Raw genomic sequence first — 57265 nt, forward strand, 5'->3', positions numbered from 1 at the left:
AGCCGCCTATCATATTCTCAGGGACAATACCCCTTATAAAGAACCTCAACTCAGGCAGGAGATCATTGATGAACGAAGAAAAGCGGAAATGGAGCGCCTAGAAAAAAGGCTCCAAAAACTTAAATCATTAGCGTCCAACTAGAAAAGGTCGTCTTTTTTTTGGTGGACTATACCCCGAGCATAAAACTGATATCAGACGCTAAGCACCCACAGCTGTTGCCTAAGAGCACGTAGAAAAAACTTTTCTCTAAAGAAAAAACTTAGCCAAAACTGATGTCCTGGAACAACTATGGGGTAAGCTAACCAGACTTTCAGAAAAAAAAAGCGGTTTCTGAGAAACCGCCCTTTTTGACTAACTAAACCAACTTTAATGTTTTTTTAGGCTTCCACCATTATTTTTTCCACATCCACCAGAGCAACTGCCCCGTGGATCGCTGTCTCGTCGAGCTCTGAGATGAGAATCTTCAGGTTGGCCAATACCGTCGGATAAGCAAAGGTCTCCAGTGTCTTGAAGAGTGATCTTTTGAAAAGGGGATAGGTCTTGCGGATCGAGCCACCGAGGACGATCGCTTCGGGAGCCAGTCCGTACATGATCATCTTGAAGAGTTCGCCCAGGTGCTGACCAAACTCGTCGAAGGCCTGAATCGCTACCGGATCACCCGCCAGGGCCTGTTTTGCCAATGCCTTCGGCTTGCTGTTGTATACCTGGTGGAAGAATTTTCCACTGCAATAATATTCGAAATTGTGATCGAGGTAGGGAGCGCTGCACCATTCTCCGGCAGCGGAAAACAATCCGGAGTACAGGTGGCCATTGATCACAATGCCTCCGCCGACTCCTGTGCCCAGCGTGATGCCTACCAAGTTTTTGAAGGGTTTACCCACCCCGTATTTATGCACACCGATGGCGAAGCAATTGGCGTCGTTGTTTACAAATACCGGTTTGGAAAACCGACCGGTCAGGAATTTTTTGAGTTCGACGTGCTGGAAGGACGGAATATTCGCCAGACCAAGGACGATTCCTTCACTGGAATCTACGAGGCCGGGAATGCCGATACCGATCCCCACAAAGTCATAATGCGAGTACGTGCCGATGAACGCTGCTATCGTCTCCAGGATGTGTTCCTTGCTTTCCTGAGCAGGCGTGGGAATAGAGCGAATGTCTTCGAGATGTCCTTTGACCAAAACCCCGCCTTTGATGCTGGTGCCTCCGATATCTAATCCTAGTATGGCTTTTTCCATTCGCAATGGTCTATGTAATCAAATGAATAATTGGTTTAATGCAGAAAGCCGCCGGAAAATTCCCGACCGCTTTCTGAATAGGTTTGGTAGCTTTTGGAATGGCTTATACCATTCCGTCGATTGATTTCTCCAGCTCTCTGGCTGTGGCCAAAAACTCTTCCACATTCATGTCTCTGAAGAAAATGAGGCCGTGACTCGCTCTTACTTTTGCCCGATCGTGCTGGTAGAAGTAATTTTTGCCGAGCAAAAGCTGGATGTCGTTAAGTTGTCCTACCCAGGTACGCTTAGCCACGGTGCTGAACTTACCGTTGTGTGCGTAGCTTGGGAAGGAAGCATTGACCTGGCTTAGGTAGCAATTGGAGAAGGAATCTTCCATTACAGACATGTCTCCCAGGGAAACCGGCACGATCACGTTCGCTTCGTGTGGCTCAAACTTGAACCAGACGTTTCGATAACCGATGATTCGCAGATTGCTGGTGTCATGCTCCTGACTCCATTTCTTGACCGCCTCAGCGGTCGCCTGGAGTACTTTGTAGTGGGTATCAGGGCCGGAACCTTCTGGATCCAGGGTTAAGCTGATCTTTGTCGGCTTGATCTTGCGGAACATGTCCACGATCGGATCCACATCGCGGTTTTTGTCCGGCTGCTCGGTAAAGATATCTCCGGTGTAGAAGCCCAGTCTGAGGTGGTGAACATTCTTCACCTGCACACCAAAGTGCGCCCAGACCAGCTCTTCCTCAAACTCCCGGATCATGCCCTTCACTTTTTGGATCTTCGCGGGATTTTTCTCCCCGTCGTAGGAGTTTTTCAGTACGCTGATGACTTCGTTGATCGTCTCACGCAGTTGCGTTTTGTTTTTGACACCATAGACGATTACCAACGCTCTTACCACCCTGTGACAAAGTCCACGCTTGCGGGCATCGGGATTTTCCGAGGCAACATTGGTGAGGAAATGGTAGACGTCCTTGTCGGTCTTGAGGCTGTAGCCCACTTCGAAGAAGTCTTCGAAGTTGACCATTTGGATCTTGCCTTCGTCCAGCAGTCTTTTTGTAGTCTGCAAGGTGTCGATCACAAAGGTGTTGGTCACCGCCGTGAAGCCAGAAGTCAAGACTGAGAAGTGCGCTTCGTTGCTGGGCTCGTTGAGTTGATTGGTGATGTGCGGCAGGATACCGAGCGAGATGTCGTCGTGGTGCGGTCCGGTGTGGAGTAGCACCTCATTGCTCTCTTGTTCGAGCCCTTTTGCAAGCTTGGCCTCGGCTGCCTTCATCACCTGATTGACGGTGTCTTCGTTGAGTCCGGGAATCAGCTTGGTGTATTTGTCAGCTTTTAGATCTCCGATTTTGATGCGGTGACCGTATTTGTTTAGCTTTTTGCAAAGCTCCAAGACGGCCCTTTCAGTTTTCTCAAAGGTCCACTCGCCTTTTTGGTAGTAGGAATCCAGCGAGTCTGTGAGCTTCACTGCTGCACCTTTGGTCAGGTAGAAGCGGCCGTTTTTCAGTTTTTGTAGGACGGTCGCGGGATAGACATTGTTCAGAGGAGTCTCCAGAGAGTCTCTGACAATGCCTGCTTTGGCTTCACCAGCCGCAATGATAATCCCGACTGCGTCAGGATTGTAAACGATCGTATCCAGACCGATGGTCATCACCAGTCGGTTGGCAGAGATTTCGATGCCGCCGAGATCGCCCGCAGCGACCGCTTGGGTCTCAAAGTTAGTGTCAGTCAGTCGGGTCACCGAGAAGATGTGGGAACCGCGGGTGTTGAACGCGATGTGTCCATCGGGACCAATGCCGCCGAGGAAGAATCCAATTCCGCCCTTGTCACGGATGCGCTGCTCGTAGTCTCCGCACCACTGGTCGATCATGTAGATCGATTTCTGCTGGATTTTTTCCTGATCGCTGATCGGGTCGCGGAATCTCAGCGAGAGATCAACCTTCAGATCAGGAAATACCTGACTGAAATGCAAGCCGTCAGCCAGTGGGATTTCGTCGGAGTTGATCAGGATGGCTTTTTCCTGGGACAGACCAAAACCCTGGATGTAGAATTTGTTGACGTAGTCGAAGAAACTGTTGTGCTGCTTGGAGGAAATCGGGTAGAATTCATCGATCTGCACAAAAGTCAGATCCTTTAGAACTGGCTTTTTGCAGGCTCCCAAACCGTATTTTTCCCGGACTTCTTTGCCTTTTTTGTTGTCCCAGTTTTCCAGTAAATGTTGTGTCCATTTGATAAAAAACTCCGGGGATTTACCGGTTGGCAAGCTGATGACTCCTTCCGGGTTTTCGGCTACCCACTCCAAAAAACGGCAGGCGGTGAGCAGGCCCAGTTTAGGGAAATTGTCAACGAGGAGGTAAGGAATCAGGGTCGAGATTTTATCTACTCCGGATTCGGCCAGAAAAGCCTTTTCAACTTCGGAGAGAGGATACTTACTGAGCATACTGGTGAGACAGTTTAGTGATGTAAGATTTATTGTCAGTGTATTTGGTGTTTTCAGTTCATCCGTAGAAGACTTTGCGGCTTTCTACCAAATTAAAGTTTGAAAGGAAGGGAAACGCCCAACTTTAGCGCGAGATCCTCGCTGCGTTTTGCAATTTATTCTTTCAAACAAAATTAAAAAACTTTGGTAAACAAAAAACAACTTTTATAAAAAATTTATGAAAGTATTTATGAAAGGAGAAAATTATAGACTTCTGGTAAATGAAATTTTTATCCGGGCCTGGAATTCTTCGATAACTTTAAAAATCTCAATCAGCGTCACTTGTTGGACTTTGGTGAGATCTTTCAGTTTCAGATAGTTCTTGGGCTTCCGGTGCTGATCCAAGATCGACCGGGACTGATTTTCCAATCTCAACCCCATCAGGTAGTCAAAAGCGTGGATCAGTTCCAAGGCTTCTTTGGCGGTGAATACACCTTTTTCCTTCAGTAAATTGATCCGGTCGGTTGTATTCGTGTCATAGATTCGGTACTTGAGCGCATAGACTCTCGCCAGATCGACGATGGGTCGCATGGTCTGCTTGAGGTTGAGTTGCTTCTCGCCGTCGATTTCTTCAGTTCTGATCTTTCGGAAAAAAGTCAGCGGCGCTTGGTACTGCAGGGCATTGTGTCCGAGATTGATGAAAAACCGCTCCGGGGCTTTTTCCAAAAGTTCCCCCATGTAGTTTTTCAATTCGGTCAGGATCGAAAGCTCGCCATATATGGCCCGGCAATCGAAGAAAGTCGAATAGTTCATCGCGGTCTCCTGCGACGCATCTGAAATCCACGTGTCGTAGTTGCGCTTCCAGTGGGAAAGCGAGTGTGTCCACTTGGGATTCATGGCCATCAGATCCCCCTCGCAAAAGACAATACCGATGCTGTCCAACGCAGTGGAGACCCGCGTGGCAAAGTCCAAAAAATAAGCGCGAACCTCCTCCCGGTGTTCGTTGGCTTTGTCCTCGTAGATGATCGCGTTGTCTTGATCAGTCTTGAGTGTGAGTTCACCCCGTCCTTCGCTGCCGAGTACAAAAAACACAAACTTGGCCGGCGCTGGACCGATCTCTTTGATCACCCGCTCGATGACGCGCTGGGTAATCGTGTCCGCTACCGTGGTGATGATCTGGTTGACAAGGCCGGCTTTCATTCCCCGGCTGATCAGTAGATGGATGATCTCGGGCATCTTGGCCCACTTGTCGGCCAACTCTGAGATTTGTCGGGCCTCTTTGACGGATTGGATAAACATAAACGGCCCCTGACTTTGCTCAGTGAGTACTTTTGTTCTGCTGATCCATCCCAGATATCCTTCTTTATTTTTCACTAAGAGATACCGCGCTTTGGTCTGAAACATCAGCAGGAGCGCCTCTACCAGAGATGCATCGGGAGTGATACTGACCAGGTCGGTTTCCATGATCAGGCTGACGGGGGATTCCGTCGGGAGGCCTCTGGCCAGCACCTTGTCGCGGAGTGTCAGGTCGGTGATGTAGCCGGAGATCTCCTGTGTTGACTCCCCAATGAAAAGGCAGCTGACTTTTTCCGTTGCCATCTTTTCGGCACAGTTCCGAATCGACTCCACGGGAGGAGCCAGGCGGATGCTTCGCACATTCAGCTCCTGGACTTTTTTGGAATAAAACTGATCGGAGACAAAAAAGCCGGGCTTCTGCATGGACTGAAAATACGAAATGTGATCAGGATTCTTTGCGCCGTAACGCAAAACCGCCCCGGATTTTTGATCCGAGGCGGTTGTTATGGATTTCGAGTTTTTTTGACTCGATCAATTTGTCAAATCAAGCCAGCACTCCGAGGGCCTTGGCCATCGTTACGCCGATTTCGGCAGGAGAGTCTACCACATGGATTCCGTTTTCTCTCATGATTCGCATCTTGGCTGCTGCGGTATCGTCGGCTCCGCCGATGATCGCGCCCGCGTGACCCATTCTGCGTCCGGCTGGAGCAGTCTGTCCTGCGATAAATCCTACTACCGGCTTTTTGTTGCCATTTTCGCGGATCCATTTTGCAGCCTCAGCCTCGTAATTACCGCCAATCTCACCGATCATGACAATTGCGTCGGTCTCAGGATCATTCATCAACAGCTCGACAGCCTGCTTGGTGGAGGTACCGATGATCGGGTCACCGCCGATGCCGATGGCTGTGGATACGCCCATTCCGGCTTTGGCTACCTGATCAGCAGCTTCGTAGGTAAGGGTTCCTGACTTGGATACGATTCCGATGCGGCCAGATTTGAAGACAAAGCCCGGCATGATGCCTACTTTGGCCTCGCCTGGTGTGATGACGCCCGGGCAGTTTGGTCCGATCAGGATGCAGCCTCTCTCCTTGATATAGGGCTTGGCCGTCATCATGTCTGCAACTGGAATCCCCTCGGTGATCGTGATGATTACTTTGATACCGGCATCCGCAGCTTCCATGATCGCATCTGCCGCAAAAGCCGGCGGAACAAAGATGATGGAAACATCTGCACCGGTCTTCTGCACTGCTTCTTCTACAGAATTGAACACGGGTTTTTCCAGATGGGTGGAGCCGCCTTTGCCAGGAGTCACACCGCCGACTACGTTAGTGCCGTATTCGATCATCTGCTGTGCGTGGAAGGAGCCTTCTGACCCAGTAAATCCCTGTACGATTACTTTAGAATATTTATTGACAAGTACGCTCATGCTTCGGTTTTATAAAGTTTGGCACAAAAATAAAAGAAACCACCCGCTGACAAAAGAAAAGCTAAACAATCTCGGGGGAATTTAGCGAGCGAAATCTTTTCCTATTTTCGTTTCATGTTTAGTTGGACATCACGCACGTTACTTTTTACCCTGATCTTTCTATCGATCAATGGGCTTGTCGGTGCGCAGAGTTTTAAGTTTAACGTCCAGCCAAAAGGAGTCAAACTACCGACCCAAAATGTATTAGGAATAGAGCAGGACTCCTTGGGCCGTATGTGGTTTACCACATCGAGGGGGGTGGTGTATTCGGATGGTATTCAGACGTATGAGTTGCCTGATACGCTGATCGCCCGGTTCAACTATCGCATCGACGTCGCCAAAGACGAAGACGGGACGATGTGGCTTTACAATGGCAACGGTGTTCCCGTATTGGTGAAGTCAGTAGGTGAGGGATGGGAAGAAAGCTCCTTTCCAGCCGGGCTGGCCGAGCAATACTCTCCGGGGACTGGCTTTTTTACAGTAGGAAAGGGGAGCGGTAAGTATTTCTTTATGGACATCGGCAGCCATCTTCTGTATTGGAAAGAAGGAGACGTGGACAAGTTCATTGTGGAAAGGGACCTGCTGAAAACGGGCAGATTGGCCTCGGTTCTGGAAAATTCGGCTGAAGTGATCCTCAATTTCGAACTGGGATCTTTTAAGTTTAAGGAAGGAACGCTGACACCCTATGAGTATAGGGGGATTCCTCTGCCTTCGCCTCCAGTAGTCGTCAAGAAGTCTCCCCATTCGGGTGAGTTTTATTTTTTGGGGAGAAACTACCTGGCCAAAGGTCCGAAAGCAGAGTTTCCTACTGAGATTGTCAGTCAAGGATTTACCAGCGGAGCGATAGTGAATGATGATTTTTTTTCGCTTGAGTTTTCCGGGGAAAACGTCTTCTATCATTTCAACTCTCCGCTCTGGAAATACAACCCCTCACGAAACCGTCCCGTGGTAATCGATCTCGAGAATATCTTCCACGCGACATCCATTCAGACCATTTTTCTGGACCGTGAGGGGATTCTTTGGGTAGGTTCCAGCAGAGGCATGGCCAACAACAACAGTCAGGTCTTTCAAAACTACGGAGGGGAGGTTACTGAGTTTCTGGGCGAGGAGTTGACTGCTGTGTCGGATTTGGGAGATGGCTCTTTTCTGTTTGGCTTCAACAACGGGATCCAGATTTTTAGCCGGAGGGATATCAAAACCATCTACAGCGATCCATTCCAGATCGGGCTGCCAAATTACCGGATTGTCAACTTTTCCAAAGAAGGAGAAAGCAGGACCTGGTTTTCCGCCAACTACGGAGGAGTGGGGGTTTTTGACCATAAGACACAGCGGGTCACGCTCATGCCTCCTCCAAAAGAAACGAACATTAGCTTTGTTCAGGTTGTGGGCGACAGCTTGTTGATCACCTCTGGCAAGCGGATATTTATTGCGCCGACGACCTCGCGGGGTAGTCAACTGTATTCGCGGGAGTTAACGCAAGAGATCGATTCCCTGCTGGGGAAAACGCCCTTTTTTTATAGAAAGGCAGGGAAGGTAAAAAATGGGAAGATCGTCGTCTTGAGGGCGAGTAAGCTGGAAAACCGGTATCCCATCGCCGAGACATCGAGGTATCTTTTGGCAGAGGGCTACGATTTTCTGGAGTTGCCGGACGGAGGAATCTTGCTGGGTACCGAGTTTGGCCTGAAGGTCTATCGCGAAGGGTATCTTGGTTTTTATCTCCATCAGGGCAAGTCGATTACCAATTCTGTTTTTGCCTTGATGAAAGACAGCCGGGGAAATATTTGGGCGGGGACTGATGATGGGGTATTTGTGCTCGGGGAGGGAAAGACCCTGCACTACAACGAGAAAAATGGTCTGGTGGGAGATGAGATCAACCGGGGAGCGCTGGTAGAGGCCGCCTCGGGGAGGATCATGATCGGCACGCAAAAAGGCCTCTCCATCTACTTTCCAGAGGAGGAATTTTACGCGGCAGGAGCGCCCCAAGTTTATCTGACTTCCGTGAAGTTGGGTGCGGAGGAGATTTTGGGAAAGAAGAAATCCAGGATCCCCTATGCACAAAACCTCCTGCAAGTTGATTTTTTGGCAGCGGGATTCAACGAGGCCAGGGAATTGTGGATCCATTACCGGCTGAAGAATTCTGAAAATGCAGCTTGGACTATCCTGAAGAAACCCACCTCAAATCAGCTGTTTTTCAGCAATCTTCCCGCGGGTGACTATCAGTTTGAGCTCAAGGCGTCCTATGACGGGGAGGATTTTTCTGAGACCGTTCTTTCCGCACCATTCGAGATTCGACCTCCTTTCTACCTTCAGGCTTGGTTTATCGTGGTCTCAGTTCTTTTTTTGGTGGGATTGGGTGTCTTGATAGACCGGTTTTTCAGACAGCTTCAAAACCTAGGCTCGCTGAAGACGGCGGTAGACCGCGAAAGCAAAAGGAAGGAGAGCGCTGAACGGCAGTTTAAGAACGTCTGGACCAGTTCGCAGGACGGGATGCTACTGACGCTTGAAGGTGAGTCGATATTGACCGTAAATCCCGCATTTGCCAAGATGATGAAGTGTACCGTCGAAGAACTGGAGGGAAAGACGATCTGTGTGCTGTTTAACAATGACGAGCATCAGGATTTTTTTCTGGACGTTTTGCTAAAGCGCGTTCGGATGTCGCCAGGGAACGGGATTTCCATTGAAACACCCATCCAATGGAAGACGGGCCTTCTGGAGATGGACGTGTATTCGGTCATGCTGGACGACGACTATCGGGGTAGGGGACTCGTGCTCTCGGTCTTCAAGGATATCTCGGCACAGAAATCCGTCCAGCTCAAACTCATGGAAGCCAAGGAGAAAGCAGAGCAAGCAAACCGATTCAAGTCCAGCCTGCTGTCCAATCTCAGCCATGAAATCAGGACGCCGCTCAATGGAATCATCGGCGGGACTGAGCATATCAAGATGAGCCGAAGTGATGACCAGGAGCTCCAGTCCCAGCTTGACATCATCCTACAAAGCGGTGAGCGGCTGCTGGGGACGATCAATTCCCTGCTCGATATCGCCAAAACCGAAGCCAACAAGATGCCTGTCATCTACACCAAAACAGAGGTCAGGGAGTTTTTGGAGACCATCATCAAGCCGCTCAAGGCAGTGGCGGCGAGGAAGAAGCTGACGCTTGAGTTTAAATTTTTGGGACCTTCTTTTCAGGCAAACGTAGACCGGAGATTTCTGGAGATCATTCTCAACAACCTGATCAGCAACTCCACCAAGTATACGGAGGTGGGGACGATCGTCGTCGCGGTTGAGCGGGTGGATGATCAGCTCCTGCTGGAAGTGACCGACTCTGGAGTTGGAATTTCAGCCGATTTCCAGAGTAGGATGTTTGATCCTTTCGAGCAGGAAAGCGACGGGCACACCCGGCTATTCGAAGGTACCGGGCTCGGGCTGAGCATCACCCGGAATCTGGTCAATCTCATGGGGGGAGAGATTCAAGTTTGGAGTGCAAAAAACGAAGGAACCAGAGTCTTAGTCAAAATTCCATTGTTCGACACGTAATTTTTGTATTTTCAAACCCGAAATGACCTCACCCCTTTTCGCCATCTAGCCCATGTTTACATTGAAAATCCTGATTGTCGAGGACGATTCGGTTTCTGCTCTTTTGCTTCAGCGAGCACTCGAAAAAAATGCCCACCAGATAGTGGGAATAGCGGATACCGGCGAAAAGGCCCTTGACCTCCTGGAGGAAAATCTGGTGGACATCGTGATGATGGATATCAACCTTGCCGGTGAGCTTGACGGAATCAAGACCACCGAGATCATCAACGAAAAGTACGATATCCCCGTCGTGTACCTGAGCGCGAGCTCAGATGCAGAAACGCTCAACAAGGTCGTCGGCACGAACCCGAGTGCGTACGTGATCAAGCCGTTTAACATCAGGGAGCTGAACATGGTGATCGAGTTGGCCATCTTCAAAGACCGAAAGGAAAAGGAACTGCAAAAGCTGAACAACGAACTCGAAGAAAAAGTAAAGCAGCGTACGGCCGAGCTGTACGAAGCCAATAAGGAGCTGACCAAAGCCCTCGAAAAAGAAAGGGAAATCAATGAACTGAAGTCCCGGATCGTACTCAACGTGTCCCATGGATTTAAGACCCCGCTCACTTCGATCCTGAGTTCTGCCCAGCTACTGCAGATCTATGCGGAAAAGGACCATCCCTTCAAGCAGAAGATCAGCAAGCATTCCTTCAAGATCGAGCATTCAGTCCGCGCCTTGAACAATCTGCTGACCAGCGTACTGTTCTTTGGCAAAGCAGATGAAAACAAGCTCGAATTCAGGCCCAAGAAGATATTTTCCGCAGCCTTTGTCAAGGAACTGCTGGATACGGTCAAGGCGGGAATTGACAACGAGGTGACCATCAAGACAGAAATAGGAGAGCTGCCCAAGACGATCACTTCTGATCCCGAACTTGTCTATCAGGTTTTTGAAAATCTGCTTTCCAATGCTGTGAAATACTCAAAGGATGGCAAACAGGTCGATTTTAAGTTGGCGATCGAGGACAATAAACTCCTTGCGCAGGTGACTGATAAGGGGATAGGAATCCCAAAGTCTGAGCAGAATAAGCTGTTTGACAGATTTTTCCGTGCCAAAAATGTCGGCATCGTGGAGGGATCCGGGCTTGGACTTTCTATTGTCAGAAAATGCCTTGACGTTTTGAACGGGGACATTACTTTTGAAAGTGAAGTGGGCAAGGGAACCACTTTCTTTGTTACCATTCCTGTGAAATAAAAGATGTTGTTACAAACAAGCGCATTGCATTATGCCCATCCCGGGCAGCCCGCGATTGCTTTTCCCGCGATCAAGCTGGACGCCGGCGAGGCACTCCTTGTTTTGGGGAAATCCGGAAGCGGCAAAACTACGCTACTCAATCTTTTGGCGGGTCTCCTGCATCCGCAAACTGGCGAAATCAAACTCGATGGCGTTGCGATGTCGTCCCTTTCGGGCCAGGCTTTGGACGTGTTTCGAGGCAAAAACATCGGGATCGTTTTTCAAAAGCCCCACCTGATAGCAGCCCTAAATGTCCGGAAAAACTTAGAACTGGCGCACTTTTTCAGTAAAAAGAAGGGGAAGGACATCGGTCATCTGCTCTCGGAGCTTGGGATTGGTGCCAAAGCAGAATCTTCTGTTCAGACCTTAAGTGAGGGAGAAAGCCAGCGGGTTTCCATCGCCAGAGCCCTAGCCACGAGTCCCAAACTGATTCTTGCGGATGAGCCCACTTCCAGCCTGGACGATGAAAATACCGAAAAAGTCATCCGGCTTTTAACATCACAAGCCTCCAAGATCGGCGCGGCGCTGCTGATCGTTACCCACGATCAGCGGGTGAAGAACCATATTTCCAACTTTATCGAAGTCAAGGCTCATGAATCTGTTTAAGATCAGCTGGAAATACCTGACCTTCCGCCCGCTTTCCACGGGTTTGAATATCTTTTTGTTGGCACTCGGTCTGGCGATCATCACGGTTTTGCTCTTGATTCAGGATCAGTTTGAGAAGAAGATGAATCAGGATGCTGCCGGAATCGATCTGGTCGTGGGCGCAAAGGGCAGCCCGCTTCAGCTGATCCTTTCGTCGGTTTACCACATTGATTTTCCGACAGGAAATATCAAGATCGAGGAAGCAAAAAAGCTGTCCAGAAACCGGCTGGTGAAGAATATCATTCCTTTGGCTCTAGGCGACAACCTCGAAGGATTTCGGATCGCCGGAACCAATCAGGATTATCTGAAGCTGTATGGCGTCGAGTTCTCTCAGGGCAAGACTTGGGAGCTCCCTTTTGAAGTAGTGCTCGGATCCGAAGTCGCCGCCAAAACTGGCCTGACAGTCGGCTCTGAATTTGCCTCAAGCCATGGGATCAGTGTTGGGAGTCATGCCCACGATCAGCACAATTTTGTTGTTTCGGGTATTCTCGCACCGCGCGTCAATGTCGTGGACAGATTGATTATGACCAGTATCGAATCAGTATGGTACACCCACGATGAAGAGCCAGAAACCGTTGAATCTGAAGGTGCTACGGAAGGAGAAGTGGCTGATGTAGACGGTGATCAACTGATCCCTGATTCTCACGAAGAGGATCACAATACTAAATTTCATCAGGAAGTTTCCAAAACCGGATTTCCAGCTTCGGATCAAGATCGGGAGGTGACGACCTTGCTCATTCAATACCGAAACCCAATGGCGGCGATTCAGTTGCCGAGGATGATCAATTCAGGTACATCGATGCAGGCAGCTTCTCCTTCTTTTGAGATGTCCCGACTGTTTGAGTTGCTGGGTGTCGGCATCAGCCTTCTTCAGGGCCTGGCGGTGGTGCTGGTGTTGGTTGCGGGACTTGGGATCTTCATTGCGCTGTACAATTCGCTCAAAGAGCGGAAATACGATCTGGCAATCTTGAGAGCGCTCGGTGCGTCACGGGTTCAACTATTGGTTTTGATCTTTTTGGAAGGCCTGATGCTGACTTTCCTAGGAGCGGTACTGGGGATAGCTTTGGGCCATACGTTTCTCTGGCTGCTGGTCAATCAGAGCGAGCAGAGCGTCGTCACGGCGATTCAGCCCTGGATTTTTTTAGAACAAGAACTTTGGATCCTCGTTTATGCGTTGTGCGTCGGGGTGGTGGCGTCCCTTATTCCGGCCTGGTCAGCTTATCAAACAAGTATTGCAAAGCAACTGACAAAGGCGTAACTAGCGGGCAAAATTGGGAAATCGTTTTGAAATAGAGCAGGTTGCGGACCGTACACGCTTGGATGATTGGTAACTGTGCAATATTCCGCAGCCTTTAAAAGACAAATTATAATCATATGAAAAAGTGGGGAGTGGTTTTGGGTTTTGCGTTGATTTTCAGCTTGGTGAGTTTTGCTTCCAGTGCTCAGGGAGTGTGGAAAAGCCTGACAGAGGTGTCCTATAAGATCAGCGAAGACCAATTTGGTGAGTTGTACGTCCCTGTTTTTTCTGAGAATATCAAGAAGCTGGAAGGGAAAGAGGTTGAGGCGGATGGCTACATCATCCCTTTTGAAGGCATGTTCAAGCCAGAGCACATTATCCTTTCGAGTCTGCCGTTGGCTGAATGCTTCTTTTGCGGGTCGGGCGGTCCCGAGACGGTGATGGAAGTCATGCTGACCAATCCGATCAAGTACACGTCCAAGCGGGTCAAAGTGCGTGGCAAACTGACCTTGAACACCAAGGATCCCGAGAAGCTGATGTACATCCTCAAAGAGGCCAGATTGATCCTGGAATAAATGCAAAAGCCCCGAAATTCTCGAGGCTTTTTTTGTGTTTAGGCGACTGTTTCCATTTCCAATTTCCTGAATTTCTCCAAGATCCCCTGCGTTACTGGGCCGGGGGTTCCATCTCCGATGATTCGGTCATCCAACCGAGTGACAGGCAGCAAGATCTTGGTCGTGCTGGAGATGAACGCTTCGTCGGCTTCCCACACTTCCTCCAGCGATATCGGTCGGATGACCACATTCCCGGCGATTTCAAGGATTTTTTTGCGGGTGATTCCCATGAGGATATGCTGATCAGGAGTGTGGAGAACACGGTTTTTCACGATGAAGAAATTACTCCTGGAGCTCTCACTCACCCAGCCGTTCCAGTGATAGAGTACATCTTCCGCGCCGAGTCTTTTCCAGTTCACACTATGCCATACCGGAAGGGTGTAGTTGGTCGTCTTAATATCAGCAATCGGTCTCACGTACTCCAATGTCAACAATTTGATCCCCTCTGTGTATTTTTCCTCCGAGGGCAGGGTCAGGGCTTCTGCGAAGATGAAGAGCTTTCCTTCTGCCGGTGAAAAATGGTTTTCGGAGATTCCACCGCTCAAGACCATCCTCAGGCCTCCGTCATGGAGATCGTTTTTTTCGATCAACTCAGCGATGATTTGGCGCAGCTGCTCTCGGGTGTAGGGGAGAGGGATGTGGGTTTTTTCGGCAGAAGCAATGAATCTGTCCAGATAGTGCTCGAGAAATAGCGGCGTAGATCCAGAAGTGCGGAAGAAATCAAAAATCCCAAAACCCCTGATCAGTCCCAGATCCATAGGGTGGATCGTGGCAGATTCGGTAGGGATAATTGCTCCGTCGGCAAAGCAGAATGGTTTCATAGAGAGGAGATTGATATTCAAAATTAGCATCAAAACCCGTTTTTTTCAGGCGAAATAATTTCAAAAGCGAATTTTAACTAAGGAAAGAAAAAATTGTACCTTTGAGAAGCAAAAACTGAATTTGATGAAGTTTATTCGTATTAGTTTGATTTTTAGTCTGTTGATTTTTTTTCAGGCCTGCGGGCCGACTCAGGAAGATTTGAATCGTGAAAGAAGAGCTGAGGTCATTGCCGTTCACGATGAAGTGATGCCAAAATTGGGCCAGCTCAAGACATTGGAGAAAAGAGCAATTCAAAAGGCGGGAGAATTGGCGGCCATGGACTCTGTGGATTCGGATCAGATCAAGCGCCTCGAAGGCCTTGCCGTCGAATTGAATCAGGCATACGAAGGAATGTTTGACTGGATGCACCAATACGAACCGGAGGACAAAGGGGAATCTCCCGAGGCGATCGCCGCCTATCTGGAGGAGCAGATGGTCTCAGTCACCGAGGTTAACAAAGCCATCAAAGGCGTTTTGGCGAAATCAGATTCCCTGTTGGTCGACTAGTAGCCTTCAGGTTTTTCTCTCAGGTAGGACTCGGTGTCGCTACTCGTGATTATGCCCTCTTTCATTCCCCAGATATTATAGAGATAAGTGGCGATTTGTGCGATTTCCAGCGGTTTCAGCGTTGGATTTGGCGGCATTGCCTGATCAAATTTTTGTCCGTTTACCGTGATTTCTCCGGATTGTCCATTTCGGATAATCCATGCCGAGCGATGAACGCTCTCTTTGAAGTAGTCGGCATCCCTCAGCGGGGGAATCAGCTTTCCCAGTCCCCGGCCATCGGATTGGTGACAGTTGGCGCAGTGGGATTCGTATAGGGCTTTCCCCGGAATGGCATACTGCATCACCTCAGGGTCAGAGATCTGCGCCAGCGTGTTTTCTTCGTTGCTGGCTTTTGGAGCACAGGAAAAAGCCAAAAGCATTCCAGCTAAAGCCAAAGAAATCCTCATTTCCCAAGGAGTTTTGGAATGTCGGCGATCAGACGGTCCACCTGATCTGCTTTGGTTCCGTCATACACCCCGCGGATCCTCCCCTCCCCATCTACCAGCAGAAACGCTCCGCTGTGCAAAAATCCCCCCGGCTCCAGTTGGTCTGCCATGGCGGTCGTCAGGTAGCTGGTCTGGCCGATTTCGAAGATTTTCTCCTGATCGCCCGTTAGGAAATTCCAGGTGTCAGCATTATCGATTCCCAGTTTTTCTGCGAAATCTTTCAGCACGGCGGGAGTATCATAGGCAGCGTCCAGCGAGTGGCTGAGGATCTTGAAGTCAGGATTGTCTCCGTATTGCTCATAAACCCGAAGCATCTGCTTTTTCATAATTGGGCAGATGGTCGGGCAGGAGGTGAAAAAGAAATCAGCGACGTAGATCTTGCCTGCGACTTCAGCATTGGTAACCGTGTCGCCGAGTTGATTCACAAAAGAAAAATCGGCAATCCTGTGGTAGACCGTGTCCTGGTTTTCGTCCACATGCCGCTCACCCAAGATCGGAAGTTCGGCCGGCGAGGTAGCTTCTTCTTTGGCGGGCTTGCAGGCAAATCCGATCAGAAACAGGAGCCCAAGAAGTAGTTTGGTCGTTTTCATTGTGGGTTTTTAGTTCGGTATTTTTTATAGAGCCGGATTCCGAGCATCAGTGAGACCGCCAATCCGATGAGTCCTGCCACGCCCCAGACCATGCTGAGGGTGCTTTTGAGTACGATCAGAAAGACGATTGCAAAAAGCAAGATCGTAGAGGCTTCGTTCCAAATCCGGAGTTGGGTCGAGGTCCAGCGGGCTTTTCCGGCCTGAAGTTCTTTGAACAGCACGTGGCAGAATCCGTGATAGCAATACAGCAAAAACACGAATCCCAATTTCGCATGCATGAATCCGAGCTCCATATATCCCCAACGGTAGCTGAGCACCCAAGTTCCGAAAATCAGCGTCAGCACTGCCGAGGGCCAGGTGATGATGTGCCACAGCCGGCTTGCCATCATGTCCAGTTGAGGCTTGAGGATGTTTCGCTCTGCTTCGGGTTTTTGCAGCGCTTCAGTTTGGTAGATGAAGAGTCTGACGATGTAAAAAAGCCCTGCAAACCAGGTGACTACAAAGATGATATGAAGCGCCTTGATGTACTCGAAACCCATTGTCAGAATTTTGGGCTAAATTAAGGCCTAAAGCCCACAAACCCTCCAAAGTTTTTGAAAAGGAACAAAGTCATTTTCTATCTCATCGGATTCGCCGTGCTGATCTTGCTGGTGCAGATCGTCCGATCCAGTTTTTCAAATCCCGGAATCGAGGCGTTCGAGGGGAAATACGAAGAGCTGGGTTTTTACCGAAATGAAAACAATACCGGGCCGGTGGTCCGGGTGTACGCGATCCGTGCTTTGGATACCGATGAAGCGTGGATGCGGGAGTTTGCCATTGCGCAACCCCACACCAAATACGGACGGACATTGGTTTTTTTCTTTTCTCCTGAGCTGAAAGAAAAAGTCGCCCTGAGCCCACAAGAGCCCTTTTTCTCTGCCGAATTACAGCCTTATCTGCTGGCAAGGTTTGAAAAGACCCCGATGGGTGAGGATCGTTTTGTCAAGGAAAATTGATGAAAAAGCGCCTTGATCTGAAAGCCTACCGGGACGGAATCCTCTCCGGCAGCCGGGTGATCCTCAGTCAGGCCATCACCCTGGTGGAGAGCGCGTTGGAATCTGACCAGGCGATCGCTTCAGACCTGATTCAATCGCTGATCGCCCATACCGGTAACTCAATCCGGATCGGAATCACCGGAGTGCCGGGCGTGGGGAAAAGCACTTTTATCGAGGCGTTTGGTAAGATCCTGTTGGACCAGGGGAAAAAGGTCGCCGTGCTCGCCGTTGATCCCAGCAGCCAGCTGACTGGGGGGAGCATTCTCGGTGATAAGACGCGCATGGAAAATCTATCCTCCGACAAACGGGCTTTTATACGGCCAAGTCCTTCAGGAACAACCTTGGGTGGGGTAAGCGGCAAAACCCGGGAAGCGATGTTGCTCTGCGAAGCGGCTGGGTTTGATGTGATCTTGGTCGAGACGGTGGGGGTGGGACAAAGTGAAACTGCCGTGAAAAATATGGTTGATTTCTTCCTTTTGCTCATGCTCGCCGGCGCAGGGGATGAACTGCAAGGAATCAAAAAGGGAATCATGGAAATGGCCAATGGGCTGGTGATTCACAAAGCGGACGGAGATAACCTGGGTCCAGCCAAGACAGCGAAAAGCAATTACCAAAACGCGCTGCATTTGTTGCCTTTAGCCGAAAACAACTGGTCACCAAAGGTGATTTTGGCTTCTTCCGTCTCGGGAGATGGGCTGGACAAGGTCTGGGAGATGATCAGAGATTTTGAGGAAAAGATGAAGGCCGGCGGCTTCTGGGAAAGCAACCGCGCGAACCAACGACTGGATTGGCTGAATAATCAGATTCAGCTGTTGTTGCAGCAAAATTTCTTGAAAAATCCCAAAGTCAAGCAATTAATTGCAGATGAAAAAGAAAATGTTCAGTCAGGGAGACTCAACCCTGGAACATTGGCCAAAAACTTGATTGATGTATTCCTCTCCAATCAATCTACTACATGAGAAATCTAATTCTGCTCTTGCTTTTTGCTGCTTTTTCTTGTGCCCCAAAGTCTGAGGACACATCTTCCAGCCTCCGCGATCAAATTACATTCAAAACCACTTCGTTGACGAAAGAGGAATGTGTAGATGACAATTGTGCGAAAGTGAGCCTTCACTGGCCGGTGGCGTCCGGTCCGGAATTGACCGAGAATATCAACCGGGTAATCAGGGACCAGATGGCGTTGTTGGTTCAGACGGGTGAGGATGCAGCTCCGATGGATACCTTGGTGTCGAAGTTTTTTCAATCATATAAAGAGTTTAAATCAGATTTTCCCGAATCAAGTGGCGGCTGGGAGATTGAGGCAGAAGGAGAGGTCAGCTATGAGTCCGACAGCACCTTAAGTATTCATTTCACCCAGTTCAACTTCATGGGAGGCGCTCACCCAAACAGTTCAGTTTCTTTCTTGAATTTCGATCCGGAGAGCGGCGAGGTGATTGGAGATGATCGGCTGGTGGCGGATGATTCCCTGCTTTTTCAAAAAGTGGAAAAGAAGTTCAGGGAGTTTCACCAAGTCGCGGAGGGGGTAAGTTTAGAAGAAGACGGCCGTTTTTTTATCCCGGAAACCGGCTTTTATGTAGCAGGGGCGAAAGGCTTCAAAGACGGGAAGTTTTGGGTGATCTACCAACCCTACGAGATTGGGCCTTATGTGTTGGGGTACACCGAGCTTGAGTTTAGCAAAGAAGAACTGGGCAACTTAGTCCGCTGGTAAAAGCAGATTTGAGGTTAGATATATGAAATTCGGGATTCACCAATTTCAAATCCAGAATCTCAAATCAATAAGATCTCATCTTGAATTTTTTCTTCAGCTCATTGACTGAGTTTCGGAAGCCAGAATCCGTTTCGATCATGTCATTGACCGTCTGCACGGCGTGTATGACGGTGCTGTGATCCCGGCCGCCAAAGTGATAGCCGATTGACTTGAGCGAGTGATTGGTGAATTCCTTGGAAAAATACATCGCTACCTGACGGGCAATCACGATTTCCTTCTTTCTCGTCTTGGCCTTCAGCTCGTCGACGTGAATGGAATAATATTCAGAGACTGACTTTTGGATAAATTCAATCCCAACCTCTGTTTCAATGTCTTTGATGAAGTTTTTGATCACCGTCTTTGCCAGTTCGAGGCTGACCTCGACACGGTTGAGCGAAGCATGTGCGATCAAGGAGATCAAAATCCCTTCCAGTTCACGAACGTTCGTGTCGACCGAATAGGCGAGGTATTCGACCACATCGTCAGGAATCAAAATCCCCTCAGACTGCATCTTTTTCCGGATGATTGCCACGCGGGTTTCGAAATCCGGCATCTGAAGATCCGCGGTCAAACCCCATTTGAAACGGGAAAGCAAACGCTCTTCCAGTCCCTTCAGATCCCTAGGCGGACAATCTGAGGTCATAATGATCTGCTTCTTGTTTTGATGCAGGTGATTGAAGATGTGGAAAAACATCTCCTGGGTTCGGTCTTTCCCCGCCAAAAACTGGATGTCGTCGATGATCAGGACGTCCACCTGCATGTAGAAATTGGTAAAGCTCTTTACGTTGCCATCCTTGATGGAATCCATGAACTGATTCACGAATTTTTCAGAAGAGACATAGAGCACAAACTTGTCTTCCGGGCCGTTTTTGATCTCGTTTCCGATGGCTTGCACCAAGTGGGTTTTTCCCAAGCCAACTCCGCCATAGACCATCAGAGGATTGAAAGAGGTGATCCCAGGCTTGGTCGCGACGGCAAAACCCGCCGAGCGCGCCAATCGATTGCAATCACCCTCGATATAGGTGCCAAAGGTGTAGTTTTGGTTCAGATTGCTTTTGGTCAGCATGTCCGCATCCAGCGACTGCATCTCAAAAGGCGTCCTTACTTCCTGCTGTGCTCCCGGTTTCTTGGTGTTGGAGTTTCCCTGCGGATAAGAAACCGCGATGGGCTGATTGTTCGAATTGCCCTTGTCCACCACGACGGCGTATTCCAAGCGTCCGGTCTGCCCTAGGGTTTGTTTGATGGCGAGCTTGAGGACTTGCACATAGTTATCCTCCAGCCATTCGTAGAAAAATTGGCTTGGAACCTGAATGGTCAGACTCGAACCTTCCAGTTTGACTGGATTGATCGGTTTAAACCAAGTTGAAAAGCTCTGCTCGTTGACGTGTTGTTCTATAACACGCAGACACTCATTCCATACGGCGCTAGCTTCCAAACTCATTTAGAAAAGATTTGCTTGTATTCTTGTAACCCCCGAGCGAAAGCAGGGGCGTCAAATTTGTGGAAAATTAACTTAAATAAAAAATCGATTTCGGCTTGAAAAAGTCAATAATTGGAGAATTTTCGCCAGTCTCAGAATATTATTTGGCTGTGTATTTTATTCTAGTTTATTTCCTTCTTGAACGGTTCGATTGTGGGAATTTCCTCTTGTGGAAAAAGAAAAAGACCTGCTTTTTAACTAGCCGTTGAAAATCAACCGATTAGAATTGTTGCCACCAAGTTTGATTTTCGATTCATTTTCGAAATTGATTTCTGCATGCAATCCGTATTTTTGATTTTATCCGAATGAACGGTTTAACGATGCCCAGCTATGCCCTTTGATCTTTTCAGCGAGTTTCCTCAATCAACTAAAGAAAGCTGGAGTCATCAGGCGATTCGGGATTTGAAGGGGAAGGATTTTGATCAAAGTTTGAAGTCCCACCTTTGGGAGAGAGTCGAACTCGATCCTATCTATACCCGGGAGGATTTGAACGGAGAAGTACCTGTCCAACACAGATTTCATAAAGAATCAGAAATCCCGGGTTTACCGCCCCGGCAGTGGGCCAATGTCGTCAGCATCTTCCCCGGAGATTCGGCTGAGCAGATCCTTGATGTACTCGAAAACGGCGCGGAGGGACTGGTGCTCCATCTCTCGGGGTTTGAAGACTTGATCGGGATGTTGAAAGGCGTCAAGCCAGAATACATTCCCATCTTCATCCAGCCGATAGGCAATCCCATTGCAGCCATGAATGCCTTCTCGACTTGGGTTGAAGATCAAAATACCCCGGCAGACCAGATTACCGGTGGGCTGCTTTGGACCCCCTCGGATCTAGTGTTTGATCAAGGTGCCGAATACGGACTTGCGGTGGAGATTTTTCAGGAGCTTTTGGAGTTGGCAGAGCCCTTCCCTAATTTCAAATCCTTTACGCTGAAGACATCCCGTTATACCGAGGCTGGAGGAAATCCCTTGGATGCGGTGATCTTTGGTTTGGGAGAACTGATCGAGTTGATCGATCTCAGTGGAGAAAGTCCGGAGAAAGTCTTCAAAAAGATGCTGTTGGAGGCTTCTGTCGGTGATTCCCATTTCGGAGAGATCGCAAGGCTGAAGGTATTCCGAGAATCAGCGATCGCGTTATGTAGATTGTATTCAATTGAGTTGGATGAAAGTGATGTGACGCTGCTTGCTCAGACCTCTCATTGGTCCAAATCCATCTTGGATACGAATTCCAATCTCATCCGTCAGACCTACGAAGCGATGGCTGCAGTCTTAGGCGGAGCAAATTTGCTCTGGACAAAACCGATTTTGGAAGACAGCGCGAGTGACTTGGAGAAAAGAATAGCCAGAAATGTATCGTTGATTCTAAAGGAGGAAGCTTATCTGGATAAGGTCATAGATCCAGCTGCCGGTTCTTTCTTTTTGGAGAATTTGCAGATGAAAATCCTAGCGGAGTTTCAGGATGGACTCAGAATTCTCGAGGAAAAAGGAGGCTGGCTTGCTGTCCTCAAATCCGGAGAAATCCATTCGACGGTCAGATCACACCGTGAGAAAATCCAGAATGAAGTTGCCGGGGGTCATATCTCTAAGATTGGAGCTAACAAATTTCCAGCAACGGGGACGCTGAACGATGACTTGGAATTTGAGTTTTTCGAAGAGAAATCACACGAACTCAAACCGGTCCGGGCGAGCTATCTGACAGAACTGCAAAACCAAAATATGCTATGAGACCTGTCCTGACCAATTGGAAGATCGAATCGGGAAAGGAAGGCCTGTCCTCTCAAGATAAGCCCTGGGACGCGCCCGAGCAGATTTCCGTTCCGGCTGACTTCGAAGCGGAGGGAATTTACCGGCTCAGCCATGTAGATTTTTCGGCTGGGATTCCTCCCTTTCTCAGGGGGCCATACTCCACAATGTACATTCAGCGGCCCTGGACGATCCGGCAATATGCGGGCTTTTCCACGGCCGAGGAGTCAAACGCGTTTTACCGAAAAAACCTGGCCGGTGGACAAAAAGGATTGTCTGTTGCCTTTGATCTGGCGACACACCGGGGATACGATTCGGATCACCCCAGAGTACAGGGAGATGTAGGCAAGGCCGGTGTCGCCATCGATACGGTGGAGGACATGAAGATTCTTTTTGACCAAATTCCGCTGCATGAGATGTCCGTCTCGATGACGATGAATGGCGCGGTGATTCCAATTTTGGCGTTTTACATCGTCGCAGCTGAGGAACAGGGCGTGAAGCCCGAGCAGCTCTCGGGTACCATCCAGAATGATATCCTGAAGGAGTTTATGGTCCGAAACACCTATATCTATCCGCCTCTTCCCAGCATGCGGATCATCGGGGATATCTTTGAGTTTGCTTCCCAACGAATGCCCAAGTTCAATTCGATCTCAATCTCCGGCTATCATATGCAGGAGGCAGGCGCTACCGCCGATTTGGAATTGGCCTATACGCTCGCGGACGGTTTGGAATACCTGCGAACCGGAATCAAAGCAGGGCTGGATATCGATGATTTTGCACCAAGGCTTTCCTTTTTCTGGGGGATCGGCATGAACTACTTTATGGAAATCGCCAAGATGCGGGCCGCACGGCTGCTCTGGGCAAAGATCGTGAGGCAGTTCAATCCGAAAGACCCCAAATCGCTCGCACTAAGAACCCATTGCCAGACCTCCGGCTGGTCATTGACGGAGCAGGATCCCTACAATAATGTGACGCGGACAGCGGTGGAAGCTTTGGCAGCCGTCATGGGACACACGCAGTCGCTGCATACCAATTCCCTCGATGAGGCGATTGCTTTGCCGACGGATTTTTCCGCAAGGATTGCCCGAAACACCCAGCTGATCCTCCAGGAAGAAACTGGGATCACGCAAGTGGTCGACCCTTGGGGCGGATCTTATTATGTCGAATACCTGACAGATCAGCTGGTGCAACGGGCTTGGACCCTGATCGAAGAAGTGGAGGCGCTGGGCGGAATGGCCAAGGCCATCGAGACCGGTTTGCCAAAGCTTCGAATCGAGGAAGCGGCTGCGAAAAAGCAAGCCCGGATAGATAGCGGCCGCGATGTGATTGTTGGCGTGAACCGCTATCAGGTGGAGGAGAAAAGCCAAATCGAGGTGCGGGACGTAGACAACGATGCCGTACGGGAATCGCAGCTCGCTAAGCTGAATACTGTCAAATCTTCGAGAAACCAGCAGGAAATGGAGGAAAGTCTGAGTTTGATAACCGCAGCCGCGCAATCTGGGAAAGGCAATTTGCTGGCGCTGGCAGTCGACGCTGCCCGGAAAAGAGCTACTTTAGGAGAAATCTCCCTTGCAATGGAGAAGGCTTTCAGCCGTCACAAAGCCCAAACGCAAGCGATATCGGGTGTATATTCAGCAGAAGTGAAAAATCAGGATTCTTTCAAAAAAGCTCAGGCCTTGGCCGATCATTTTGCCGAACTCGAAGGTCGAAGGCCGCGGATAATGGTTGCCAAGATGGGTCAGGACGGGCACGACCGGGGAGCGAAAGTGATTGCAACCGGGTTTGCTGACTTGGGTTTCGATGTGGACATCGGACCGCTCTTTCAGACCCCGCAGGAAGTTGCCGAGCAGGCGGTCGAGAACGACGTGCACCTCGTGGGAGTTTCCTCGCTTGCAGCCGGGCACAAGACGCTAATACCGCAGTTGATTCAGGCATTGGGTGACTTGGGTCGCCCGGATATCCACGTGGTGGCCGGTGGGGTGATTCCTCAAAAGGATTACAGGTTTTTGTTTGATGCCGGTGTGATTGCCGTGTTCGGCCCCGGCACGGTGCTGTCTGAAGCGGCGATTGAGATTCTTGAAAAGTTGATGAGCGATTAGATTTCGTTTTTCTAGCAATAACCTTTATGAAAAACCTTCCCTTCCTACCAGCGCTTGCAGTTATGCTGGCTTTTTTTTCCTGCCAAAAGGAGGATCCCAAACCGCTCCTCTCTGATCAAATCGGCCATCACCTTCGGACGGAAGTACTGGACAAATGGTATCCGCAGGCGATTGATACCGTGGATGGAGGGTTTCTGAGTACTTTTTCCTACGACTTCAAGCCGGTAGGTGATCAGGAAAAGATGATCGTGACCCAATCCCGTCACGTCTGGACCAATGCTAAAGCCGCCGAGCGCTATCCCGAGGTTCCCTATTATGCGGAAGGGGCTAGGCATGGCTATATCTTCCTGCGGGACAAATTCTGGGATGCGGAAAACGGAGGCTTCTTTTGGCTTTTGGATAAAAAAGGAAACGTCAAAGGTGACTCCACCAAGACAGCCTACGGCAACGCTTTCGGGATTTATGCCTTAGCTGCTTACTACAAGCAAAGTGGAGATCAAGAGGGATTGGAGCTTGCAAAAAAGGCATTTTACTGGTTGGACTCGGGTGCTCATGATCCGGTGTACAAAGGCTATTTTCAGCATTTGGACCGCTACGGGAAGCCGATAACCCGACCGATGGACACACCAAGCACTTCTGATTTGGGTTACAAGGATCAGAACTCCTCTATACACATATTAGAAGCATTCGCCGAACTGTATCAGGTATGGCCGGATGAGCTGCTGCGTGCCCGACTCGAGGAGATGCTGGTCTTAATCCGGGACACGATCGTCACCGAACAGGGACATTTGACTTTGTTTTTGTATCCGGACTGGAAACCGGTGAGCTTTGCTGATTCTTCCGAAGCAGTGATTGAATCGCATCATCAGCTCGATCACGTTTCCTTCGGGCATGACGTGGAGACTGCGTTTCTAATGTTGGAGGCTTCGCATGTCTTGGGAAAGAATGACGATCAAAGGACCTTGACAGTCGCCAAAAAGATGGTTGATCAGGCTTTGAAACTGGGTTGGGATGCGGAAAAAGGCGGGTTTTACGACCAGGGGTATTATTTCAAAGACGGTTATCGGGTCACTCATCCTACCAAAAACTGGTGGGCGCAGGCGGAAGGCTTGAATTCCCTGCTACTTTTCCATGAGTTATATCCCAACGATCCAAATGACTACTACGGCAGGTTTCTCCAGCTTTGGAACTACACCGACACCTACCTGATTGACCACGAATATGGCGACTGGTACTCGGGAGGATTGGATCAACAGCCCGAGCTCAAGACGGCAAACAAGGGCGGAATCTGGAAGGGAATCTACCATCACTACCGATCCCTCGATGCGGTGATCGAACGCTTGAAAAAGATGGAGAAAACCACCGAGTGAGATCCTCAATCTAAATGGGTTTGCCTACTGGAAACTCTATTTCCATTTCCAAAAGCGCATAGCTCAGACTTTTGCCATGAGCATCCATCGCAAGCGAAGTGGTCACTCCGCTGGTTAAAGCCTCAAAACAGGTGAATTGAAGGGCTTTGAGCTCAGGTAGCACATGCCGAACTATTTCTCCTTTCACCTGATGGCCAAGGTGCGTTTTCACTTTTTCTGTCGTGATGTTTTCCACCAAAAGAGCAAAATCTCTTTCATCAAATGGAATCAGAGACAGGATCAGTGTATTTCCCTTATCCCCTGCCCGGCTGTGAGCGATGGTTGCAAGTTTTTGTTTCATGATTCCAGGATTTGAACGGTGGATTTGATCAGCTTTCGATCCATCAAAATCGAAACCACGCCGATCACTTCGTGGATGTACTTTCGGGCTCCACCGCCTCCGGCCGGGCCATTGGTGTAGAGGGCTTCCACTTCTTCGCCCACCAAATGGGCAAGGGATCGATCTTCGGTTTTTCCGGCGATTCTCAGTCGGATTTCATAGGGCTGGCAATCCTGCGAAAGGGACATTCCATGCAGAGAGCTCAATCCGATATAATCCACACGGAATTCATCAAAGCGTCCCGCAATCCGTTTTTCAACGATTTCACCGGCAAGTTTTGCCCGTTGCAAGGCATGGGCACCGGCATAGGAGATTTCTCCTTCGCCGATATATCCCGCCTCGTAGCCGACGCTGACTTTCAGGGTTTCGGGCTTTTCTTTTCCGGTGCCTCCAGTGACCTGAATCAGATTTGTTTGGAGCTCTTCCAATCGGATCGAGCGAAAATCCGCGACCACATCCGGGGTGAAATAATTCCCAGGATCGATCACTTCGTAAAGGAGTTGTTCTTTGGCAGTTTGGACGGTGATAGCTCCTCCCGTGCCGGTTATCTTTGAAATCACCCCCGATCCATACTGATTTATTTCCACCAAGGGATGTCCCAAAATATGCATGTCCGGGATTGGTTTTGTCACAGGATCGGCAAAATAACCTCCGGTGATCTGCCCGGCACATTCGAGCAAGTGACCGAGGACGGTTCCTTTTCCCATCAAATCAAAATCCATTGGATTCCATCCAAATTCATGGATCATGGGAGCCAAAAACAAGGACGGATCGGCCACACGACCAGTCAAGATGATCGTCGCATCAGTTTGCAAAGCAGGGAGAATGGCGTCGACTCCAAGATAGGCATTTGCCGAAACCAGATTTCCGTAGGAATTGAGGGCTTTGTTTCCCTCCATGGAAAGTTCCTCACCCGAGATCCGATCAAAAACATCATCTCCGAGGACTACCGCTACTTTTATTTTTAGCCCTTGGCGTTTGGCGATTTCGATGATCTTGGCTGCTCCAGCCAAAGGATTTGCAGCGCCCATATTGGTGATGAGGCGGGTTTGGTGCTGGATCAAAAGTGGAAGCAAACCTTCCATTCTCCGCTCAAGGAGGACATCATATCCGGCAGTTGGATCTTGCTGTTTTCGTTTTTGTGCCAAAGCAATGGTTCGTTCGGCGAGGCATTCGAGGACCAAATAGTCCAGGTTTCCCTTTTCGCACAGGATCAATGCCGGTTCGATCCGATCACCTGAAAACCCCGCCCCACATCCGATTCTGATTTTTTCTGTCATACTATACTGAGATTATCCCCATCAAAACCGATACAAATAGAATCACTAAAGTGACCAGAAAGGCTAATGGAATGGTCTTTTTCTGGTGGTCCCCGAGATCCACTCCTGCCAGTCCGACGAGGAGAAAAGTTGATCCTGTCAGCGGGCTGACGGGAAATCCCGTGGTCATCTGTCCCATGATGGCAGCCTGCCCAACCTCCAATCCGCTGACTCCAAAATGCTCTGCCGTGGAAGAAAGCAAAGGCAAAATGCCAAAATAGAAGGAATCAGGATCAAACAGCAGGCTGGCTGGCATGGCTATCAATCCAGTCAAGAGAGGCAGTTGTCGGCCCATTTGTTCGGGAAGAAATGTCTCCACGGTTCCGGCCATTGCCTCCATCATGCCGCTTCCTTTGAGGATGCCTGTGAAGCAGCCTGCGGCAAATAGGATGCTGGCCATCAGCATGGCTTCCTTGGCGTGGGCGTCGATTCGCTTTTTTTGCTCCTCCACCTGAGGAAAATTCAGCAAAAGCGCCAGTGCAAATGCAATCATAAATACTACATGGGGCGGTGCCCAAGCGAGAATAATACTGGTGATGGCGGCGAATATCAGCAGCAAATTGATCCAAAACAGCCGAGGTCGATGGAGGGGATTTATGGAGGAATCAATTTGAGGCGCCAAGTCGACGACGATGCCCAAGAGGCGGTTTTTTTCTTTTTTCCCCAGCCAATAGGCAATCAAAAGAACAGTCAGTAAGCCCGCGAAGAAAGGAATTAGGATTGGGTTGAAAAGCTCCGTGACCGGGACATTCAAAGCCGATGCAGCGCGAATCGTAGGTCCTCCCCAAGGCAGGATATTCATCGTGCCTGCAGACAAGGCTACGATACAGGCAAGCGTGATGCGCTTCATACCCAGCTGATCATAAATGGGGACCAAAGCAGGAACCACCACCAAGAAAGTCACCGCTCCAGATCCATCCAGGTGAATCATCATCGACAAGATCGCAGTCGCCAGCGCGATTTTGATGGGGTCATTTCCTGCTATTTTCAGCAATTTCGCAATGATCGGTTGGAAAGTGCCGGCATCCAGCAGTATGCCGAAAAATAAGATGGCGAAGACGAACATGACTCCCGTCGGGGCGATCGTCAGCAATCCTTCTCCGATCATTGCAGGTAATTCTGTGAATTTCCCCGCTAAGATTCCCGTGAAGATGGGAATCAACGTCAGCGCAATGACGGGAGAGGCTCTTTTGGTAATTACCAAAAACAGGAGCAGGACTATCGTAAACAAGCCAAGGAATGCGAGCATTGCTTATCGATTCAGACTTTCCATAAACTTCATCTGCTCCCAGTATGGCAAAGCCCGTGTTTTGACTTCGGCGCCCAACTCGTTGACGATGGGGTTTTCCGGATCAAAAACCGGCCATTCGGGAAGCCCTTCTCCGTTGGGATTTCCTGTTTTGACAAAATTAACCCAGTAGGCGGACATGGCTTTCTCCAAGTCGTAGTCCGTTTGTTCGAAGGGTTTGTTCCAGTTTCTCAGCGTATGTAAGGCATAACTGAATTCCGCAGAATGGAACGCCCCAAAGCTGGGTTCGCCGGGAGGAATTCGAGTGAAATAATACATATATGCAATCTTTTGGCCTTTTTCAGTTTGCATCTTGGCCCAGGTGTAATTTTGCATTCCAAACATCAGTCCGCCGATCATGTTTTGTGTTTCCGACAAAATCTCCGGGCTGTCAGCTGGAAAAAGCTGTAGATATTCTCCTGCGCGTCCACCATATTGTTTTTTGGCATTCGCCTTAAACTCGGCTGGTGTGGTCGGCGCATTTCCGGACACCCGGTCGTCGGCGTTCCAGCCGGTCAGCAAGGGGACATCTGAGAACGTGCCGTCTTCGAAGCTCTGGCGCACGCTTGGCAGTACTTTGCCATCCACCACAGGTCCAAATCTGCCCGAGAATTTCAACAAGCTGTCAGCCGGGATTTTTCTCAGATCTGCCATGGAAATTCCCAAGGTATCCGTCAGTTGCTTACCTCTTTCCTCAGCGCTTTGAAGTCCTGAGGTAAGACCGTTTCCCCGGTTAAACATGCCGCCGCTTTGGGCGATGGCTTTGTGAAAAAGTCCTTTTGCTTTCGGCGATACGACCAATGCGTTCACGCTGAAAGCTCCGGCAGACTGCCCGGCGATGGTGACATTGTCAGGATCTCCGCCGAATTGAGAAATGTTTTTCTTTACCCACTCCAAAGCCGCGACCTGATCCAGGATGCCGTAGTTGCCCGAGGTTTGATCGGGACTTTCTGCCGTTAAATCCGGATGTGCCAAAAAGCCCAGCAATCCCACTCGATAGTTGAGATTGACGACGACGATGCCTTCTTTGGCGAGGTCTTCGCCGTCATACAGCGGCACCGAATTGCCTCCCGAGTTGAAGCCGCCGCCATAGATCCAGACCATCACGGGACGCTTTTCGTCGGTTTTCTCGGCAGTCGTCCAAATGTTCAGATAGAGGCAGTCCTCCGAGATCGGCTCTTTCGGAATCAAAAACTCCTCCGACCAAGCGAAAAAAGGAACTGGAGAATTCTGCATCGGAGCGGGAGGATTGTCTATGCAAGCCTTGATGCCTTCCCAGGGCTGGACCGGTTGGGGAGCTTTCCATCGCAACTCTCCAACTGGTGGAGCTGCAAAAGGAACTCCTCTGAAGATCTTGACCTGGCCGCTTGAATCGGTCGTCCCGGAGATCATCCCGCCTTCCACAGTCAGCTGATCCACTGAAATCAGCGAATTAGAATCTTCACTTTGGCAGGAGAAAAACAGAAAGCCGAGCGAAACTAAAAATAGAAAGGAAGAGTACTTCATGGTTTTGTTGGGTTTAAGCAGGGGTGGATTTAATCCTTGAAACTATAGAGATACGGTGCTTTGTGGCTTTTGCCGGTGAAGAGTTTTTCGTGCCGTTCCAAGATGTCCAGGCTGAGTAGTTTTCGCTGAAAACTTGTGCGTCGGAGTTTTTCTCCCAAGATGGCCTCATAGACCGACTGGAGCTCATTCATTGTGAACCGTTCCGGGAGCAGGTTACCTCCGATTACTTTTCTGTCCAGGTTTTCACGGAGCGTTTGCAGTGCTTTTTGGACGATTTCATCGTGGTCAAAGATCAATTCGGGGAGCTTTTCCACCTCATACCAAGCGATGGAATCTGAGAGCGCATCAGGTGTGAGGCTGACTTTTTCGTAGTCAAGAAGGGCGTAGTAGCCAATGGAGAAAAATCGATCCAGCATCCAATAGTCGTCTTCAACCTGATGTCCGTTGGCTTGCAGGATGGTCTTCATAAACTTAGGCTGTGCCCGCTCCAAGGATCCAAAGGTGTGAAACTGCTCCAGATATACTTCTCTCAGACCTGTCCGCTCGAACAGGCCGCGTTTAACCGCATCTTCCAGGGCCTCGTCTTTCCTAACAAAACCTCCGGGAAGGGCCAGCCAGCCAGTGGCATGGTATTCCATTAGCAGGATCTTGAGTTTTCCCTTGGAAAATCCAAAGACAACAGAATCGAAAGCGAGGTGAGGAATAAATTCGGAAGGATCTGGCAAAGGCATATCGGGCAATTTTAAGCCTAAGTAAGTAGGATTTTTCCGGAGAAGCAATTATTATTGTCTCCTTATGTAACAATAGAATCCAAACTTTTCACCATGAAAAAATACCTAAAGGCAGTAGCTCTTTTCCTTTTTGGAACGACGCTGGCTTTTTCCCAAACTGACAATTCCCTGCCTGTTCAAGCGACGGTCAGCACTGGAGTCATCGAGGGCAACTACAACGTAACCAATGGAATCTCCACCTATTTCGGAGTTCCTTTTGCAAAGCCTCCGGTAGCTGAACTCAGGTGGAAGGCTCCCGTGCCTGCTGCATCCTGGACTGGGGTGAAAGAAACCAAGGAGTTTGGGCCGAGACCTGTCCAGGGACTGGTTTTCGGAGATATGAACAGTTGGTCTGACGGCGTCTCTGAGGATTGCCTCACGCTGAATGTCTGGACTCCGGCTAAGCGTAATTCCAAAAATTTGCCCGTGTTGGTGTATTTCTATGGTGGAGGATTTGTGGCAGGGGATGCTTCTGAGCCCCGATACAACGGCGAATCTATGGCCAAAAAAGGTGTGGTCGTCGTGACAGTTAATTATCGTTTGGGAATCTTTGGATTCCTGGCGCATTCGGAGCTCAGTGCAGAATCGAGCTACAAGGGCTCGGGAAATTACGGGCTGCTGGATCAAGCCTTGGCGCTTCAGTGGGTCAAGGACAATATTTCGGCTTTTGGCGGCAATCCAAACCAGGTGACCATCGCCGGAGAATCTGCAGGGTCTATCTCGGTCTCTTATCAAATGGCTTCTCCGCTTTCCAAAAACCTGATTCACGGCGCTATCGGCGAAAGCGGCGCGGGGATCAATCCTACTTTGGCGCCGGTTTCCTTGGCAGAAGCTGAGAAAGCTGGAAGTGATTTTCTGACGAAGGCAGGGGTGAAATCTATCGCTGATGCGAGAAAGATGTCAGCTAAAGACCTTCTGGAGATGTATCAGGAGGATGGCAGGTTTGGTTTTCCGGTGGTGATCGATCAGTATTTCTTGACGAAAGCCCTTCCTGAAACCTTCCGCGCCGGAGAACAGGCTCAGGTTCCGTTGCTGCTTGGATGGAACTCAGCCGAGATCCCTGGGATGGCTTTTATGCAGGGGCAGCCTTATAGCCAAGACGCGTTCATCGCAAAAGTAAAAGAGACGTATCCGGAAGAATGGGAAGAGGTGCTGAAGCTTTATCCGCACGAGTCGACCGAGCAAGTGGAGCTTTCCGCTACCGAATTGGCTTCCGACCGATTCATCTCTTATAGCACTTGGAAGTGGTTTGACCTGCACAGGAATCACAGTCAGCAGCCAGTTTATAGGTATTTGTTCAGTAAGCTTTCCCCGCCTCTGGTGGACAAGAATCTCACCGCGGGTCTGGCAGGAGGTACTGTCCGAAGCGAAAATCCAGCCCCTGCGCCGAAGCAAATCGGTGCCCGTCATGCTGCTGAAATCGAGTACGCTATGGGTAATCTTCACTTAGTGAAGGAGTTTGCCTGGACGCCGGAAGATTTAAAAGCTTCTGAGACGATGCTTAACTACTTCACCAACTTTGTAAAAACAGGAGATCCGAACGGTGCTGAGGCTCCTGCTTGGACAGTCGCCAAATCCGGTGACCAAGCGCCTCCGGTGATGATTATCGATACCGAATCAAAAGAGATAAAAGCGGCAAACGACGCAAGATATCTCTTCCATGACCGTTATTTTAAAAACGAAAAGTAAAAAGGAGGCAGTTGTTTATCACCAAAAGCAAAAGTTTTATCTCTCAAACTTTTCAACCAGAGGGCCGGGAAACCGGCCTTTTTGATTTTTACTTTCTTTCAAAAACCTTCCTGCCATCCACAAGCGTCATCTCCACGCGAATCTCGTGGATTTTCATCGGATCGATGGTGAACAGGTCTTGGGAAAAAACCACCAAATCTGCGAGTTGGCCCTTTTTGATCAATCCCTTTCGATCTTCTTCGAAAGATGAAAAAGCCCCCATCGAGGTGTAGGCTTTCATGGCTTCATAGATGGTGATTTTCTCCAGTGGTATCCAGCCTGCCTCGGGATAGCCTTTGGGATTTTGGCGATTGACGGCGACATGAATGCCGCGAATCGGGTTCAAACTAATGCATGCGGGCCAATCGCTGCTGAAGACCAAATCTGCTCCCGCATCCAAAAGCGATCTCCAGGCGAATGAATAAGGGAGCCGTTCTTCACCGACGGCTGCAGACCAGGCAATGGTTGTGCCTGGCTCGGCGTGAATCGGTTCCATACTGGGCAGGATTCCAGCTTTCGCAAAGCGGGGAATATCATCGGGATGGATGGTTTCGATGTGTTCGATCCGGTGCCGTTTTCCCTCCGTTTTGTTTTCTGACATCGCCAGTTCATAAGCGTTCAAAACCTCACGCACGCCCCGGTCTCCTATAGCGTGCGTATAAAGCCTAAACCCGTCAGCGTCCAGCCTTTTCACCAGTTCCTGGTATCGGGGCAGCGTAAAATTAAGCTGACCCAACGCCAATGGGTCGTCAGTTGAAATATCAGAATAGGGGGCCAGCATCGCACCGGTATGTCCTTCGATCACTCCATCAATCATGAATTTGATCGCGTCGGCGCGAATCCAGGGATTGGAAGTTCCAACGCTGTCTTTCAGAAACTTGAATCGTTCGAGATCGGTATCGCTTGTGTTTTCCTGTACAGAGAAGGCTGCCGCAAAACGAAGTGTGAGTTCGTCGTTTTCATAGAGCTTTTGGAAAAGACGAAGATCGTTTTCCGTTCCGTTGGCGTTTTGTATTGACGTGATCCCGAGGGAAGCGGCATATTCCAGGCCTTTTCGCAAAGCCGTCAATTGATCCTCAAAACTGGTCACAGGTACCAAGTCACCCACCAGCGCCATCGCATTTTCCTTCAAAGCACCTGTGGGATTTCCGTTTTTGTCTTTGACCAGTTCACCAAATCCTTCGAAAGTTGTCTTAGAAGTGATGCCGGCAAGCTCCAGTGCTTTGGGGTTAGCGTAGGCCGAATGTCCGTCGTAGGCGCGGATGAAAACCGGCCGATCGATGTCCAGCGCTTTCATGGATTCATGGTCAGGAAGACCGGATTTGAAAAAAGTGTATTGCCAGCCGCGGCCGGTGATCCAATCCTTTTCAGGATTGTCCTCGATGAATCGTAGTGTGCTGGCCATGGCTTCTTCGGAAGTTTCCGCTGCCGAAAGCTCCACTTGCGTCAAACCCATCGATCCGCCTAGAAAGTGGATGTGGGCGTCGTTGAAGCCCGCGGTGACTAATTTTCCCTGTAAGTCGATTACTTCCGTCTCAGATCCGGCGAGGGCTAAAATGGATTCGGAATTGCCTGTTTCCAGGATAATATTTCCTTGAATCGCAACCGCTTCTACAAATGACGAATCCGACTCCCCGGTCCATATTTTACCGTTGCTTAGGATTAAGGTGGGAGGATCGGATTTGGGTTGGCATGCAGTCATGGAAAGAATGCAAAGAACTAAGCAGAGTCGGATTTTCATTGAGATGCTGGATTGGTGGAGTAGTAAAAAAAATGGCTGCTAACAGCAGCCATTCATCCCGTCTAGGATCGATTATTCTGCCGTGGTCGGGTCAATGATCGTCTTGACCTCGGCTACTGAATTGGCAGGAAATCCGCCCTGTTTCGCATGCTCCCTTACCATTTCCTCATTAGGAGCGATGTACACGCAATAGATTTTGTCCCCAGTCACATAGCTCTGAAGCCATTGGATCTGAGGCCCCATCTTGCCCAGAACTCCACAGGAAGTTTGGGAGATCCCTTTGAGTTCTGCGGGACTGAACTTCCCTGCCCCGGGGATTTCTCTTTCAATAACGTACTTCGGCATCGGTTGATAAACTAAGAATTGAACCCTACTCGTTTGGCTTTTCGGCATCGCCCCGTTTTTGAATGGTAGCTGGATTCCATGTCTATTGAAGGTAGGTAAATGTTTTGATAGTCAGCCGATTCAGGAAGGGTTCATATTTCGGATTGCGGAAATCTTCCAGGATTTTTTGCGAAAAATCACCGTAAAACTGCTCCATAGATTCCGTTCGGCTCCACTGGGGTCTGTGATGATATAGCGGCAATCGACCAGGGCGATTTCATCGCTGAGAAATTTGATCTTGTCTACCTGCAGCTTTCTTATCCCGGGATTTGCAGTAGAGCTGCGTAGCATGCCGTCCACGGCTTCGCGGATGCCGTTTCTCCATTCCCCGTTCGAGACCAACTGATCCGCGTCTTCCGTCAGGATCTCTTTGAGCAAGACGGTATCGCGGGTTTCTCGAGCTTGGGAATATTGCTCGATCAGACGATGGATTTTGACTGCTTCCTCTCTTTCTTCCGGTTTGATTTGGGAGAAAGCTAGAGAGGGCAATAGTAAAAGGAAGAAGAACATGGTTTTCATTTTCGGGCGATTGTATGAAAAGTAAGATACTGAAAAATCGGTTGATCTATCTGGTGTGGTTTCGCTCGGGGTTCTCTTGCAAACAATGAAATAGCAAATGGATTCACCGTTCCAAAACAAAACCTCTCGCTGCCTGGAAAATGTAAATTAGGCTGGTTGACCAGCAGCTTTTGGAAAAGGCTATCCTGAGGCTATGTGGAATGAAGTGTCGAAGGAGAATTTCTGGGAGTGGGTGGTTTAGGAGTCCAAAAACTCTATTCTTATAAAATTATGGGGTTTTGAGGCATAGGAGAAGACATTTTAAAAGGGACTATCTTTTTTCTTGCCTCCCCTTTGTTTCCAAAGTGTCTATATATATCATAAATTTTTTCTAAAAAATCATTTTCTGTTGGAGAAATTTTGTGAAAAAATATTTTGATTGATTTGCAATTCGGATGCTCGAAAATTTGATTTAGCATGGTCCTATCTGACAAGCCACAAGAATGCCCAAAGATTGAAACTTGATATTCTTGTGAATCAATGAACCTGATTAAATTGAAATATTCCTCATTAAGCGAATAATGAAATGACTTGATATGTTTGAAGAGTTCATTATTTCTTTGGTCTTCAAATTCTTTATATTCTTTATTGATTTCATCTCCATAGCCAAATACTGGTTTTATGTTTCCAGATAGACTTCCATGAATATACGAGTGTTGAAAGGGCTTTTTAGATCTGATTTCGTGTAAGTATTGCTCGATTGTTGGTGTGTAGTTAAAATTCAAAAAATAAAGTGAATCAACTGAGATGGTTTTCTCTTCTACTGTAGAACTTAATTCATTTGTGTTGATATTTTCTGTAAAAAGTGTCTTAAACTTATCTAGCGGTTCATGATACTGTAAAGTTCTAGTGTTCCTGCTTAAATATTCTAATAACCGATCTTTTAGATAATCAAGATCTGAATTGGCTTTGGATACTGTATGTTTCCAAGCGGATTCATTTTTTTTCCATCTGATCAATTGATCAAAAAATTCCATTTCTAGATCCACCCATTTAAGTTTTTCATATTTCAGATAAATTGTTTCAAATAGCTCTGAATTTATTTGAAATTTTAAATTCGCTAATTTTTTAAAATAGGAGAGGTTTTCTTCAAGGTTTAGTGGCGTAACAGGATCTGAAATCGTATGGATGTAGGTCTTGTTTTCTCTGTATATTTTGACTAGCGGATCTTGATAGTCTTTACCCTTGTAAAAATTATTGAGACAATCACATAAATAATCATCAATAAAATCCTTAAAGTTGGTTTTGAATCCATGAGCAAGGTCGAACCCGTTTCCTATAAGTATTAATCTATTCATTTGTCGAAGATCTTTTACCTAAGATAATAGAAAACAAAAAAAACCACCCGTCTCCAGGTGGTTTCAAATCTTGTTTCTCGGCTCCGGCCTCTAAAATCTTGATACTCGCGTCTTGCTACTAGATACTTTTTAGACAACATCTTCCCCTCTTAGCTTCACCACAGCGCCCTCGAGGATCTCGCTGATGCGGATCTGGCAGGAAAGTCGGGACGTAGGGTAGTACTCGGGCAGGTTTTCGAGTTGGTCGAGTTCTGGGTCGGTAGCGTCACCGAGTCCGTCTTTTCCCTCCAGTACTTCGATGTGGCAGGTGCCGCAGAGTGCCATGCCTCCACAGGTAGCCAAGACAGGATATTCGGAAGCTTTGAGAATCTCCATAAGGTTGAAACCCATGTCGTCCGGAGCTTCGATTTCCTGCCGATTGCCGTCGTGATCTTCTACAGTGAATGTTACCATGGTGCAAATGTAGCGATTAGAATGCGTTTACGCCGTTTACAGTCGTGTATTTGAAACTGAGTTTCTGATCCGGATACACATATTTAAAGGCAGAGTGCATCATGATCGCTGCCTCATGAAATCCGCAAAGGATCAACTTCAGCTTGCCCGGATAGGTATTGATATCTCCTATGGCGTAGATGCGATCAACTCCCGTGGAGTAATCGCGGGTGTCTACTTCGATGGCGTTTTTGTCAATGCTCAGACCCCAGTCTGCGATCGGGCCGAGCTTTGGACTCAATCCGAAGAGTGGAATCAGATAGTCGGCTTCGATAGACATGTCTTGCTTATGCTTGTCTTCCAGAATCACTTTTTCCAGCTTGCCGTTTCCATTTGCTTCTTTCAGGTTGGCAGAGAGGATCAAGTCGATCTTGCCTCTGTTGGCCATGTCAAATACTTTGGCAGCAGAATCAGGTGTGCCACGGAAGGTCTCATTTCTGTGCACCAAAGTCACCCGCTTGGCGACTTTTGCCAAGAAGATCGTCCAGTCAAGTGCAGAATCCCCACCGCCGGCAATCACCACGTTTTTGTCACGAAAAGTTTCCGGATTTTTCACCATGTAGTTGATGCCCTTGCCTTCGAATTGCTCCAAGTTGGTCAGCACGGGCTTTCTTGGCTCAAAACAACCCAGACCACCGGCAATGATAATCACTTGCGCGTGGACGTGCGTCTTGTCACTGGTGGTGACGATGAAGCTTCCGTCAGCCTGCTTGTCCAGATGATCCACTCGCTCGCCCAGCGTGAATGTCGGCTGGAAAGGCTTCGCCTGCTCCATCAGATTGTCCACCAAATCCTGCGCATTCACCTCGGGATAGCCGGGGATGTCGTAGATCGGTTTTTGGGGATAAATCTCCGAAAGCTGTCCTCCCACCTGCGGCAGGGCATCAATCAAGTGGCAACGCATCTTAAGCAGTCCAGCTTCAAAAACGGCAAAAAGCCCTACTGGGCCGGCTCCAATGATGCAAAGGTCGGTGTGGATCGTGTTTGTATTCATAGCTTTAGGAGCTTAAACCCCGATAAATTCCAAAATGTTCGTACAAATATAATTAGTATGCTAAATACTTTTACTATTCCGAGACCTGCCCATCCAGATTTTGGTAAATGGTATCCAGGATGCGCTTAAACTCTTCAAAATCCTTTCCGGTTAGGTTTTCCCAGGCCTTTTCTCTGATTTCCAAAATCTTGGGCCGGAGTTCACTGACTTTGGAAATCCCGGACTCGGTCAAATGAAGCTGGAAACTCCTTCGGTCCTGTGGATGAGGCACCCGCTCGACGTAGTTTTTTTTGCAAAGCAAATCAATGATCCGTGTCAAGGTGGGATTGTCTTTGAAAACAAGGTTAGCCAGTTCTGTTTGGCTCAGAAGCTCATTTTCGGAAAGGTTTTTCAGTACCAACCATTGGTCGACCGTCACATCAAACTCCCCGGTTTTGAACTGCTGTTGCGCATACTGCTTCACTTTTCGGGCCGTGCGGTCGAGCAGGAAAGAGTACCGGGCAAATAGTTCTTGTGTCATACCAATAGTTAGTGTGACAAATATATAAAAGAAAAATAATTCGAAAGCAATTAGCCTATAAAAATTATAGGGAAAGTCGGATTGTTTTGGGTTTTCCTGAAAGTTTTATTCAAGACCGAATAATTTGCCCGCGGCATGGAATTGGCTATATTTTAAATGCTTAATCCATTTTTTCAACCCCTTTCCTTTAAAATATGAACTGGAACACAGTAATCGACAAAGCGCTCGAGGTTTTGCGAAACTCCGACCGTGGCTATGTCCTGATGGACATGTACAACAACATCCTCACTCCCGAAGAGGCGGCTTTCAACAAAGTCACAGTCACTCCCTACAATGCCATGAAATTTATCCAAACGCAGTTTTCAGCCATGGGGCTGGACATTTCGGACAAGAATGTGCGGATCAAACTTATCGCCTTGCTGGAGGAATTTGACCGGTTGCAGCGGGAGAGGATTAAGTAGAAAAGTGCCGGGAGGTAGGCGCTAAGGCCGAAACGTCGATAAGCCTTGCCTGTCGCGGTGTGTTCACTGGCGGGTTGTACTAAGTCAACGTCTTCGGAGTATTTCGTCTCGTGAGCGGTGTTTTTTTTGAAATTCACCGTCACTTTTTGCTGCGTCTTCAGACTGACAGCCCTCGTAAATCACTCTCTCGAATCGCAATTCTGAAGTTTCTCGGTTAAATTCCCAGATGAAAAATTTCGCACTGTCTCTTTTACTTCTACTGACTTCTTTTTCGTTGGTCCTATCCCAAGAAAAACCGCTGAAAATTGGAGTGGCCGGACTGCATCACGGTCATGTGGGCTGGGTATTGGAAGCCAATAGCCGAGCCGATATCGAAATCGTCGGCATCGCCGAACCCAACCGGGAGCTGGCAGAAAAATATGTGAAGCAATATGGAATATCGATGGATATTGTTTTCGACACGGTCGAGGAGATGGTCGAAAAGACCAAGCCTGAGGCGGTGACGGGTTTTGGAGCTACGTTTCATCATCTCGAGATCGTTCGGGTCTGCGCTCCCCGAGGCATTCATGTCATGGTGGAGAAGCCGCTGGCGGTGAGTTTTGCTCACGCGAAAGAGATGGCCGATCTGGCTAAAAAGCACCAAATCCACCTCCTGACCAATTATGAAACGAGCTGGTACGCCAGCAACGAAAAAGCAAATGAACTGCTGCACTCTGGACAGATCGGCGAGGCGAGAAAGATCGTCGTGCGGGACGGGCACCGCGGCCCCAAGCAGATTGGCGTTGGGCCGGAATTCCTTGAGTGGCTGACCGATCCCGAGCTGAATGGGGCGGGCGCTTTGATGGACTTTGGTTGCTATGGCGCCAATCTGAGCACCTGGCTTTTGGATGGAGAGCGGCCGCTTTCTGTCACCGCCGTCACGCAGCAGCTGAATCCTGCGGACAATCCAAAGGTGGACGATGAAGCTACAATCATTCTGGCCTATCCCAATTCTCAGACGATCATCGAGGCTTCGTGGAACTGGCCGATTGGCCGCAAAGACATGGAGATCTACGGGCAGACGGGGGCAATTTTCGCCGATGACGGCAGCCACCTTCGGGTGAGAATGGCAGAGGATTACAGTGGATTTGAGGAAGAAAAGATGGAGCTCCCGGCACGAGCTCAGCCATTTGACGATCCGTTTACTTTGCTGATGGCGGTAGTTCGGGGCAAAGTTCAACTTGCTTCCTTCGACCCATATTCTCTGGAAAACAACTTGCTGGTGATGGAAATCCTCCAAGCCGCAAAAGAAAGCGCGGCATCCGGGAAGACTGTTTTTCTCCCAAAATAGAAACCCATGAAATGCCCATGAGAAAGGCTTCTCACACAGGGGATGATTTTTCAGGGCATTCCATATGGCCGCTAAAAAACAAATTATAGACAGATGAAACCAACTAACCTCCTGTTTTCACTGTCGCTTTTGCTCAATTTCCTTAGCAGCAGACCTATTGCAATCCCATCAATCTGGACAATGGCTAAACGATGACGGCCGGCTGTATATGTACAACTGAAGCTCCAACCGCTATCCGCTGTATGGAGTGAAACTGGACCGAAAAACCTTGGAACCGATCGGTACCCGCAAGGAAACGATCAACGAAAACGGAGTGAGCGAAAAGCATGAGATTCAGCGGGTGGAGTAAATAAGAGGCATTTTGCCAATTTATTTTAAGTCATCGTTGGAGTTTCTGTTGTCTCCGAGCGGAGAAGTTCTTAAGAAAAACTTCCCGGAAACGGGATCCCCTTTTTCAGTTATTCCATTGACCACTACCCAAAAAGCCTCCGCATTTTTAGGAAGGATGAATTCTGTGGAGCCGGAAGTTTTCCCTTCGGAAATAGTCAATTTTGGTTCCCAATGATAGACAGGTGAGATGCCGCCATCATCGACAAATTCAAATGGTTTAGCATCCGAGAATCCCGTGAGCTTAAATTCCCTGAAGGAATTTCTGCTGTTTAAAATATCTCTTTGAAAGTCTTGACCGGTTTTCATGATGATATTAATCACCCCAAATTCACCTGCATCTCCATACATGGGGCTCATACTTCTCACGATTTCAATTCTTTCAATTCCAAATACATTGATATCGCTCAATCGGGAAAATTGCGGGTTGCCTACCGTATAACTCATGTTAGCCTCAGGAAGGGTAGGCGCACTAAAAGTAGTTCCTGATGGACTGTAAATAGGAACATTATCAATCATAATAAGAGGTTCACCTCTTCGGACAATTAATACAGGAGGACTTCCCGCAGCAATTATTCCAGCTTTGGCTGCCAATGCTCTTATGAACTGATCAGTCATCCCTGTCAAATTCAGGTCTTTGGCTTCGATGACCTGCCGTGCTTTCCCATAAAGTGCAGGACCCGAAGCATTATACTTTTTTGACACGACATTTGCTTCATCCAAAAGAATTTCCCCGTCAAGAAGTGGGGGAAGTGCTGCAAGCGAGTCTAATCTCGGGCTTGAAATACCGGTAAACCTTGGTTTTGGAAAGTCAAAATTTCTATAGCCTACAGCATGGGGTGAAGATCTGATTTCCAGATTTACTTTTTCTACTTTGTCAGTACTGTGGGCGATAGCCTTGATCCCTAAGGTGTAGTCTCCTTTAAAATTTAAACTATTCAGTTCAAAATTCCCCTTTTCGTCCGTCTTGGTATCTATTTTCTCAAAAAGGCCATCGACTAGGATCTCTAAGTCAGACTTGATTGGTCTGGCATTTGGGCCGATGGTCGTTCCAATTAGGTTAAAGCCAAATTCCTTTGGTTGGGTAAAATCTCCCAGCTCTGGGTACGACGTGTTTCGAGGCTTGGAAAAGAATTCTCCAATGTTTTTTTGAGTCTCATTAAGATGGATTGCCTCTAGGTCATCCAATACAGAAACAGAAAGCTGCGCCGGAACCAGATTTCCTTCCTGGTTGCGAACCATAAAGCTCAACTTCACCGAATCTCCGGGAATGGGAAGCACATCTTCTGTAAAGAGCGTAACTCCATTACTGTATTCAGCGAGACTGTTTCCCTGGGGAACAAAGCCAGGCAAAAGAACTTGGATCGGTTTGACAAATTCGTTTTCAGGTCCATAATTCGTCGACCAAAGCGTGTAGGCTTTCAGGAAAAAGTCTTGTGAACGCAGGTGGTAAGGCAGAGAAAGCTGTCCCATGGCTGTACCGTTTTCGATCTTGAAAAGCTGATGCTCAATCTGAGTTCCTGCCGTATCGAGGAGCTCCACGTGCAGGACTTTGCTGGATTCCTCAGAGAATATCGGATTCCCATAGTTGACATACGCTTTGAAATAGACTTGATCGCCAATCCGATAGATATCCCGATCTGTGTGAAGGAATACTTTCTCCTCCAAGACCCTCGCGTTCTTTTGAATTTGCTCCAAAGCCAAAAGCTTTTCACCGTTGAAATTTTGAGGAAGTAGCGCTAAAGGGGAGGTTTTGATGCTTTTGGTGACTTGGAGTGCGTTGTTGGATACCGGCGCCCCATTTTCTTTGAGAGCTAATTTTTCACCCTCAAAACTGAACCTGATCAAATTCCCTGAATCGGTTGTTAGTTCAAATGGACTTTGAATCCTTACATCGAATTCTCCTTCAAATTCTCCAAAACTCAGGTTCAAGGAATCGGCAGAACTTGTCAGGAGATTTCTCAACAGATACTCCGGAGTTTCCTTGTAAATAGCCAGTCTATTGGCATCAGTTTTTAATTTTTCTTCAACGTCCAGTTCCTGAGACGGAAAATAAGTCCAATACATGGACTCAAAATCCAGGGATTTATTAAGGTCTATCGGTTCATTCAACCAAACTGTAATCAGGTAACCCGTGGTGGAGTTTTTAAATATCAGCGCATCCTGAGCATGTGCAGTCACTGAATTCGCTTTTTTATCCACCTCAAAACTAATTACCTCCGGATTCGCCAAGACGATGCTTTCCCCGTCTTCGGCAATCACAAATTGATCAAGGACTTTTTCTTGTAATTTCTTCGTATTTCCACTTTTCTTTTGGGTAAGACTCTTGTTTGGATTCTGTTCCAGAGCAAATGAGATTTCGTTGGATTCTCCTCTGAAAGATCTCTTGGCGTTTATCTCCATTTCCTGAGGTAGATGCCCTTCTTTTGCTGAGACGATGGTCCACCGCCCTGGAACTACGCCGGATAGCGCAAAATTTCCCGTAGAATCGGTAAAAGTTTGAATACTTGTCTTGGGAATAAATACATGGGACTGAATTATGGGTTGGCCGGAGTTGGCATCCACCACTTTTCCTGTTACCACAATCGTCTGGGCATTTGCACAGAAGCAAAAAAAGAGGGCAAGAAAAATCAATTGAAGCCTCATAGGTTTGACGTTTAGCCTGTTAATATATTGACTAAATCATTAAATTCCCCGATTTAACTAGGTGTTTTTAAATAGAATTCAGGGAAGAATTTATTATTTGAAACAATGGTGGATTAACTACAAAATCCTTCGATCCAAAAGCATTATTTTCTCAGTGGGTAAGTTTGGCTCAATTCATTCAAAATTCCTTCCAGCCTATTGGATGGCAAATCAGAATTTTTCAAAGAAATTAGATTTGAAAGGTCGATCCTCAAGAAAAGATTCAATATTGTTCGGAAACACAAAATGATTTTTGTCTGAACTTTATTCCAGATCAGATTTTCCTTAGTTTTCCATATGAGTTGGACAAAACAAGTCACTATACTGTTCTTCTTCCTTTCAGTTTCGGTTCAGGGTTTTACGCAAGAGAAAGCCGAAGTCCGCTTAATTGAGTTAATGGACGAGGTGCCGGTAATGGGGCTTTCTGTCGCGGTGGTCAAGGATGGCGAACTCATTTATGAAAGGGCTTTCGGCTGGAAGGAAGAGGGGAAAGTACCGCTGAGCACGACAGATATTTTTCGGATCGCCTCTATCTCAAAATCCTTTTCGGCCACTTCAGTGATGCAGTTGGTGGAGAAGAAAAAGCTGAGTCTGGATGATGATGTGAGCGATCTGGTCGGGTTTGCAGTTAGAAATCCGAAGTTTCCCGACCCGGTCATTACGCTGCGAATGCTCTTGTCGCATACCTCAAGCATCAACGATTCGGAAGGGTATTTCACCTTGGACGCGATCAATCCCGCGCAAAATCCGAACTGGGAAAAGGGCTACAATGATTATGCTCCCGGCAAAGGCTATCAGTACTGTAACCTTAACTACAACATGACCGGAGCGATCATCGAGAAGTATTCCGGTGAGCGGTTTGACCAATATGTCAGAGGTCATATTTTGGCTCCGCTTGGGCTCTACGGGGGTTATAATGTAGGCGAATTGGATGCTTCCAGTTTTGGTTGGATTTATGAGTATAAGCCAGATTCTGCGAAATTCACCCTTTCTCCAGCGGCCTACGCGCCGAGAACTGAGGAGATTGCCAACTATCAGTTTGGCTACAGCACGCCGATCTTTTCTCCGACAGGAGGGATGAAAATCTCAGCGCCGGACCTGGCCCGATACATGATCATGCATATGAACTACGGGAAGAGCGGAGGCGTGAAAATAATCAGCAAGAAGAGCTCCCAGATTATGCAAACGCCGCTCTCATCTGAAGAGAACTACGGTTTGGCACTTTGGAAGACGGACAAATTGATTACTGGTCATGAGCTTGTCGGACACACAGGGTCGGCTTACGGCCTGTACAGCGCCATGTTTTTTGATCCGGATGAGAAGTTTGGAATCGTGGTCATCAGCAACGGTTGCGATCCTGCCTACGAAGAAGGCTTCAATCGGGTGATCCGGGAATCTGTGAATATATTGTACGAAGAATTGATCAAACTTTGATCAAATCCCGTCCTCACGGCATCTTATTTAACTCCATTTTCACTATGAAAAAATACCTCATCTTCCTCTTTTTCAGCGTCTCAGTTTTTGCGCAAGCGCAGCAGACCGCTGACGAAAAAGAGATCCAGCAATTGATCCAAGGCTCTTTTGATACCCTTTTTTCGACTTTTGATTCCGATCAGATGAGCAAGTTTTATACCGCTGACTTTATCCTTTTGGAGGACGGGGAGGTTTGGGACAACCAGATCCTCCTTGACTATTTCACGGAAGCCAAGCAAAATCCAAATCCTGCGACCAGAGTCAACCGATTTGAATTTATCAAGACGACGGTCTCGGGAGATCGGGGCTGGGTGGCGTATCACAACTTTGCCACGATCAGCAGAGATGGCGAGGTGATCCGAGAAGTCCGCTGGCTGGAGAGTGCCACCGCTGTGAAAACAGATGCCGGTTGGCGACTGGATATGCTTCACTCGACGAGACAGGAAAGCAAATGAAACAGCTTCAGAGAAGGCCGACGGAGTTTGATTGTCACTCCCAAAATCAAAATTTGATTTGGAAAAAGGAACTGAGTGAAGGGAGAATGTCAATGGCCCAGTGAACCAAAATCAGCAACGGTAAATTGCGGTACCGAGCCCAATGCCAGCCAAAAAAAAGGCTGACCAAGAAAACCGGTACACCAGTTCCCAACAATACTGAGGTCAAATCTCCTGCATTTCCTTCAATTCCCGATGCTAGGAAATACCGGCTGGGCAAATGCCAGGCGGTAAACAAAACGGCTGAAGCCAAAATAGCAATTGGGGCATTCCAAAGCCTTTCCAGGCGGGTTTGTAGATAGCCCCGGAAGAACACTTCCTCTGGCAATCCCGCGACAAAAAACGGCAGGACGATTCCCAGAGCAAGCCTAAGATTGGCGTCGGCGAATTCGGGAAGTTGATCCAAAATCCCGGACAGGTGCCTCGCGTTTAGCAGAAACCCCAAGGCAATTAACGCTGCGCCTTTGATCCATCCCCATGCCGTTGGATTTATTCCCAGCAGTAAATCCTGTGCGGAATAGCGCCAAATCCGGAAGTAGACAATCGCCGGAATGAGCAAGAGGAAAAAGATTTTGAACACGATCGCATACCAAAAATCCTGGACGAATTCGCCGGCTCCCAGTATCGGTAACGGCATTTTCACAATCAGCCATCCAATCAGAATCGCTAACAGAACATAGAAAACGGCGTATCGAAGAAAGAACAAGCTTTCCTTCCTGAGATCTTTGAACTCGATCCCTTGAGCAGGAACCCGCTGCCAAGTCAAAAAGGCCGAAATTCCTTTCATCGATGGGCTTACTTGAAGTTTGTTTTTAGATCCCGCAAAATATCCTCCAGACCATTCAGCCGGATTTCGTAAAGGGTGTGCAGCCACATGCCGAGCTTGCCTTCCGGAAATCCCTTGCCATGCATCCAGACCAGATAGTGTTCGGGAATATCGCAGAGCAGCCTGCCCTTGTATTTGCCAAAAGGCATCGTTTTGGTGACTAAGTCGACGAGGATTTGTTTATCCATGCGGCAAAAATAGAGAATTGGTCGAGCTAGATTCTAGGAAATTGACGGCAAAATTATAAAATATCGGATTTCCAATAGCTTAGAGGTCGTTCTGGTAGATTGAAAAATTGAGGGTAAGGAGGTTTGGGAAAAGAGAAGATTTTTTTAGGCGGCGACGAACTAACTGTTGTATTTAGTTATAGTTTTGCCCACGCGGATTTTTCCCAAAGTATCACCAAAACTCATTTCTGATTTGCTCTCAAGAGAATTTTCTGCCCAAAAAATACTTGGGCTGCTGATATTGTCAGCTTTAGGCCTCGCCTTTCCCGAAAAATCACTGGCTCAGGTGCCTTTGAAAAAGGATTACATCGTCGTAGCTGATACAGCCCTGAGTCAAGGGATCATTGAGGATATACCGTCCGAAAACAACACCGTGATTTACTTCGCGAGGACAAAAAAGGAGGAAAAGGTAAGATATACCGTTGAGGAAGTGTCGGAATTTAGAGTTTCGGAGCGTTTGTTTTTCAGGAAAGAAATCCCGCAAAACACTAGTAAACAAGTTGTCTTTTTGGAAAAGCTGCCCCATCCGGTAAAGGATGCCGTTTTCTGGAGGCTGAATGGAGAAAAACCGATTTTCTATATCGAGACTCCGGCAGGCATGGAGATTCTGGGAGATTCCTATCGTTCACAGCTTTCCAATAGATTGGGGAATCCGATGCTCGACCCCTTGCTTGAAATCACCAATCTGAAAGAACTTTCGCTTCAATATCTGGCCCGAACCGCTAATACGATAGAAAAGCCACGGACTTTTTCTCGGATTTTTGTGATCACACCGTATGTTGGATACAGCAGTCAGACAGTCGGTTTGACCATTCCCGATTCAGGCCACGAGGCGCAGATTACGGGATCTTCTCCTGCTTTTGGACTGAATGGGGAGGCTTTTTTGACTTTCAAAAGAAATCTCTCCCTGAATGCTGGTGTGTCTTGGACGCAGTTTGACGCTCAGGAATACTTCATCTATGAATTCGGGGCAAGCCGCTATGAAGCGGACGTGTTTCTGGATTTCAGCTTGCTGCAGATCCCAATTACAGCAAAGTATTACCTGGACTTGAAGCCTAATAAGTGGAGGTTATTTGGAGAAGCGGGCTATTCCTATGCGATTCCTGATTATGAAAAGCTCGGAATCTACCAGGGGAAATATGGGCGCGATGAAGTCGTGACTTCGGTGAAAAGTTTCGAGATGTCTGACAAGTATTCGGGAATCACCTGGGGTATCGGGGTGGAAAAATATCTGAATAAGCATCAGGGTATCGTCTTCGGTCTTCGCGGATTCAAAGTGGATGGTGAATCGAAAGATTTTGTAAAAGGCTTGACTTTCCACCTGGGATATAAATTTTAATCGGACATGAGAAGCGTTAGTTGGATTTGGATAGTTGCGATCTTGGGGATCTTTTCCTGCGAAAAAGAGGAGTTTATTACCGACAGAGGCTATCCGTTTTTGGAAAGTATCAGTGTAAGTGATGTGGATCAGACCGGGGTTACTGTCAATTTTGAGATAAAGGCAAATGCCGGGGCAATAGAGGAATACGGGGTGGAGTTTATAGAGTCGGAAAAGCTGAAGTACTCTCAGGGTAACCCGGTCTATCATACGGTTTCGGGTGCCGGATCTCCGGGGGAAGCTTTGGTGGCAATCAGACTTGAAGACAGATTGGTCAATGGAGTCAATTATTCAGTCAGGCCATTTGCGCGATATGGAGATAAAAAGGTCTATGGAGAGGTTTTGCTCTTTGACAGTCAGGGGGTGCGTCCTCCTCTTATCACAGAAGTCTCGGATTCTGAATTGACCCATTTTCATACACTTACCATTTCGGGTAAATATTTCAATCCTTCACCAGAATATCTGGAGGTAAGGATTCCGGAGTTGGAGGGAATATTTACAGTGGAAATATTGGAGCAATCCCATTCCGAGATCAAAATCAAGGTCTGGCTCAGCGCATCGGATTATACACTTCCCCAGGGAAAATTTGATTTAATGGTCATTAGCGGAGGGAAATCAACAGTTTTGCAGGACTTTTTTAGTGTCGTACTTCCCAAGATAGAATCCCTATCCGAACTGGAGAATTTTGTCGGGCAGTCTTTTGATGTGCATTTCAATAAATTGAGTTCTTCGTCATTTTTGGAGTTTCGATTTTTGCTGCATGGTTCAGGATATTATTCTGCATATCCTATCGAGGTAGCTCCAAATACTCTTCGTTTTACTATCGAAAACATGCCTCCTGGAGACTATTCGTTCTCGATGGTAGGGAGAGGATTTGAAGACGAATTCCAAGAAAAAATAAAAGTGGTCAATTCTTGGGAGTCATTTAAGGATAGATTTCCTATTTCCAGGCTTTACAACTGGAATTGGATTGGGGTCGGGGATGAGATGCTTTTCTGGCAAAATGAAATTGGGGACTTTCAGAAATTCTATTCCCTTCCTCTGGATGCGGAGGAATTTCAACCCCTGCCTCCATTGCCCAATAATCATGGATTCCGAAGCCATTTCCTGATTCAGGCAGTCGAAAATAGGTATCTGTATTTCGGGTTGGGTTATGGTCTGGAGCCCATGAAAGACTTCAGCAGATTTGATACCCAAACCAGGCAATGGAAAAAGCTGTCGGATTTCCCGTATGAACCCAGTTCTGTGGAGAAATCCTTCTATTTCCAAGGGAAAATCTATCTCCAACTCTATGGGGTTGCCGATTTTGTAGTTTATGACAGCAACTCCGATGTTTGGACATGGACTTCCGTTGAGGTGCCTGAGGACTTTAAAAGTACTTTATACCAAGATTCGAATGGGGAAGGGGTCTATTACGTTCCCCGAGAGCAAAGCCAATTGATAAAATATGTTCCAGGTGTGTCCCGAGAGGTGGTTACTGACCTGCCTGGTTATCCCTCCAGTGGAACCCACCATGTATCGATTATGGGGAATGAGGTCTTCCTATTTCACGGGGCTTATGAATATTTTAGGGTAGATCTCGACAGCCGTGAAGTATTTCCTGTTCAAACCATCAACGGGCAGGAATATTTGGTTGCCCAACCTTGGGTGACTTCCCAAGGATTGATGATGGCTTTTCCAAAAAATCAGAATGAAGAAGACATGACAGTTTACCAATGGGTTGGTAGATATTAATTGGGGTTTTAATCCACATGTTTTTCAGGTTTCTGGGACTTGGGTTTTTGAATCATTTCCTTTGACTTTCGGTTTCTCCTTCAACCTAAACGAAAGGAAAAAATCGATGGAAATCGGAATTGACAGTTTTGCGGCGTTTCCCACTGATGGAAATGGTACGCTCAAAGGAACTGCACAGGAAGCGATCAATGCTTTGCTGGCCAGAATCAAGCTTGCTGACCAGGCAGGCCTGGACGTGTTTGGTATCGGCGAGCATCATCGCCGAGAGTTTTTGGATTCAGCTACGGCCATTATTTTGGCGGCTGCTGCAGCGCAAACCAGCAAAATCAAGCTGAGCAGTGCGGTGACTGTCTTGAGTGCTGCGGATCCCGTCCGTGTCTTTCAGGAGTTTGCCACGCTGGACTTGGTGTCCCATGGCCGGGCCGAACTGGTTGTAGGCCGAGGTTCTTTCACGGAGGCTTTCCCCTTGTTTGGGCTGAAGTTGGAAGATTATGACAAGCTCTTTGCCGAGAAACTCGGGCTGTTGCTCCAGATTAATCAACAGGAAAAAGTCACTTGGTCGGGTAAGTTTCGACCGGCGTTGAACAACCAGTCGATCTATCCGCGTCCCGTGCAACAGCGACTGCCGATCTGGATAGGAGTTGGAGGCACTCCGGGATCTTTTGTGAGGGCGGGTTCGCTGGGTCTTCCGCTGATGGTGGCTGTGATCGGAGGGGAAACCCATCGATTCAGACCCTTGATCGATCTCTACCGGGAAGCTGGGGACAAAGCAGGTTTTGCTCCCGAGCAGCTGAAAGTCGGATTGCATTCCCTGGGTTTTGTCGGAAAATCCCGTGAAGAGGCGGTGGAAACGTTCTATCCAGGCTATGCTGAGACGTTCACACGAATCGGCCGTGAGAGAGGCTGGCCGCCGGTAACCCGAGGGCATTTTGATGCGCAAAACTCCAAAAGAGGAGCTTACTTAGTCGGCGAGCCCGGTGAAGTGGCGGAGAAAATCCTCAGACACAGTGAGGCGCTCGGAGGTATCGACCGGTTCACTTTCCAGATGGACAATGCCGGACTGAGTCATGAGCAGCTCTCGGAGGCGATTACTTTAATCGGGGAGCAAGTGATTCCCTTGGTGAGAAAAGGATAATTCGGTCTTATTGCAGATATGAAATCAACAAGCACAGGTCTTCGGTCCTGTGCTTTTTTTTGGAAATCGTGCTCAGATCAAGAATCAAATAAGCTGAATTATGGCTGTCCCGGTCAAGTTCCGTTTTCTCCAAGCATTCATTTTACCTATCTTCATCCAACTAACTAGAACTTCAATTCAATGAGCCCGATGAAAACCCTATTGACAATTGCTCTGTTGATGAGCGTGACTTTTGCTTTTGCGCAAGCTGAAAAAGAGGTGGAAACCAGAGTAAATGAGCTTCGACTTGCTCTGATCGACCCGACTGTGGATAATCTGGGCGAGATCAGCTCGATGGACTTGACCTATGGGCACTCCAGTGGAAAGATGGAAAATCAAGCCCAGTTCATTGAGGCCCTGGTGAGCGGAAGTTCGGATTTTGTCTCCGCTTCGTTCGAAAACCAAACCATTCAGGTCAAAAATAACGTAGCAATCGTCAGGCATAATCTCGTGGCGGATGTGCTCGATGGAGGCAAGGCCAATTCGATCAAGATCGGTGTTTTGCTGGTTTGGCAAAAGGAAAAAGGAAGCTGGAAGCTTTTGGCCCGCCAAGCCTACAAATTGCCCTGAGTTCGACTTTAACCCAAATTAGACGCTTTTGAAAAAGATACTCCTGGTAGAAGACGATACCCGAGTTTGCAGTTTTATCAACAAAGGCCTGACTGAAAACGGCTTTGAGGTCACCGTGGCGATGGATGGCAATATGGGGCTTCAGCTCGCACTTAACCATTCCTACGACCTGCTGATCTTGGACATTATGTTGCCGGGGATCAACGGTCTGGAGCTGTGCCGGCAGGTACGACTTCAGGACCGAGACGTACCGATCTTGTTTTTGACGGCGATGGGAAGCACCGAAAACGTGGTCATCGGACTGGAGTCGGGTGCCGACGACTATCTCGTTAAACCTTTCAAGTTCATTGAGCTGATCGCGCGCATCAAGACATTGATGCGGAGGACGGGAAAAAACGAGGAAAGCAGCAAGGTGGAGCATGAAGTCTATCGATTTGCGGATCTGATCCTCGATGATACTGCAAAAACGGTCTTTCGCAACGGCAACGAAATCTCGCTGACTTCGACCGAATTTCGCCTGCTGCTGATGTTTATGAAGTTTCCCCGACGGGTGCTTTCCCGGGTGGAGATGCTCGATCAAGTCTGGGGTGTCAACTTCGACATGGGCACCAATGTCGTGGATGTCTATGTCAACTATATCCGCAAAAAACTCGACAAATACGGCGATCAAAAGCTCATTCATACCGTGATCGGAATGGGCTACGTCCTAAAAGAAGACCAATGAAGCTGCAAAACAAGATCGTCTACATCTTGCTCACGGCTTTTCTGGGCTATACGCTGTTGTTTAGCGGGTTTATATACTATTCCATTTCCCGATTTTCTTTTGCTGATTTTTACAAAAGACTGGAAATCCGGGCGATTACGACCGCAAAGATTGAGTTAGAGGGACAGGGAGATAGCAATGTCGTGCAGCAGCTCCGCCAGGAATATCTGGAGACACTTCCAAACGAAGATCACCTGATCCTGGAAGACATCAACCCGGAAAACGTGCTCTCTGACGCCCGTTTGAGCAGTTATTCAGATTCCTTTCTACGAAATATCCTGGCAGATAGCATCGCCACCTACAAGGATCAGGACACGTTCTACTACGGTACCCTGTACGAGACACCCGATCAAAGGGAACATTTGGTGATCATCTCCGCCGAAAACTACTTTTCCGCACACCATCTCGCGTATCTCCGCAACTTGATCTTGACCTCGCTGGGGATTGCGGCCTTGCTCATCGTGTTGTTTTCAATCATGTTTTCGAGGAAGATTATCGAGCCGATTCAAAACATCATCAAAAAGACGAGGAAAATCGGCTTTGAAAACCTTCATCTGCGCTTGGAAGTGCCCAGCAGCAATGACTCCATCCGCGAGCTCACCCAGACGTTTAACGACATGCTAAACCGGCTGGAGACCTCTTTTGAGACACAGAAAAACTTCATCAGCAACGCGTCCCACGAGCTGAATACACCGCTGACGTCCATCATCGGCGAGGCCGATGTCACGCTGTCCAAACTGAGAGAGCCGCTCGAATACATCGAATCCATCAATGCGATGCTGGACGAGGCGGAAAAACTTCAGAAGAAAACCCAGGCTTTGCTGCTGCTCGCGCAGACAGGATTTGATGGGAAGCGGCAGAAGTTTGACAAAGTGCGGATGGATCAGCTGGTGCTGGATGTAAAAGAGACGGTGGAAAAGATCCAGACCAATTGCAAGATTGTCTTGGATTTCAGTCTGCTTCCGGATAACCCTCTTTTGCTCAAGGTCTTGGGGAACGAGCAGCTGCTCCATTTGGCCGTCTCCAACATTGTCCTGAATGCTTGTAAATACTCCAACGGCCAGCCGGTAAACATCGCCCTTGGGGTGGTTGATAGCCAGATCCTGGTGATAGTCAAGGACAGCGGGATCGGCATTCCTCCCACTGAGAAGGAATATATTTTTGACCCGTACTTCAGGGCTTCCAACACGAAGAATTACGAAGGATACGGGATTGGATTGCCGCTCGCCCGAAACATCATCCGGATCCACGACGGAGAGTTGAGGATTTCCTCTGTGCTCAATGAGGGGACCACCGTCGAGATACATTTGCCGAGGGGGAATTTCGTTCTCTAATCGGATTTTAATTTCATCCACAGATTCTAATGACATCCTAATCTGATCCTTAGACTGCTCTAATTAGCTGCTTCTAGTTTTGCCCTTGTTAAATCAAAAATAGCAAGGATCATGGCACGAACAGTATTAATTCCAACCGACTTCACGGTAAATTCTCTCAACATTGCCAAAGTCGCGCTTCAGAAAAGTTATCAGGACGAGGAGAAGATCCACTTGATCCTGGTGCACGGCCTGATGGCTTCCACCTCGATTACGGAGCTACTTTTCTACTCGAAGAGAAATACGCTTTCCAAACTGGAAACGCCTGAATTTCAAGCAAGCTGCAAGCTCCTTCTCGCCAAGTTTGAAGACAAGATTGAGCGTATGACGGTAGATATCTTCAGCGGAATCAATCAGTCTGCTTTCGAAAACTACACGTCGGCAAATAACGTGGAGGAAGCTTTTATCCCGGTCAATTACAAACTGAAGCTCAAAAGCAGTGACAGCTTTGACATGATTCCTTTTTTCCGAAAGAGTAAACTGAACCTTACAGAGGTCAACTGGGAGGATTTTTCCATGCCTGCCAAAGAACAGCACCAGGACGAGTTGGCGGCAATGTTTTTCACCCACGGGCGGATCGCCCACTGATTTTACCCCGAAAAACCATGAGAGTCAGATTCGTATATCCGACCGTTTTCGCAGCCGTATTGAGCCTGTATTTCACCCTGCTTTCGCTTCAGCCCGGCCCCGAGTCCAACATCTTGGGGGAGTGGAAGGAAGTGTCTTGGGAGTATGAAAAAGTAGACAGCATTCCGGATTCTGGTTTTGATTACCATCTCACGGATCATATCAAAAGCCAGCTGGCGGAAAGTCTGATAATCCACGAAGCGGAGGTTTGGAAGTTTGTGAGCGATGAGAGGCTGGAGATGAGAGGAAAAAGCCCAACGAAATCCCTGCAATGGAAGCTGAAAGGAAGGGGAAATATCCTCCAGATCCAGGGAGCCAACAGTGCGACGGAACATTATCAAATCCAAGAGCTTAGCTCGGATCGGATGGTTTTGCATTTCAATTTTGATATGCAGGTACGGGGCATCGTGAAGATGACCTTCGCAAGAATAAACGCATAAACTAACATGATCAGAAAATACAGAAATAGAACCAATCGGGAAAACATGCAGCTGGGAGCTTTGACGGCCTTCTCGGCGGGCATGGTGAATGTCATCTCGGTGATCATCTTCTTTGCCTTTACCTCCAACGTAACGGGACACTTCGCCATCCTGGCGCAGGAAGTCTCCAAAGGCAACTGGTATGAGGCGCTGGTGGTGTTTGGCTGGATCGGACTCTTTTTTCTGGGGAGCTTTACTTCCAATTTTGTCGTGATCAATGTTGATAAACAGCGGGCCTATCTCGCCCACGCCTTGCCCGTAGTGTTGGAGATTATCTGTCTGTTGATCGTAGGGACATATATCCAGTTTTTTTACAAAGAGACACTGCTGGAGACGGAGCTGATGGTAGGCTTGATGTTGTTTGCGATGGGAATTCAAAACGGTCTGACCGCGACCATCTCCAACGGTACTGTGAAGACAACCCACCTCACCGGGCTGACGACTGACTTGGGGATTTTGGTGTCGATGTTTTCCAAGAAGGAATACAGGCAAAAGCCAGAGCTGCAGGATAAGATGAGATTGCTCCTGACGATCATGGTTTCCTACATCGTGGGAGGTGTTTGCGCGGGATATATCTATCTCACGATCGCTTACAATGTGTTTTACATCGTGTGTGTCTTTTTGCTGATCGTGATCGGATATGATTTCTACCATACCAAAGTGACTACTTATCTGCAGGAGAAAAGACAGCCGTACTATCGCAAGACGATCAAGGATCGTGAGCCGCAGCTGTCGAATCAGTGACAGGCAGACTCGGAAAAGCGGGTTTTGAGACTTGATACGGATCGGGATTTTCCACCGGAAAAGGGAAGACAAAGTAAATAGAAGCTCACTTCAAGCTCAGATCTATTCGATGACCGCGTTGATCTTCTCCCAAAGCGCTTCGTCAAATCCAGAAAGCGCAAAATTGGGGTCCGAGGGATTGGATGCCTCTCCCATCCGGATGATCACCAGATTTTTGCTGGGGACGACATAGAGGCGTTGATCTGCCGCGCCCATGGCGGCAAACATTTCCGCCGGGGCGCTTGGCACCAAAGACCCCGGATACACGGTTTGTGTTTGGGGAATCATAAATTGGCTTTTGCCGTTCAGCCACCACAGGTAGCCATAGGCAGGATTGAGGTTTTGCGAGGTCGTGATACTTTCGCTGAAAAACGCGGCATCGACTACTTGCTCGCCGTCCCACTTGCCTCCATTCAGCGCAAGCAATCCAAATCTAGCCATGCTGCGTGTAGTGCTGTGGTAGATCTTGAAGACGAGTCCAAAGTTCCAGAATCCATCCATTCCGATCTTATCCTTCAGTCGGGAGTTAAAATACGGTTCAAATTCCTGTCCGCTGGCCGCCGACACCACATCCATGAGTCTTTGAAAGACATTGTGATAGGACCAGCGTGTGCCTGCGTCAGCTAGGTAGGTCAGGTTGGGTTTGATGATTAACTCATTTTCATCGTTGATGCCCGAGGTCATGGTCAGGAGGTGTCTGGACGTGATCAGGCTTTCTTTCCCGATCGGCTCACTCGTCCAGCCTGTGCCAAGGTAGTCTGACACCTGAGCGTTGATGTCTAATAAGCCTTCCTGTTGCGCGATTCCTGTGGTAGTCGCTACCAAAGTCTTGCCGGCGCTGTTCCATTGCCAGGCGTCGCTTGCCGTATGTCCGTCAAAGTACTCTTCCATGACGATCCTGCCATTGACTAGAATCAGAAAGGATTTGGAGTTCTTTTCTTCCAGAAAATCAAGCAGGGCAGGGACTTGGCTTTCGTTCCATCCCAGATCGGAAAGCGAGGTAGTTTCCCATTCCGAGCCGGTCGCTGGCGGAAAATACATGCTTTGGTCGGGAACACTTTGTTCCTCCGAACTGCAGGCTATGGATGCAAAAAGTAGGAGCGCTAGAAGAAAGTGAGGAGCTTTCATGGGATCGAATTTAGCGTTAAGACTAGTCTGTTTCGAAAAGGTTTAACCGATGCTTTTCATTCGAACGCTGTTTGCAAGTTTGAGAGTTGTTTTCCTACTTTTTCCCGAAAAACCGGATCAAATCACTTTCTGCTGCGAGGTAGCCAAAGGAGGTAAAGGCCTTTTCCTCAACCAGCGCTTCCATCATTTGCTTTGCCTGGACGGTGTCTCCATGGTATAAGTGCCAGTTGGCGACCCCATATCGGACGGCATCATTGGACGGACTGCCAGGGCCAGTTTGAATGAGGGAATCCACGGGAAGCCAACCTTTGTACAGGCGACACAGATCGGCATAGCTTTGATTTTCGATCACGGTGGAGTCGGCATGGATCGGCTCCAGCAGAGAATCTGCTTTGGCTGGATTGCCCAGTCGCCGCTGAATCATGTACAGCCAGTGGGTGCTGGACACAATGTTGTCATAGTGATTGCCACTTTCGCGGCAGCGCAAGTAGGCAGTATAGGCTTTGTCATCCTGATGGGTTAGATAGTAGGCCAGGCCCAAATGGTACCAAATATTCCCGTGAAGGCTGCTCACGGGGATGTTTTGCGCATTCGGCATGCCGTCCGGCTCGACTTCATTAGAGGTCCCCTCGATCAACTGAGCGGCTTTTTCAAGATCAGAGATTGCTTCGTCGTACTTCCGAATACTGATGTAGCGGTGTCCGCGATGCCGATAGAGTCGGGGTTCGTCTGGGAATCTTCGGATGCCTTCCGAGTAGATATCGATGGCTTGGCGG

52 protein-coding genes (1 of these 52 cut by a window edge) are annotated in these 57265 nt (G+C 48.3%); 26 read left to right on the top strand and 26 right to left on the bottom strand.

The annotated features are described in order from the left end of the window. Positions 1-378: 378 nt before the first annotated feature. The 4 genes from G459_RS0120105 to sucD form a co-directional block, all read right to left on the bottom strand. Positions 379-1239 carry an ROK family protein gene (locus G459_RS0120105; RefSeq protein WP_035456505.1) on the bottom strand — a complete coding sequence of 287 codons (861 nt, stop codon included), beginning with the start codon at positions 1237-1239 and terminating at the stop codon, positions 379-381. A gap of 103 nt (positions 1240-1342) precedes the next feature. Next, positions 1343-3670, bottom strand: coding sequence for a PIG-L family deacetylase (locus G459_RS0120110; protein WP_026969249.1), 2328 nt, complete (start codon positions 3668-3670; stop codon positions 1343-1345). Between the two features lie 243 nt (positions 3671-3913). Continuing rightward, positions 3914-5368, bottom strand: coding sequence for a DUF294 nucleotidyltransferase-like domain-containing protein (locus tag G459_RS0120115; RefSeq protein ID WP_026969250.1), 1455 nt, complete (start codon positions 5366-5368; stop codon positions 3914-3916). Between the two features lie 121 nt (positions 5369-5489). Then, positions 5490-6371, bottom strand: coding sequence for a succinate--CoA ligase subunit alpha (gene sucD / locus G459_RS0120120; RefSeq protein ID WP_026969251.1), 882 nt, complete (start codon positions 6369-6371; stop codon positions 5490-5492). Positions 6372-6485: 114 nt separating this feature from the next. Between sucD and G459_RS0120125 the strand changes: the two genes are divergently transcribed. The 5 genes from G459_RS0120125 (at position 6486) to G459_RS0120145 (ending at position 13668) form a co-directional block, all read left to right on the top strand. Beyond that, entirely contained in the window at positions 6486-9944 is a 3459-nt protein-coding gene (locus G459_RS0120125; RefSeq protein WP_026969252.1) for an ATP-binding protein, read from the top strand. A 52-nt stretch (positions 9945-9996) separates the two neighbouring features. Beyond that, the gene (locus tag G459_RS0120130; protein WP_026969253.1) at positions 9997-11172 is read left to right on the top strand and encodes a hybrid sensor histidine kinase/response regulator; all 1176 of its coding nucleotides are present in this window, start codon (positions 9997-9999) and stop codon (positions 11170-11172) included. Positions 11173-11175: 3 nt separating this feature from the next. Further along, positions 11176-11817, top strand: a complete 642-nt coding sequence (locus G459_RS0120135) for an ABC transporter ATP-binding protein (RefSeq protein WP_026969254.1) — start codon at positions 11176-11178, stop codon at positions 11815-11817. Next, positions 11804-13114: an ABC transporter permease gene (locus G459_RS0120140; RefSeq protein WP_026969255.1), complete on the top strand. Its 1311-nt coding sequence runs from the start codon at positions 11804-11806 to the stop codon at positions 13112-13114. The genes G459_RS0120135 and G459_RS0120140 overlap by 14 nt, the downstream gene beginning before the upstream one ends. A gap of 116 nt (positions 13115-13230) precedes the next feature. After that, positions 13231-13668 (top strand): hypothetical protein, encoded by a 438-nt coding sequence (locus G459_RS0120145; RefSeq protein ID WP_026969256.1) that lies wholly within the window; start codon positions 13231-13233, stop codon positions 13666-13668. Positions 13669-13706: 38 nt separating this feature from the next. Here G459_RS0120145 and G459_RS0120150 read toward each other — a convergent pair whose 3' ends face one another. Further along, on the bottom strand, positions 13707-14528 hold the full coding sequence (locus G459_RS0120150) for an aminotransferase class IV (protein WP_026969257.1): 822 nt from the start codon (positions 14526-14528) through the stop codon (positions 13707-13709). A 124-nt stretch (positions 14529-14652) separates the two neighbouring features. Here G459_RS0120150 and G459_RS0120155 point away from each other — a divergent pair, with 124 nt between their 5' ends. Beyond that, on the top strand, positions 14653-15075 hold the full coding sequence (locus tag G459_RS0120155) for a hypothetical protein (RefSeq protein WP_035456506.1): 423 nt from the start codon (positions 14653-14655) through the stop codon (positions 15073-15075). On the opposite strand, the gene G459_RS0120160 is transcribed toward G459_RS0120155, so the two are convergent. Genes G459_RS0120160 through G459_RS0120170 form a run of 3 tightly spaced genes read right to left on the bottom strand, consistent with a single transcriptional unit; the run spans position 15072 to position 16689 of the window. Next, on the bottom strand, positions 15072-15521 hold the full coding sequence (locus G459_RS0120160) for a c-type cytochrome (protein WP_026969259.1): 450 nt from the start codon (positions 15519-15521) through the stop codon (positions 15072-15074). The genes G459_RS0120155 and G459_RS0120160 overlap by 4 nt on opposite strands. Then, on the bottom strand, positions 15518-16150 hold the full coding sequence (locus G459_RS0120165) for an SCO family protein (RefSeq protein ID WP_026969260.1): 633 nt from the start codon (positions 16148-16150) through the stop codon (positions 15518-15520). Before G459_RS0120165 ends, G459_RS0120160 begins: the two co-directional genes overlap by 4 nt. Continuing rightward, complete coding sequence (locus G459_RS0120170; RefSeq protein WP_026969261.1) at positions 16147-16689, bottom strand: CopD family protein; 543 nt, start codon at positions 16687-16689, stop codon at positions 16147-16149. The genes G459_RS0120165 and G459_RS0120170 overlap by 4 nt, the downstream gene beginning before the upstream one ends. Positions 16690-16743: 54 nt before the next feature. Between G459_RS0120170 and G459_RS0120175 the strand changes: the two genes are divergently transcribed. Genes G459_RS0120175 through G459_RS0120185 form a run of 3 tightly spaced genes read left to right on the top strand, consistent with a single transcriptional unit; the run spans position 16744 to position 18892 of the window. After that, on the top strand, positions 16744-17145 hold the full coding sequence (locus G459_RS0120175) for a hypothetical protein (protein ID WP_026969262.1): 402 nt from the start codon (positions 16744-16746) through the stop codon (positions 17143-17145). Next, complete coding sequence (meaB, locus tag G459_RS0120180) at positions 17145-18143, top strand: methylmalonyl Co-A mutase-associated GTPase MeaB (RefSeq protein WP_035456507.1); 999 nt, start codon at positions 17145-17147, stop codon at positions 18141-18143. Before G459_RS0120175 ends, meaB begins: the two co-directional genes overlap by 1 nt. Further along, positions 18140-18892, top strand: coding sequence for a DUF3298 and DUF4163 domain-containing protein (locus G459_RS0120185; protein WP_026969264.1), 753 nt, complete (start codon positions 18140-18142; stop codon positions 18890-18892). Before meaB ends, G459_RS0120185 begins: the two co-directional genes overlap by 4 nt. Before the next feature lie 64 nt (positions 18893-18956). Here the strand turns inward: G459_RS0120185 and dnaA are convergent, their stop codons facing one another. Beyond that, the gene (dnaA, locus tag G459_RS0120190) at positions 18957-20372 is read right to left on the bottom strand and encodes a chromosomal replication initiator protein DnaA (protein WP_026969265.1); all 1416 of its coding nucleotides are present in this window, start codon (positions 20370-20372) and stop codon (positions 18957-18959) included. A 369-nt stretch (positions 20373-20741) separates the two neighbouring features. Between dnaA and G459_RS0120195 the strand changes: the two genes are divergently transcribed. The 3 genes from G459_RS0120195 to G459_RS0120205 are packed head-to-tail and all read left to right on the top strand — an operon-like array spanning position 20742 to position 25620. After that, on the top strand, positions 20742-22133 hold the full coding sequence (locus tag G459_RS0120195; RefSeq protein WP_026969266.1) for a methylmalonyl-CoA mutase family protein: 1392 nt from the start codon (positions 20742-20744) through the stop codon (positions 22131-22133). Continuing rightward, positions 22130-24250 (top strand): methylmalonyl-CoA mutase, encoded by a 2121-nt coding sequence (scpA, locus tag G459_RS0120200; protein ID WP_026969267.1) that lies wholly within the window; start codon positions 22130-22132, stop codon positions 24248-24250. Before G459_RS0120195 ends, scpA begins: the two co-directional genes overlap by 4 nt. Before the next feature lie 26 nt (positions 24251-24276). Then, positions 24277-25620, top strand: a complete 1344-nt coding sequence (locus G459_RS0120205) for an AGE family epimerase/isomerase (RefSeq protein ID WP_026969268.1) — start codon at positions 24277-24279, stop codon at positions 25618-25620. A 10-nt stretch (positions 25621-25630) separates the two neighbouring features. Here G459_RS0120205 and G459_RS0120210 read toward each other — a convergent pair whose 3' ends face one another. The 5 genes from G459_RS0120210 to G459_RS0120230 are packed head-to-tail and all read right to left on the bottom strand — an operon-like array spanning position 25631 to position 30843. Beyond that, entirely contained in the window at positions 25631-25960 is a 330-nt protein-coding gene (locus G459_RS0120210; RefSeq protein ID WP_026969269.1) for an AtuA-related protein, read from the bottom strand. Further along, the gene (locus tag G459_RS0120215) at positions 25957-27279 is read right to left on the bottom strand and encodes an acyclic terpene utilization AtuA family protein (RefSeq protein WP_026969270.1); all 1323 of its coding nucleotides are present in this window, start codon (positions 27277-27279) and stop codon (positions 25957-25959) included. Before G459_RS0120215 ends, G459_RS0120210 begins: the two co-directional genes overlap by 4 nt. A gap of 1 nt (position 27280) precedes the next feature. Further along, positions 27281-28567: a CitMHS family transporter gene (locus G459_RS0120220; RefSeq protein ID WP_026969271.1), complete on the bottom strand. Its 1287-nt coding sequence runs from the start codon at positions 28565-28567 to the stop codon at positions 27281-27283. Between the two features lie 3 nt (positions 28568-28570). Then, complete coding sequence (locus G459_RS0120225; protein ID WP_026969272.1) at positions 28571-30112, bottom strand: carboxylesterase/lipase family protein; 1542 nt, start codon at positions 30110-30112, stop codon at positions 28571-28573. A 29-nt stretch (positions 30113-30141) separates the two neighbouring features. After that, positions 30142-30843, bottom strand: a complete 702-nt coding sequence (locus G459_RS0120230) for an NUDIX hydrolase (protein WP_026969273.1) — start codon at positions 30841-30843, stop codon at positions 30142-30144. A 93-nt stretch (positions 30844-30936) separates the two neighbouring features. Here G459_RS0120230 and G459_RS0120235 point away from each other — a divergent pair, with 93 nt between their 5' ends. Then, complete coding sequence (locus tag G459_RS0120235) at positions 30937-32571, top strand: carboxylesterase/lipase family protein (RefSeq protein WP_026969274.1); 1635 nt, start codon at positions 30937-30939, stop codon at positions 32569-32571. 88 nt (positions 32572-32659) lie between these two features. On the opposite strand, the gene G459_RS0120240 is transcribed toward G459_RS0120235, so the two are convergent. The 7 genes from G459_RS0120240 to G459_RS0120270 form a co-directional block, all read right to left on the bottom strand. Beyond that, entirely contained in the window at positions 32660-34351 is a 1692-nt protein-coding gene (locus G459_RS0120240; protein WP_026969275.1) for an amidohydrolase, read from the bottom strand. A 72-nt stretch (positions 34352-34423) separates the two neighbouring features. After that, on the bottom strand, positions 34424-34696 hold the full coding sequence (locus tag G459_RS0120245; RefSeq protein ID WP_026969276.1) for a DUF4242 domain-containing protein: 273 nt from the start codon (positions 34694-34696) through the stop codon (positions 34424-34426). A 120-nt stretch (positions 34697-34816) separates the two neighbouring features. Further along, positions 34817-35254, bottom strand: a complete 438-nt coding sequence (locus tag G459_RS0120250; RefSeq protein ID WP_026969277.1) for a YybH family protein — start codon at positions 35252-35254, stop codon at positions 34817-34819. A 260-nt stretch (positions 35255-35514) separates the two neighbouring features. Then, positions 35515-36591 (bottom strand): AbiH family protein, encoded by a 1077-nt coding sequence (locus G459_RS29135; protein WP_051315331.1) that lies wholly within the window; start codon positions 36589-36591, stop codon positions 35515-35517. A 129-nt stretch (positions 36592-36720) separates the two neighbouring features. After that, positions 36721-37044 carry a 2Fe-2S iron-sulfur cluster-binding protein gene (locus G459_RS0120260; RefSeq protein WP_026969279.1) on the bottom strand — a complete coding sequence of 108 codons (324 nt, stop codon included), beginning with the start codon at positions 37042-37044 and terminating at the stop codon, positions 36721-36723. Between the two features lie 16 nt (positions 37045-37060). Next, positions 37061-38077, bottom strand: coding sequence for an NAD(P)/FAD-dependent oxidoreductase (locus G459_RS0120265; protein WP_035456509.1), 1017 nt, complete (start codon positions 38075-38077; stop codon positions 37061-37063). Positions 38078-38150: 73 nt separating this feature from the next. Next, positions 38151-38597 carry a MarR family winged helix-turn-helix transcriptional regulator gene (locus tag G459_RS0120270; RefSeq protein ID WP_026969281.1) on the bottom strand — a complete coding sequence of 149 codons (447 nt, stop codon included), beginning with the start codon at positions 38595-38597 and terminating at the stop codon, positions 38151-38153. Between the two features lie 194 nt (positions 38598-38791). Here G459_RS0120270 and G459_RS0120275 point away from each other — a divergent pair, with 194 nt between their 5' ends. Further along, entirely contained in the window at positions 38792-39058 is a 267-nt protein-coding gene (locus tag G459_RS0120275; RefSeq protein ID WP_026969282.1) for a hypothetical protein, read from the top strand. Between the two features lie 226 nt (positions 39059-39284). Then, positions 39285-40388, top strand: a complete 1104-nt coding sequence (locus G459_RS0120280) for a Gfo/Idh/MocA family protein (protein WP_026969283.1) — start codon at positions 39285-39287, stop codon at positions 40386-40388. A 369-nt stretch (positions 40389-40757) separates the two neighbouring features. Here G459_RS0120280 and G459_RS0120290 read toward each other — a convergent pair whose 3' ends face one another. After that, positions 40758-43421 (bottom strand): carboxypeptidase-like regulatory domain-containing protein, encoded by a 2664-nt coding sequence (locus G459_RS0120290; RefSeq protein WP_026969284.1) that lies wholly within the window; start codon positions 43419-43421, stop codon positions 40758-40760. Positions 43422-43757: 336 nt separating this feature from the next. On the opposite strand from G459_RS0120290, the gene G459_RS0120300 reads away from it, so the two are divergent. Further along, positions 43758-44894, top strand: a complete 1137-nt coding sequence (locus tag G459_RS0120300) for a serine hydrolase domain-containing protein (RefSeq protein ID WP_026969286.1) — start codon at positions 43758-43760, stop codon at positions 44892-44894. A gap of 44 nt (positions 44895-44938) precedes the next feature. Then, a complete protein-coding gene (locus G459_RS0120305; protein WP_026969287.1) occupies positions 44939-45388 on the top strand; it encodes a nuclear transport factor 2 family protein in 450 nt (149 codons plus the stop codon). Positions 45389-45434: 46 nt separating this feature from the next. On the opposite strand, the gene G459_RS0120310 is transcribed toward G459_RS0120305, so the two are convergent. Continuing rightward, a complete protein-coding gene (locus tag G459_RS0120310) occupies positions 45435-46214 on the bottom strand; it encodes a CPBP family intramembrane glutamic endopeptidase (RefSeq protein WP_026969288.1) in 780 nt (259 codons plus the stop codon). 8 nt (positions 46215-46222) lie between these two features. Further along, a complete protein-coding gene (locus G459_RS0120315; RefSeq protein WP_026969289.1) occupies positions 46223-46441 on the bottom strand; it encodes a DUF3820 family protein in 219 nt (72 codons plus the stop codon). A gap of 232 nt (positions 46442-46673) precedes the next feature. Between G459_RS0120315 and G459_RS0120320 the strand changes: the two genes are divergently transcribed. The 9 genes from G459_RS0120320 (at position 46674) to G459_RS0120360 (ending at position 55322) form a co-directional block, all read left to right on the top strand. After that, the gene (locus G459_RS0120320) at positions 46674-47819 is read left to right on the top strand and encodes an outer membrane beta-barrel protein (RefSeq protein ID WP_157373392.1); all 1146 of its coding nucleotides are present in this window, start codon (positions 46674-46676) and stop codon (positions 47817-47819) included. A gap of 6 nt (positions 47820-47825) precedes the next feature. Next, positions 47826-49592 carry a Kelch repeat-containing protein gene (locus G459_RS0120325; protein ID WP_026969291.1) on the top strand — a complete coding sequence of 589 codons (1767 nt, stop codon included), beginning with the start codon at positions 47826-47828 and terminating at the stop codon, positions 49590-49592. Positions 49593-49698: 106 nt separating this feature from the next. Beyond that, a complete protein-coding gene (locus G459_RS0120330; protein ID WP_026969292.1) occupies positions 49699-50727 on the top strand; it encodes an LLM class flavin-dependent oxidoreductase in 1029 nt (342 codons plus the stop codon). Between the two features lie 189 nt (positions 50728-50916). After that, a complete protein-coding gene (locus tag G459_RS0120335; protein WP_026969293.1) occupies positions 50917-51336 on the top strand; it encodes a nuclear transport factor 2 family protein in 420 nt (139 codons plus the stop codon). 28 nt (positions 51337-51364) lie between these two features. Then, positions 51365-52060, top strand: coding sequence for a response regulator transcription factor (locus tag G459_RS0120340; protein WP_026969294.1), 696 nt, complete (start codon positions 51365-51367; stop codon positions 52058-52060). Beyond that, on the top strand, positions 52057-53433 hold the full coding sequence (locus G459_RS0120345; protein ID WP_026969295.1) for a sensor histidine kinase: 1377 nt from the start codon (positions 52057-52059) through the stop codon (positions 53431-53433). The genes G459_RS0120340 and G459_RS0120345 overlap by 4 nt, the downstream gene beginning before the upstream one ends. 111 nt (positions 53434-53544) lie before the next feature. Then, positions 53545-54060, top strand: a complete 516-nt coding sequence (locus G459_RS0120350; protein WP_026969296.1) for a hypothetical protein — start codon at positions 53545-53547, stop codon at positions 54058-54060. A gap of 17 nt (positions 54061-54077) precedes the next feature. Further along, entirely contained in the window at positions 54078-54539 is a 462-nt protein-coding gene (locus G459_RS0120355) for a lipocalin-like domain-containing protein (protein WP_026969297.1), read from the top strand. A 6-nt stretch (positions 54540-54545) separates the two neighbouring features. Continuing rightward, a complete protein-coding gene (locus tag G459_RS0120360; RefSeq protein ID WP_026969298.1) occupies positions 54546-55322 on the top strand; it encodes a YoaK family protein in 777 nt (258 codons plus the stop codon). A gap of 102 nt (positions 55323-55424) precedes the next feature. Here the strand turns inward: G459_RS0120360 and G459_RS0120365 are convergent, their stop codons facing one another. Both G459_RS0120365 and G459_RS0120370 read right to left on the bottom strand, forming a co-directional pair. Next, positions 55425-56489 (bottom strand): serine hydrolase domain-containing protein, encoded by a 1065-nt coding sequence (locus G459_RS0120365; RefSeq protein WP_026969299.1) that lies wholly within the window; start codon positions 56487-56489, stop codon positions 55425-55427. Positions 56490-56583: 94 nt separating this feature from the next. Beyond that, a protein-coding gene (locus tag G459_RS0120370; protein ID WP_026969300.1) for a tetratricopeptide repeat protein crosses the window boundary here: on the bottom strand, positions 56584-57265 show its 3' portion. 260 nt of this gene lie beyond the right edge of the window; the window shows 682 of its 942 coding nt (coding positions 261-942); its start codon lies beyond the right edge, outside the window — the gene reads right to left on this strand; it ends in the stop codon at positions 56584-56586.

Origin of the sequence: Algoriphagus terrigena DSM 22685, from assembly GCF_000429445.1 — a bacterium.
GTDB lineage: Bacteria > Bacteroidota > Bacteroidia > Cytophagales > Cyclobacteriaceae > Algoriphagus > Algoriphagus terrigena.

Excerpts from the sequence above, each read along its gene's own strand:
- G459_RS0120105 (WP_035456505.1), bottom strand. The coding sequence starts at position 1,239 with ATGGAAAAAGCCATACTAGGATTAGATATCGGAGGCACCAGCATCAAA.
- G459_RS0120110 (WP_026969249.1), bottom strand. The coding sequence starts at position 3,670 with ATGCTCAGTAAGTATCCTCTCTCCGAAGTTGAAAAGGCTTTTCTGGCC.
- G459_RS0120115 (WP_026969250.1), bottom strand. The coding sequence starts at position 5,368 with ATGCAGAAGCCCGGCTTTTTTGTCTCCGATCAGTTTTATTCCAAAAAA.
- sucD (WP_026969251.1), bottom strand. The coding sequence starts at position 6,371 with ATGAGCGTACTTGTCAATAAATATTCTAAAGTAATCGTACAGGGATTT.
- G459_RS0120125 (WP_026969252.1), top strand. The coding sequence starts at position 6,486 with ATGTTTAGTTGGACATCACGCACGTTACTTTTTACCCTGATCTTTCTA.
- G459_RS0120130 (WP_026969253.1), top strand. The coding sequence starts at position 9,997 with ATGTTTACATTGAAAATCCTGATTGTCGAGGACGATTCGGTTTCTGCT.
- G459_RS0120135 (WP_026969254.1), top strand. The coding sequence starts at position 11,176 with ATGTTGTTACAAACAAGCGCATTGCATTATGCCCATCCCGGGCAGCCC.
- G459_RS0120140 (WP_026969255.1), top strand. The coding sequence starts at position 11,804 with ATGAATCTGTTTAAGATCAGCTGGAAATACCTGACCTTCCGCCCGCTT.
- G459_RS0120145 (WP_026969256.1), top strand. The coding sequence starts at position 13,231 with ATGAAAAAGTGGGGAGTGGTTTTGGGTTTTGCGTTGATTTTCAGCTTG.
- G459_RS0120150 (WP_026969257.1), bottom strand. The coding sequence starts at position 14,528 with ATGAAACCATTCTGCTTTGCCGACGGAGCAATTATCCCTACCGAATCT.
- G459_RS0120155 (WP_035456506.1), top strand. The coding sequence starts at position 14,653 with ATGAAGTTTATTCGTATTAGTTTGATTTTTAGTCTGTTGATTTTTTTT.
- G459_RS0120160 (WP_026969259.1), bottom strand. The coding sequence starts at position 15,521 with ATGAGGATTTCTTTGGCTTTAGCTGGAATGCTTTTGGCTTTTTCCTGT.
- G459_RS0120165 (WP_026969260.1), bottom strand. The coding sequence starts at position 16,150 with ATGAAAACGACCAAACTACTTCTTGGGCTCCTGTTTCTGATCGGATTT.
- G459_RS0120170 (WP_026969261.1), bottom strand. The coding sequence starts at position 16,689 with ATGGGTTTCGAGTACATCAAGGCGCTTCATATCATCTTTGTAGTCACC.
- meaB (WP_035456507.1), top strand. The coding sequence starts at position 17,145 with ATGAAAAAGCGCCTTGATCTGAAAGCCTACCGGGACGGAATCCTCTCC.
- G459_RS0120185 (WP_026969264.1), top strand. The coding sequence starts at position 18,140 with ATGAGAAATCTAATTCTGCTCTTGCTTTTTGCTGCTTTTTCTTGTGCC.
- dnaA (WP_026969265.1), bottom strand. The coding sequence starts at position 20,372 with ATGAGTTTGGAAGCTAGCGCCGTATGGAATGAGTGTCTGCGTGTTATA.
- G459_RS0120195 (WP_026969266.1), top strand. The coding sequence starts at position 20,742 with ATGCCCTTTGATCTTTTCAGCGAGTTTCCTCAATCAACTAAAGAAAGC.
- scpA (WP_026969267.1), top strand. The coding sequence starts at position 22,130 with ATGAGACCTGTCCTGACCAATTGGAAGATCGAATCGGGAAAGGAAGGC.
- G459_RS0120205 (WP_026969268.1), top strand. The coding sequence starts at position 24,277 with ATGAAAAACCTTCCCTTCCTACCAGCGCTTGCAGTTATGCTGGCTTTT.
- G459_RS0120210 (WP_026969269.1), bottom strand. The coding sequence starts at position 25,960 with ATGAAACAAAAACTTGCAACCATCGCTCACAGCCGGGCAGGGGATAAG.
- G459_RS0120215 (WP_026969270.1), bottom strand. The coding sequence starts at position 27,279 with ATGACAGAAAAAATCAGAATCGGATGTGGGGCGGGGTTTTCAGGTGAT.
- G459_RS0120220 (WP_026969271.1), bottom strand. The coding sequence starts at position 28,567 with ATGCTCGCATTCCTTGGCTTGTTTACGATAGTCCTGCTCCTGTTTTTG.
- G459_RS0120225 (WP_026969272.1), bottom strand. The coding sequence starts at position 30,112 with ATGAAGTACTCTTCCTTTCTATTTTTAGTTTCGCTCGGCTTTCTGTTT.
- G459_RS0120230 (WP_026969273.1), bottom strand. The coding sequence starts at position 30,843 with ATGCCTTTGCCAGATCCTTCCGAATTTATTCCTCACCTCGCTTTCGAT.
- G459_RS0120235 (WP_026969274.1), top strand. The coding sequence starts at position 30,937 with ATGAAAAAATACCTAAAGGCAGTAGCTCTTTTCCTTTTTGGAACGACG.
- G459_RS0120240 (WP_026969275.1), bottom strand. The coding sequence starts at position 34,351 with ATGAAAATCCGACTCTGCTTAGTTCTTTGCATTCTTTCCATGACTGCA.
- G459_RS0120245 (WP_026969276.1), bottom strand. The coding sequence starts at position 34,696 with ATGCCGAAGTACGTTATTGAAAGAGAAATCCCCGGGGCAGGGAAGTTC.
- G459_RS0120250 (WP_026969277.1), bottom strand. The coding sequence starts at position 35,254 with ATGAAAACCATGTTCTTCTTCCTTTTACTATTGCCCTCTCTAGCTTTC.
- G459_RS29135 (WP_051315331.1), bottom strand. The coding sequence starts at position 36,591 with ATGAATAGATTAATACTTATAGGAAACGGGTTCGACCTTGCTCATGGA.
- G459_RS0120260 (WP_026969279.1), bottom strand. The coding sequence starts at position 37,044 with ATGGTAACATTCACTGTAGAAGATCACGACGGCAATCGGCAGGAAATC.
- G459_RS0120265 (WP_035456509.1), bottom strand. The coding sequence starts at position 38,077 with ATGAATACAAACACGATCCACACCGACCTTTGCATCATTGGAGCCGGC.
- G459_RS0120270 (WP_026969281.1), bottom strand. The coding sequence starts at position 38,597 with ATGACACAAGAACTATTTGCCCGGTACTCTTTCCTGCTCGACCGCACG.
- G459_RS0120275 (WP_026969282.1), top strand. The coding sequence starts at position 38,792 with ATGAACTGGAACACAGTAATCGACAAAGCGCTCGAGGTTTTGCGAAAC.
- G459_RS0120280 (WP_026969283.1), top strand. The coding sequence starts at position 39,285 with ATGAAAAATTTCGCACTGTCTCTTTTACTTCTACTGACTTCTTTTTCG.
- G459_RS0120290 (WP_026969284.1), bottom strand. The coding sequence starts at position 43,421 with ATGAGGCTTCAATTGATTTTTCTTGCCCTCTTTTTTTGCTTCTGTGCA.
- G459_RS0120300 (WP_026969286.1), top strand. The coding sequence starts at position 43,758 with ATGAGTTGGACAAAACAAGTCACTATACTGTTCTTCTTCCTTTCAGTT.
- G459_RS0120305 (WP_026969287.1), top strand. The coding sequence starts at position 44,939 with ATGAAAAAATACCTCATCTTCCTCTTTTTCAGCGTCTCAGTTTTTGCG.
- G459_RS0120310 (WP_026969288.1), bottom strand. The coding sequence starts at position 46,214 with ATGAAAGGAATTTCGGCCTTTTTGACTTGGCAGCGGGTTCCTGCTCAA.
- G459_RS0120315 (WP_026969289.1), bottom strand. The coding sequence starts at position 46,441 with ATGGATAAACAAATCCTCGTCGACTTAGTCACCAAAACGATGCCTTTT.
- G459_RS0120325 (WP_026969291.1), top strand. The coding sequence starts at position 47,826 with ATGAGAAGCGTTAGTTGGATTTGGATAGTTGCGATCTTGGGGATCTTT.
- G459_RS0120330 (WP_026969292.1), top strand. The coding sequence starts at position 49,699 with ATGGAAATCGGAATTGACAGTTTTGCGGCGTTTCCCACTGATGGAAAT.
- G459_RS0120335 (WP_026969293.1), top strand. The coding sequence starts at position 50,917 with ATGAAAACCCTATTGACAATTGCTCTGTTGATGAGCGTGACTTTTGCT.
- G459_RS0120345 (WP_026969295.1), top strand. The coding sequence starts at position 52,057 with ATGAAGCTGCAAAACAAGATCGTCTACATCTTGCTCACGGCTTTTCTG.
- G459_RS0120350 (WP_026969296.1), top strand. The coding sequence starts at position 53,545 with ATGGCACGAACAGTATTAATTCCAACCGACTTCACGGTAAATTCTCTC.
- G459_RS0120355 (WP_026969297.1), top strand. The coding sequence starts at position 54,078 with ATGAGAGTCAGATTCGTATATCCGACCGTTTTCGCAGCCGTATTGAGC.
- G459_RS0120360 (WP_026969298.1), top strand. The coding sequence starts at position 54,546 with ATGATCAGAAAATACAGAAATAGAACCAATCGGGAAAACATGCAGCTG.
- G459_RS0120365 (WP_026969299.1), bottom strand. The coding sequence starts at position 56,489 with ATGAAAGCTCCTCACTTTCTTCTAGCGCTCCTACTTTTTGCATCCATA.